The sequence below is a fragment of the Thiomonas sp. SCN 64-16 genome, from assembly GCF_001725585.1.
In the GTDB taxonomy this organism is placed as follows: domain Bacteria; phylum Pseudomonadota; class Gammaproteobacteria; order Burkholderiales; family Burkholderiaceae_C; genus Thiomonas; species Thiomonas arsenitoxydans.
Genome location: NZ_MEGQ01000030.1, coordinates 1 through 43258 on the forward strand (window position 1 = coordinate 1; position 43258 = coordinate 43258).

The following is a 43258-nucleotide window of genomic DNA, read 5'->3' on the forward strand; positions in this document are numbered from 1 at the left end:
AGTTGCAGCGCGCTGGCTGTGCCCAGCGCGTATTGCTGCTCCACCAGTTGCAGCGAAGTTTGCGCCGAGGCAACGGCTGCGCTCTGTGCCTGCAAGGCCTGGGCGTCGTGTTCCAGCGAGCGCAGCACATCAGCCACCTGCCGCAAGCCTTGCAGCACAGTTTCGCGGTAGTTGGCGGCCGCGGCATCAAAGCCGGCCTCTGCAGCGCGTGCCTCGGCCTTCAGCCCGGGTTTGAACAAAGGCTGGGCCAACTGCCCGGCCACTCCCCAGATCAATGAACCACTGCCGAACAGACTGGCCGCGGTCAGCGCCTGGCTGCCCAGGTTCGCACTCAGAGTGAGCTGCGGGTATTGTTTGGACACCGTCACGCCGATCTGCGCGCTGGCGGCGTGCAGCAAGGCTTCGGCCGCGAGGATGTCGGGCCGCTGACGCACTAGCTCAGACGGCAAACTCAGCGGCAAATCGGCGGGCAGGTTGAAGTCGTCCAAGGTGAAACGCGGATTCTTCGCCGTGCCGGGTTCTTGCCCGCTGAGCACGGCCAGCAGATGGGCCGCCTGGTCAGCGCTGTTGCGCAGCGGGGCGATGCTGGCGCGGGTTTGTTCCATCTGGGTTTGCAGCGTGGCGATGTCCGAGGCCGTGGCCACGCCGAGACGTTCGCGCGCGCGGGTGATTTCAAGCTGCTCCTGCTGCGCTGCCAGAATTTGCTGCAGTGCGTCGATCTGAGCGGCCAGCAGTGCCTGCTTCACGGCCGTGGCGACCACGGCTCCAGCCAGACTGAGTTGCGCAGAATCGAGCTGGTAACGCCGCCATTCGGTCTGTGCCGCCAGTGCTTCGAGTGCGCGACGGTTGCCGCCGGAAAGATCAAAGGCGTAGCTCACGCCAACCCCCGCGCTGTACAAGTCGTAGCGCCGCTCCCCGCCGGGTAGTCCCATGGCCGCGCTGTTGTTTTGCAAGGTCTGCGCGCCGAGCGTGGCGCTGACCTGTGGATAAAGGGTGGAGCCGCTTTGCGCGGCATAGGTTTCGCGCGCCTGTCGCAGCGTGGACTGCGCCGCGGCGATGGTCGGGCTGTGCTGCAGAGACTGCACGACCAGGGCGTCGAGCTTGGGTGAAGCAAATGCCTTCCACCACATTGCGGCCACGGTTTGACCCGCGATGAACTGCTGCGCGCCACCCAGTTCGCCGGGCGTCGAAGCCGTGCGGGCGGGCGGCTTACCGGTGTTGTACGACATGGCCTGTGGAACGGGCGGCGTTTTGAAATCCGGCCCAGCGGCGCAACCGACGAGCCCTAAGGCCAGGGCAAGGATAGAGAGTTTCCGCGTCGGCGCATGACCTGATCCCACGGCATGGACGAAGGCATCATGCGTTGTTTTAGCGTTGGCCATAAAAGTGCTCCTGGAACGATTTGCGAAAGGTCTGATGACAAGCCAGACAGCTTTGCTGGACCGAGGCAAATTGGGTGATGACCGCTGGGCCGTCGCCCCGCGTTGCGGCCTCGCCCATGGCTGCGGCCGCTTCATGAACCTGTTCGTCGAGGCCTCGGAACTTTCCGGCATCCTTGCCGAGCCAGGCCATGATGCGCAGTCTTTCCGCCACCGGTGGCTCGGGGTGATGGGCGATGATGGGCGCGAGGCGTGCCACCAGGGCCCAGTCTTCTCGGGAAATCGCTCCCGTGACGGCTTGCATGTCGCGTTCGAGTTTTTCCATCACGTTCTGTAAAGCCATAGGTTTCGCGGGCTCGGCGGCTTGCGCATGAAAAGTGGCGCCGAAGGCGAGCACGGCCGCGGCCAAAGTGATGGCGCGGAAGCGTTTGGGATTGTTCATTGCGTAGTCCTTTTTTGTTTCATTGAGCCAAATCCAAGGCGGACATCGTCAGGATCATTCAAAACTCCATGCTCAGCGCGACCGAGCCGAAGGCATGGCGACCGGCTTGTTCCGCGAACTCGCGCGTGCGCCAGACGCGCATCAGCGCCAGCCGGATGCCGTGCCCGGCGAGCAGCCATTGGCTGCTGATGCCGACCGCTGCTTGGGCCACCCAGGGACGGCGCGTCACGCTGTGGCTGGAGCGAAGGAGATTGCCGTCAAGGGAAAAGTCATAGGCAACGGCCTTGGCCTCCACCATGCCGAAGAAATGCACGCCGGGACGCGGCCGACTGGCGACCGCCATGACGCTGTTGGGCACGCCATGAAGGGAGGAGGCCGATGGCGGGCGGTTCTCGGCGCCGGAGCGGATGGGATAGCTGCCGAAATCGTTCGGCAAGTTCCAGCCGATGCGGCCTTCGACGCCCAATGTGGCCGAGGTTTCGATATTGCCCAGGCGCAAACCCATGGAACGAATGACATCAGCGGAAAGACCGGGAATGATGGCGCCCGCGCCACGATAGGTCTTGTACTTGCGATCCATGGCGAGCTGAAGCGCCGGCTCGTTTTTCAACTGGTTGTCCCAGCCCTGGAACCTGGGCGAGCCGATCGCGTCATGGACCAGGTTCTGCGATTGTTCCGCCAGCGACCACGGGCCGATCACACCGAGTGTGATCTCGCGCGTATCGAGGATTTCGCGATTCGACTCGGGTTCGTGTTTTCGCTGGTTCCACGCCAGGCCCAGGTAGAGCAATCCGGCATAGGGCCGGTCATTGGCGATCAAGTCCGTCCGGGTGGAGTCCTCCGGCGTGAACATGGACTGGCCAAATCTGACCACCACGTTGTGTGTCTGTGCAGAACCATCCGCATCGGCCCAGAATGCGGGGTTCATGAAGCGGATGAGCTGCGCCTGCAGCCGGATCGGCGCCGGCAGGCACTCGGGCCGTAGTCGGCCGGGGATGTCGTGCGAAACCAGAGTGAATGCCACGCCATTCGTGTAGTTCCGGTCGGTGCCGACAAACAGATCGTTTTCCAGCCTGGCCGTGCCGCCACGAAGTCTGAATCTCTGTTCAGCCGTGCATTCTCCGGCATCAGCAGCGCCTTCATTGACGGTTTGCGCCAGGGTCGGCGCGGGGAGGAGAACCCATGCCGCCAGCGCCAGTAGGGTTTGTCCCAAGCGATGTCGGGCGAGCGCGCGCGCGCAGGGCAGACAAGGCGTGCACTTGTTCATCCCTGCGCCTCCTCGGGGCCCGGCGGCATACCGTGATAGAAGGTCTCCAGGACGGTGACGATGTCTTCCGCAGAATCCACGCGCGTGAACAACCCCCGGTCTTCTGCGCTGATGAAGCCCTCGTCCACGAGGTAATCAAAGTCGACGGCTCGACGCCAGAATTCGCTGCCGACCAGCACGATCGGGATGCGCGCCATCTTGCCGGTCTGCACCAGGGTGAGCACCTCGAACAATTCGTCGAGCGTGCCGTAGCCGCCTGGGAAGGCGACCAGCGCCCGCGCACGCAGCAGAAAGTGCATCTTGCGCAGGGCGAAATAGCGAAAGCGGAAGGCAAGCTCTGGGCTGATGTAGGGGTTGGGTTGCTGTTCGTGCGGCAGAGTGATGTTCAGACCAATGGAGTGCGCGCCCGCCTCGAACGCCCCCCGGTTTGCCGCTTCCATGATGCCAGGCCCCCCGCCAGTGACGACGACGAAGTCGCGGCGCCCTTCCTGCTGGAAGTGGGCCGAGACCAAATGCGCAAAACGTCGCGCCTCTTCGTAGTAGCGCGCGTGCGCCAATTGGCGCCGCACCGAGGCCAGTTCTGACACCTGCTGCGAATGGGGCGGACGGGGCGCCGCGTGCTGCTCCAGATCCGCCAGCTCCGCTTGCGCTTGCTCGCGCGAAACCACGCGTGCGCTGCCGAAAACGACGATAGTGGAGGTAATGCGCTGCCTGCGCAGTTCGCGTTCGGGCTTGAGCAATTCCAGTTGCAGACGCAGCGGGCGCAGGTCATCCTCGGCAAGAAATGCGACATCCTCGTGTGCCAGCTGGTACGTCGGCCCGCGCATGATCGCCTCACGCAGTGTCTTGCGCTGATCAGCGTCGGTTTGGTCAGGGACTGTCATGTCCGCCCCCTCCGGTACTGTCATCCCATTGCACCCACATGCCTGGCTCAGGCACCGTCACGTCCCAACCCCGTTGGTCGCGGAGCCGCTCGGCGAATGCCAGCGCTGCGGCCTCTTCGCCATGCACCACGAAGGTTCGGGCGGGCGGCTTGTGAAAGTGGGCCGACCAACCCAGCAATGCGGGCTGGTCGGCATGTGCCGACAGACCGCCGACAGTGTGGATCGCCGCGCGCACCGGAATGTCTTCGCCGAAGATGCGCACCTGTTTTGCGCCATCGACCAGGCGCCGACCGAGGGTGCCCTGGGCCTGGAATCCGGTGATCACCACGCTGCATTCGCGCCGGGGTAGATTGTGACGCAGGTGATGCTTGATGCGCCCGGCATTGCACATGCCGCTGGCGGAAATGATGATGGCGCCGGAGCGGATCTGGTTCAAGGCCATGGATTCGTCCACGCTTGCGGTGAAATGGAGATCGAGCGGGGCCTTGCTACGGGCGTGCCAGCCTGCGAGGTCTTGCGCTTCATCGTCGAACAGTTCCATGTATTGCCGGGTAATGCGCGTGGCTTCGGCGGCCATGGGCGAATCGACGAAAACCCTCAGATCGTGCAGGCGGCCTTCGCGGCTGAGGCGGTAAAGGTGGTACAGGATTTCCTGGGTACGGCCGACCGCGAACGCCGGCACGATCACATTGCCTCGTTGCAGGGTGCGCTCGACGATCTCGATCAGTTCGCTCTCGCTTGCTGCCATGTCCTTGTGCGCGCGGTCGCCATAGGTGGATTCGATGATCAGGATGTCCGCGTCATCGATGGGTGTCGGATCGCGCAGAATCGGGCGTCCCGGCTGGCCAAGGTCGCCGCTGAACACGAGCTTGGTCGTCTGCGCGGCTTCGCTGACCCAGACCTCGATGATGGCCGATCCGAGGATGTGCCCCGCGTCGCGGAAGCGGCAACGCACCCCGGCATGCGGCGCCAGTTCTTGGTCATAGGCGAGGGGCCGCACCTGGCGCAGGCAGTCCTGGGCATCTTCCATCGTGTACAGAGGGGGCAGCAGCGCGATCTTGTCTTGTGCCGACCTAGCGTAACGTCGAGCCCGCTCGACGTCGCTTTCCTGGATGTGCGCGCTGTCGGGCAGCATCACCTGGAGCAGATCGGCGGTTGCGGAGGTCATGTAGATCGGCCCCTCGAAGCCCGCGCGGGTGAGCTTGGGCAGCAGGCCGCTGTGGTCGATGTGCGCATGCGTCAGCAGCACGAAGTCGATTGATTTCGGGTCGAAGTCAAACGGATTGTGGTTGCGCGCAAGCGCGTCGCGTCCGCCCTGCACCATGCCGCAATCCACCAGGAATCGGGTGTCCGCGGTCTCGATCAGAAAGCAAGAGCCGGTGACTTCGCGTGCGGCGCCGAGAAAAGCGAGGTTCATCGCGGCATCACTTCTGCTTGCGCATCGGACAGGTGCTCAGCCCCAGCAGACGATAGCCCGGACAGCGGCCTGCCAGCCCGGTGAACAGGGGCATGATGCCGATCAGGCCCAGCCAGCGCCAGGGCGAGTCCAGCCACAGCGGCAAGCTCAACAGCACCAGGCCGATGGCCACACGGATGATGCGATCGACACTTCCAATGTTGATTGTCATGACAATTTCTCCAGGTTTACGGGTGGGGATCGCCCGCCTCGGGCGAGGCGGCATGAAACTCGACATAAAAGCGCACCGGGCCGATAGGGGCCACTTCATGCGGTACGGTCGGCTCGACGATGCCGGGTTTGTCGGGCGTGAGCAGATGTCGTTCGGGCACGGTTGCGAGAATGCGGTATTCCAGCAAGCCCTGGGTGACGTGGATCACGCCCCAGACGCCGGGTTTGGTGGTGTGTTCCTTGAGCAGGCCCTTGGGTATCGTGGATTCGGTGAACTCGGGCGTGCGGCGGTAGGGGCGCACATCTGCGGGCAGGCTTTTCAACATGGGGGGACTCCTTCCTATGCGGTTCAGTCGAAACCCCGTCCTTCACCGGCTTCCTCGTGGGTCACGCCGTCGCGGATGTGATAGATGCGCTTGAAGGTGGGGATGATCTTTTCGTCGTGGGTGACGACGATGATGGCGGTCTGGTAGCGCTTGGCCATGTCGCCCAGGATGCGGATCACCGCCAGCGCGCGCACGCTGTCGAGCGGCGCAGTGGGCTCATCGGCGAGGATCACCGGCGGACGGTTGACCAGGCCGCGGGCGATGGCCACGCGCTGCTGCTCGCCGCCGGAGAGCTGCGAGGGCATGGCCTTGGCACGGTGCTGCACGTCGAGCGCGGTGAGCAGTTCCAGCGCACGCTGGCGCGCTTCGCCGTTGGGTTCGCCAGCGAGCATGGGCAGCAGCGCGACGTTGTCGGTGACGTCGAGGAAAGGAATGAGATACGGCGCCTGGAACACGAAGCCGATCTTGTCGCGGCGCAGGGCGCGCAGGTCGCGAATCTTCCAGCCGTCGTCGTAGATCACCTCGTTGCCCAGGGTCATGCGCCCGGCGGTCGGCTCGATCACCGCGCCCAGACACTTCAGCAGGGTGCTCTTGCCCGAGCCCGAGGGGCCGACCAGCCCGACCACTTCACCCGGCGCGACCTGCATGGTCACACCCTTGAGCGCGTCCACCGCGGTGTCGCCGCTGCCGTAGCGCTTTTTCAGTCCTTCGATGCGGATGCCTCTGCCTGTCATGGTCAACCTCCGATCGCTTCGGCCGGGTCGACCTTGAGCGCCATGCGGATGGCCACCACGCTGGCCAGGGCGCAAATCACCATTACCGCGAAGAACCCGGCGATGGAGTCGCCTGGCATGAGCAGCACGAACTTGGGAAACAGCGGCGCGGCGAAGGTGGCGGTGATCTTGCCCACGGCGAAGCCGATCAGGCCCAGCGCCAGCGCCTGCTGCATGATCATCGCGGCGATGGTGCGGTTGCGCGTGCCGATGAGCTTGAGCACGGCGATTTCGCGGATCTTGTCCATGGTCAGGGTGTAGATGATGAAGGCGACGATGGCGGCGCTGACGATGGCCAGGATGACCATGAACATGCCGATCTGCTTGGCCGCCGTGGCGATGAGCTTGTTGACCAGAATGTCTTGCATCTGCGCGCGGGTGAACACGGTCAGGCGTTTCCAGCGCCGGATGGGCGCGGCCACTTCGTCGGCGGTATAGCCGGGCTTGATGCGCACCAGCACGGCATTGACATAGTTATTGGTGCTCTGCGAGGCGATCACGGCATCGAGCAGGCCGGGCACACCGGGGCGGTTGAACGCCGGGTTCTCGGTGGTACGGCGGCGCTGCTGCAGGATGGCCTCGTTGTCCTTCAGGAACTGCGCCTGCTGCGCGTCCTTGAGCGGAATGAACACCATCGGGTCGCCGTTGGAAGAGACCATGCGCCGCGTCAGCCCGACCACGGTGTAGCGGTTGCGGCGGATCTGCAGGGTATCGCCCAGTTTGAAGCCGCTGGCGATGTCGGCCACCGCCTCGTAATGGCTGCGGGTGATCTGCCGTCCGGCCACCAGATACGGCGGCCAGCCCGAGCTGCCGGGGCCGTCGGGGGCGATGCCCACCACCATGGCGCGCACATCGCGCGGCTGGCCGTGATTCGCAGCGCGCACCTGCATGGTGAGGTAGGTGATGTTGTTGGCGCTGGCCACGCCGGGCATGGCGGCGATGCCGCGCCAGGTGTCGTCATACAGACTGGACGATTCGGCGTAAGGCCCCTGCGTGTCTTTCTGCACCACCCACAGATCGGCGCCGCTGTTGTCGAGCAGCACCATGGCATCGTCGATCATGCCGCGGTACACCCCGGCCATGACCAGGGTGACGCCGATCAGCAGCCCCAGGCCGATGCCGGTGAACACGAACTTGCCCCAGGCATGCAGAATGTCGCGTCCGGCCAGGCTGATCATGGCGACACTCCGGGAATGTGGTCGACGATGCTGATGTGGCTGCGCGCGCTGAGTGTGCGCTGGCTGTAGACCACCACGCGCTCGCCGGTCTTCAGGCCCTCGATCTGAACGCGGCCATCCAGGTCGCGGCCCAGCACCTTGACGCGGGCGAATTGCAGCTTGTCGCCTTCGACGCGCCACACGCCGAGCTGGTCGTCTACGCGCTGCAGACTGGCGTTGGGCACGGTCGGACGCGCCGGTAATGCGGGCAGGGCGACAGTGACATCGGCCAGCTCGCCGATCGGCGGCAACGGCTGCGGCAAGGGGGTGAACACAATCTTGGCCAGGGTCTCCTCAGTCACCGCGTCGGCCACGGGATCGACCCGCAGCACCCGCCCGGCCAGAGTCTGGTTCGAGCGCGAACGCAGCACGATGCGCGCCGGCAGACCGGCGGCCAGGCCGGTGGCCGTGAGCTGGTCGAGGCGGGTGTCGATCCACAGGCTATCGGGCGCGATCAGTTCGACCACCGGGGCGCCGGCGACGACCGTCGATCCGGGGTCGGCGTCGCGCGCGGTGACCAAGCCGGCAGTGGGCGAAACCAGCTTGAGGTTGCTGCGCTGGGCCTGCAGCGCGGCGAGGTCGGCGCGGGCGCGCTCGACCGCATCCTGCGCCGCCTGCAGCGCGGCTTCGGCCGACTGCAGCTCCTGCTGGCGGGTGGCGAGCAGTTCCTCGGTGGTGCCGTGCGCGGCAAGCAACTGGGTATAGCGTGTCGCCTGCGTCCGGGCGAAATCGCGCTGGGTCTGCGCCTGGCGCAACTGCGCCTGGGTGCTCAGCAAGGCCGCCCGTTGCGAGCGGATGCGCTCGTCCAGATCCACCGGGTCCATCTCGCCGAGCACCTGGCCGGCACGCACCCGGTCGCCGACATGGACATCAAGACTTTTGACCCGTCCGGCCACGGTCGGGCCGACCAGGGTGGTATACCGGGCCTGCACCGTGCCGATGCCGAACAGCGCCGGGTTGATCGCATGGCTCTCAACCGTGGTCACGGTAACGGGCACCGCTGCCAGCGGGCCGGTGCGCAGCGCCACATAGCCCAACAGCAAGACGAGAGGAATCAGCACCGTCAGCAACAGCAGGGTGCGGCGATTGAGGGCGGAAAAATTCATTTTGTGCTCCCGATACAGCGGCGATACAGCGCAAACGCACCGGGCGCCGCGCTGCGAATGTGTTGTGGTTCGCCAGACAGCAGGGTCTGCATCACCAGACCTTGTATGGCCCCGACGAACATGGCGGCGGCCGCGTCGGGCTCGATGTCCTGGCTCAATTCGCCGCGCTGTTGTCCTTTGACGATGAGTTGGCGCACGCGCTTGCCATAGGCGGCCAGCAGCGTGCGGGCCGCGCGTTTTGCCGCCGTGTCCTCGGCGCGCTGGAGTTCACCGAACAACATGCGCGGCACGCCCGGGTGCTCGGCCACGAAGGCAGTATGAGTGAGGAATACCGCCTCCAGCGCATCGAGCGCGCTGTCGTGGCTGGCGATGGCGCGATCGACCCGGGCCATCAGCCGCGTGGCGACCCATTGCATCACCGCTTCCCAGATGGCGTCTTTGGTGGGGAAGTGACGGAACAGCGCGCCCTGCGTCAGCCCCATGTGCTGGGCGATGGCGCTGGTCGTGATGTCGCTCGGATTACGTTGCGCGGCCAGTTCGATGACGGATTCGACCGTGGCCTCGCGGCGTTCTTCGGCAGGCAGATGCGGGGGACGAGTATTCAATTTGAGCGCAGAATTAAAGTAAGTAAGTGAATACTAACATCGCACATCGCAGAAAAGCACACCCAGGTCGATGCTGCGTGATGTACTGCGGCGTGTAGCTGACGCCTGCCGCGGTCAACTGCGAGACAAAGGAGCGCAGATGATTGCGCGATCCCTTCAGTAGATTCATGTAAACCAGCTTGACGTCTGGGTTGTCGGTCTGCGCGATACGCTCGTTGAGGTCTTTGATGTCCAGATCCTCGATGGCGGCGCCAACCTGCAGCGCTGCATTCAGCGAGGTCTGCCCATGGCTCATCAGGGCGTTGAATAGGGTCTGCAGCTCGGGATCGACGAACACCCCCGTGCCGGTATGCGAGGCGGGGTCGGGCAATTTATAGCGGGTGATCAGAGTGCCCACGGCGTCCATGTGCTGCTGCTCGCTGGCCGCGATGTTGTTGAAAATGGGCCGTCCCCACTGGGTGTAGAGCAGTTGATAGACATCGCGGGCGAGTTTTTCTTCTTCACGCATGAACACGATGCTGGCGGCTTCAGTGTTGTCGAGGGTGCGGGTGCTGTCGCCGCCGCTGCGGCCATTGCCAGCAAAAGCCGCGGTGACCATCAGCGCGCCGCCCAGGGCGAGAATGGCTTTGGAAAAGTAGGTGGGGGTTTTCATCGGTTCGAAGTCTGTGATGGAAGGAATCAAATCGCGCCGGTTTCGGTCGGGCTGTTGATGATGGCGTCAAACTCGGCCTGTGTGATGTACTGCGGCGTGTAGGTCACGCCTTGCTTGGTCAGTTGCGAGATGAAGGCGCGCATGTGGTTGCGCGAGCCCTTCATCAATTCGTTGAACACCAGGGCGATGTCGGCGTTGTCGGTGGCGGCGATGCGCGTCTGCAGGTCCTGAATATCCAGGTCTTCGATCGTCGCCCCCACGGTGAGCGCGGCGATCAGTGAAGTCTGGCCTTGCGCCATCAGGGCGTTGAACAACTCCTGCACGTGCGGATCCTGGAACACGCCGGTTGCGGTTGCGGCTGCAGGATCGGGCAGGTTGTAGCGCGTCAGCAGTAGCGCCACGGCGTCCATGTGCTGCTGCTCGCTGGCCGCAATATTGCTGAACACCTTCTGTCCCCACTGCGTGTAGAGCAGTTGATAGACGTCCCGCGCGAGTTTTTCTTCTTCGCGCATGAACACCAGTGCGCTGGCTTCGGTGGCTGAAAGATCCGACGGGGGGAGGGCGTCGAGCTGCGTGCTGAGCGCGGCGATGGCCGAGGCGGAGGTCGCGTCGGTGCTCGCTGGTGTTGCGGCGACGGTGGAATCGCCACCGCCGCAGCCGGTGAGAGCCAGCACCGCAGCGCCGAGGGTGGTGTTGAGAAAAGTTCGGCGTTGCATGTTTGGGTTCTCCGAGGGTTAGTTCGTCGTGGTGACAGGGGCGGCAGGGGCCGGTTTCAGCGACGGATCCTGGATGCGCTGCTGGTCGCGCTGCTGCAGCTTCTGGCCCTGACCAGCGCCCTGTGCGGTGCCGCTTTTCTGATTCATGTTGCGATGCTGGTACTGGTGTTGCTGCATCTGGCCGGTTCCGGCGCCCGCTGCGGCTCCGGCACCCATGCCACCGCTCATACCGCCACCCATACCGCCACCCCCCATACCGGCGGCAAAAACGGAACCTGCAGCCCCCATAGCCACGGCTGCGGCCAGAAGACGAAGAGAAGTGCGTTGTTTCATGATGAACTCCTTGAAGTTGAAAAACGTGAATCAGCGTCGACCACGCCCACTGCCTTGTCCGCCCGCATGAGCCCCGCCACCGGCTCCGGCGCCGCCACCCGCAGCAGCGCCAGCCGCTGCAGGTCTTGCGGGAGAGCCGACGGCCAGCCCGGCCATGGCTGCCGCACGCTCCATGCGGCGCTCATAGCCCGTGCCGAAAGGGGCCTCGTTCCCATGCGGTGCTTGCAGGGCCGACAAACCCGTAGCTGCTCCGGCAACCGGGCTGTGCAGCGATTTGCCCGCCTGGGCTGCCGCACCAGCTTCGGCTTGCCGCGCCTGATCAGCGGCGACCTGGCGTGTGGCATCGAACAAGGCTCCCGCGCTCAGAGGCTTCTGCTGCGCCTGAGCCGTCGCCAAACCCGCGAGGCTCAGACCGAGACCGACGGTCAGGCGGAGGCAAGAATGAGCGAAAGCGTGCATGGCGGTACGGACAAGGCAGTGGTTGTGATCGATGGGGGACATGTTTCGATGGCGAGGTTGCGCCTGGATGTCCTGCACGAGGCGTTGTATTCCCCTGCGTATCACTTTGTTTCACTCCATGTCGGCAAATGCCGCCAGCCCCTTGGAAGTCCTAGACTTCGGGCCATGAATTCACCTGCTCCCAGTCAGCGCATTCTGGTGGTCGATGACGACCCGGAATTGCGCGCCATGCTGCGTGATTACCTCACCGGTAATGGCTTTTCGGTCGATCTGGCTGCTCATGGCGACGCCATGCGCGCCTGTCTGGCGCAGCAAATGCCGCACGCCGTCATCCTCGACTTGATGCTGCCCGGCGAGGACGGGCTGGCGCTGGCGCGTGAACTGCGGCGCAGCAGTGATCTGCCCATTCTTATGCTTTCGGCACGCGGCGAAGAGATTGACCGGGTGATCGGGCTGGAGGTCGGGGCCGATGACTATCTGCCCAAACCTTTCAGCCCCCGCGAGCTGCTGGCCCGTCTGCGCGCCTTGTTGCGCCGGGCGCAGCCGTCCTCTACGGGGGATTTGCCGCCCGCGTCCAAACCGGCAGAACAGGCGGTGAGGTTCGGCCCCTTCTTGCTCGATGCCGCGGCGTTTCGCTTGCTGCGTGACGGGCAGGATGTGGGATTGAGCGTGGCCGAGTTCACCTTGTTGCAGGTCATGGTCGCGCATCCCAACCGCGTGCTCAGCCGCGATCAACTCATCGACTGGCTCAAAGGCTATGAGCGCGATGCCTTCGATCGCAGCATCGACGTGCGCGTTGCTCGCCTGCGTCGCAAGATCGAAGATGATCCGGCCCATCCCGTTTACGTTCGCACCATCCGGGGGCAGGGTTACCTGTTCAATCCGTCAGGCGTAGGCGCCTGACCTCGCTTCATGCAGCCCACTGCAGGACTGAGCGAAACCGGATCGCACAAGCGCACGCTGCGGCGGCAGACGTTGCGGGCCATGCTGGTACTGGTGTTGCTCCTGGAGCTGGCATTTTCCGGGGTCGCGCTGCTGTTCGTGCTCAAGCCCATGGCGCAGCGCTCGGCAGACGATCTCGCGGGTCTCATGGTGCTGTCCGCGCAAACCTGGGCAGAGCTGCCTCCGCAAACCCGCCCGGCGTTTCAGCAAGAGCTGCACAACCGCTATCGTCTCAGCCTGCTGCCCGGCATGCAGCCGCCTGCCGACAACGGCATGACGCACGGGCTTTACATCGGCTTTGTTGAACAGTCGCTGCAGCAACGCACCGGGCATGCGGTGTATTTCCGTCGGCAGACCGACGCGCAGGGACACATCTGGCTCTGGACCAGCATTCCCGCAGGCGGGCGCGACATCGGCGTGGGGTTCGATACCAGCCGCATCCAGACGCAACCCATCCGAGCCCTGTTGATCGGTCTCGCCCTGACCTTGCCGCTGTCGTTTCTGCTGGCCTTGTGGTGGGCGCGGCGCATTTCGCGGCCGCTGGTGTCCATGGAGCAGGCCGCAGCCGGGCTGGCGCGCGGCGATACCCCGCAGCGTTTGTCGCAGTCGGGGCCGCGTGAAATCGCCAACCTTGCGGCGCATTTCAATCAAATGGCCGAACGTATCGACGCCTTGCTGCAGGCGCGCACGACGCTGCTTGTCGGCGTATCGCACGATCTGCGCTCGCCCCTGGCGCGCATCCGCCTGGCGCTGGAACTGCAACGCATGGCGCCCACTCCCGAACGGCTCGACCAGATCGAGCGCGATGTTCTGGCGATGGACCGGCTGATCGGCGAGGGGCTTGCCCTCGCTCGCGGCCTGCGAGCGCAAGCCGCAGAAGACCTCGTCTTGAAGCCCTGGTTGCAAGAACGATTGCAGATGCATGATGAATGGGCGACATCACGCGGTGCAACCCTCGGCGTGCAATGCCCGGACGATCTGCACGCGTGGGTGGATGCCGCGGCCTTGCAGCGCGTGGTGGACAATTTTCTGACCAACGCGGTGCACTACGCCGCAGGCCCCATCACCTTGCAGGCGGGGCCGGGCAGTTCACCCGGCCGGGTCCGTATTGCCGTGCTTGACCGCGGCCCCGGCATTCCCGCCGATCAGCTCGACGCGGTATTTGCGCCCTTCACCCGGCTCGATTCTGCCCGCACGCCGGGGCAAGGCTCCGGCCTGGGTCTGGCCATCGCCAGGCAATTGGCGCAGCAGCACGGCTGGGCGGTTGGACTGCAGCAGCGTGACGGCGGGGGGCTGATCGCCTGGGTGGAGGCGCCGGTGTCGCCCATTCATTCAGTCTGAAGGGGGCTTGGCAGTGCGTTTGCGGCGCCGAACCCGCCACAGCGTCCAGATGACTAGCGCGATGGCAATACCGCCGTAGATGTAGAGCAGAAGATCGACATGGGCGGCGAACCAGTTGGAGTTCATGAAGTCAGTTTCCTGTCGCGGCAAGGATGAGCCAGGGCATTCACCCTATCATGCCGCTCATCGACGCAGCCATTTTCCGAACTTCGCATTCTCCACTTCCATGTCTTTGCGTGCGCTCAATCTGCCGACGCTGCTCACCTGGGCGCGCGTGGCGGCCATTCCGCTGGTCGTCGGGGTGTATTTCCTGCCAACCGACTGGATGACCCTGCCCGAGCGCAACCTCGCCGCGACCATTTTGTTCATTCTCAGCGCCATCACCGACTGGCTCGACGGCTATCTGGCGCGTAAATGGAACCAGACCTCCGCATTCGGCGCCTTTCTCGACCCGGTGGCCGACAAGCTGATGGTCTCTGCGGCCCTGCTCATCCTGCTGCAGCTCGGGCGCGTCGATGCCCTGGTGACGCTCATCATCATCGGCCGTGAAATCGCCATCTCCGCACTGCGCGAATGGATGGCGCAAATTGGTCAGTCGCGTCGGGTGGCGGTGAGCTATGTCGGCAAGGTCAAGACGGCTGTGCAAATGGTGGCCATCCCCTTTTTGCTGTTCGGCGGAACCCTGTTCGGCATGGTGAATACGGTGCTGATCGGCCAGTGGCTGATCTGGGCGGCGGCAGTGCTCACGCTTTGGTCCATGCAGTATTACTTCCGCATTGCTCTGGCGGGGATGAAATTGACGTGAGCGCTGCACAGGTTGGCACGCCTGCCGTGCTGCGTCGTGTCATGCCCTGGGTGTTTGTGCTGATCTGGAGCACCGGCTTCATCGTCGCCCGCTATGGCATGCCCTACGCCCCGCCGCTGAAATTTCTCAGCCTGCGCTATGCCTTTTCGCTTTTGGTGCTGTTGCCGCTGGCCGCATGGCTGCGCACGTCATGGCCGCGCGGCGGTAAACAATGGCTGCATCTCGCCGTGGTGGGCGCCTTGTTGCAGGCGGGCTATCTGGGCGGGGTGTGGGCGGCGGTCAAGCAGGGCATTCCGGCCGGAACGGTGGCGTTGATCGTGGGCCTGCAGCCCTTGCTCACGGCGGTGCTGGTCTCGGCCGCAGGCCAGCGCATTCATGCTCGCCAATGGCTGGGCCTGCTGCTGGGCTTTGGCGGATTGGCGCTGGTGGTCCTGCATAAGTTCGACGGTGGACAACTGAGCGCCCACAACCTGCTGCTGTCACTGCTCGCACTGTGCAGCATCACTGCCGGAACGCTGTGGCAAAAGCGCTTTGTTCGTCCGACCTCGGTCTGGGGCGCGTTGAGCATTCAACTTCTGGCGGCCATGATCATCACTGCGCCGTTTGCCCTGTTGGAGACGGAGCCCGTGGTGTGGAACGGGCAGCTCATCGGGGCCCTGGCCTGGTCGGTGCTGGCGCTGACGGTCGGGGCAGGGGCCTTGCTCTATCTGCTCATTCAGCGCGGCGCGGCGGTGCAGGTGACCAGTCTGATCTACTGGGTGCCGCCCGTCACTGCCTTGATGGGCTGGGCCTTGTTCCACGAAACGCTCGGCCCGACGACCTGGGTGGGCATGGCGCTGGTGGCCGCCGGTGTCATCGCCGTGACCCGTAGGCCGGCGACGGTGTTGATCCAGCATTGAACGAATTTTCAGGAGATCCCATGAATGCAAGCCCATCGGCTTCGCCTCTGCGCATCGCCGTACTGGCCGGTGACGGCATCGGGCAAGAGGTTGTGCCCGAAGGCCTGCGGGTGCTCGACGCGGCGGCCCGCCGTTTTGGCATCGCCCTGCAACTCGATCATTTCGACTTCGCCTCATGCGACTATTACCTGCGACATGGCGCGATGCTGCCCGCGAACTGGAAGGAGCAGATCGGCGGCCATGACGCGATTTTGTTTGGCGCCGTCGGCTGGCCGCAGACCGTGCCCGATCACGTCTCACTGTGGGGATCGTTGCTGCAATTCCGGCGTGAGTTCGATCAGTATGTCAATCTGCGTCCGGCAAAGTTGATGCCCGGCGTGCATGCGCCGCTGATCAAGCGAGACGGCAGCGCCTACGCGCCGGGCGAGATCGACATGCTGATCGTGCGCGAAAACACCGAGGGCGAATACTCCAGCATCGGCGGGCGCATGTTCGCCGGCACCGAGCGCGAAGTGGTCATCCAGGAAACGGTGATGAGCCGCATCGGCGTGGACCGCGTGCTGCGCTACGCCTTCGAGCTGGCACGCAGCCGACCGCGCAAACACCTCACCTCCGCCACCAAATCCAACGGCATTTCCATCACCATGCCCTACTGGGACGAGCGGGTGCAGGCGATGTCAGCCGACTATCCCGATGTGATGCGCGATCAGTTTCACATCGACATTCTTACCGCGCATTTCGTGCAACGCCCTCACACGTTTGATGTGGTGGTGGCGAGCAATCTGTTCGGCGACATCCTCTCCGATCTCGGGCCCGCGTGCTGCGGCACCATCGGCATTGCGCCTTCGGCCAATCTCAACCCGGAGCGGCGCTTTCCTTCATTGTTCGAGCCGGTGCATGGTTCCGCCCCAGATATCGCAGGAAAAGGCATTGCCAATCCCATCGCCCAAATCTGGAGCGCAGCGCTGATGCTTGACTTCCTGGGCCACCGCGAAGCGCACGACGCGATATTGCGGGCCATAGAAACCGTGCTCGCGCCCGAGAGCGGCGCACCGCGCACCCCCGATCTCGGCGGAACCGCGACCACGGCCGATCTGGGCCGGGCGGTGGCCGAATGCGTTTGACTCATGGCTAGAATACGCGGTCTTGCGCAGGCAACACGACCGATGACACGCCGCATTGACATGAGCGAATGCCCCCGGCTCTAATCGCCCGATCACCGCCGCGCCCGTGCAGGGCGCGGGCTTTGCGTTTTATCCAGACCGATCCAGACTGAAGAGGGACACAAGTGAACAAGGCAGAACTGATTGAACACATGGCCAACAACGCCGATCTCAACAAGGCTCAAGCAGGCCGTGCGCTTGACGCGCTGATCGATGCCGTGCGCCGCACCTTGAAAAAGGGCGACAGCGTGTCGCTGATCGGCTTCGGCACCTTCGCCGTGACCAAGCGCGCTGCGCGCACCGGCCGCAATCCGCGTACCGGCGCCGCCATCAAGATCAAGGCCGCCAAGATTCCGAAGTTCCGTCCGGGCAAGGGTCTCAAAGACGCCATCAAGTAATTTGTTCCGGCAGCAGCGCGGCGCGATCTCAACGCTGCTGCTGCCACTCCAGGCGATAACCGGGTGCTTAGCTCAGTTGGTAGAGCGGCGCCCTTACAAGGCGTAGGTCGGGGGTTCGAACCCCTCAGCACCCACCATCGGTTGTTGCATCGTCCGACTTCATTCTGATTCTCGCGGTTGTCTCGTCGCACTTTCTGGCGGCCTTGAACGACCGCAAACAATGTGGGCAGGTTCCCGCATTGCACCCCTCTCCAAGCCCGCGCCACCATGCTCGAATCCATACGCAAACACAGCAAGCTGATGCAAATCGTGCTGTTCGTGTTGATCTTTCCGTCTTTCGTGCTGTTTGGAATTCAGGGCTACTCCAGCTTTGAGGGGAGCGCTGATGCGGCGGCGAAGGTGGGCGGTCAGACCATCAGCATGCAGCAGCTCGACGCTGCCAACCGCGACGAGATCGCACGCCTGCAAAGCATGCTCGGCAGTGCGGTGGACATCAAGCAGCTCGACACGCCCGAGCAAAAGCTGCGCACGCTCGACGGCATGATTCGCCAGACTTTGCTGCAACTCGAAGCCCGGCACGAACATCTCGAAGTGACCGACGCCCAGGTGCAACAGGCCATTTTGCAGATTCCGCAAATCGCCGCGTTGCGCAAGCCCGATGGTAGTTTCGATGTGCAAGCCTATCGCAGCCTGATCGCCGCACAGGGTATGAACACCGCGCAATTCGAAGCGCAGGTGCGCGAGCAGCTCATCCTGCAACAGGTGCTCAGCGGTTTGGCCGGATCGGTGATCGACAGCCAGGCTCTAGCCACAGCCGCTGCCAAAGCTGCTGCGCAACAGCGCGAAGTGCGTTTGGCCCTGTTCAAGCCTGCGGACTACACCGCACAGGTGCAAGTGACCCCGCAAGAGGTCGAGACCTTCTACAAGAACAACACCGCCCGTTTCCAGAAACCCGAGTCGGCCGACATTCAGTATGTGGTTCTGAGCGCCGCTGAAGTGGCCGCGGGCATCAAAGTCACCGCCGAGCAGGCTAAGGCTTTTTACGATGCCAATCTATCCAAATTTTCGACACCGGCCGAACGCCGCGCCAGCCACATCCTGATCGCGGTTCCTGCCGATGCCACAGCGGCGCAACAAGAACAAGCCAAGGCCCGTGCCGAAGCCATCGCCAAGCAGGTGAAGGCCAACCCCGCTGAATTTGCCGCGCTGGCGCGCAAGGATTCGCAAGACCCGGGCTCTGCCGAGAAGGGTGGTGATCTGGGCTATTTCACCGCTGATGCGATGGTCAAACCTTTTGCCGATGCGGTATTTGGCATGCAGAAAATCGGCGAAATCGTCGGGCCGATCAAGACCCAGTTCGGCTATCACATCATCGAGCTCACCGGCATCAAGCCGGGCGCACAGCAGCCCTTCGATGCCGTCAAGGCCGGCATCGAAAAACAGTTGCAGCAGGAGGCTGCGCAGAAGCAAATGTCGGCCGACGTGGAAACCTTCACCAACGCGGTGTTCGAGCATCCGGACAGCTTTCAGGCCGTCGAAGACAAGCTGCATCTGAAGGTGCAATCCGCCAGCAACGTTACCCGCACGCCGCAGCCCGCAGCGCCAGATGCGGTCAGTCCGCTGTCGAGCAAAGCCTTCTTGGACGCGCTGTTTGCCGAATCCAGCTTGCGCAACAAACACAATCTGCAGTCCATCCAGATTGCGCCCAACGTCTGGGCTTCTGCTCGCGTGCTGTCGTTCAGCCCGGCGCAGACCCTGCCTTTGGCGCAAGTGCAGACCCAGGCGCGGCAGATGTTGGTCGATCAGAAAGCGGCCGAACTCGCTCGTAAAGCGGGCGAGCAGGCGCTGAAGTCGCCCGCCACCCTCACTTTTGGCGCGCCCCAGACGATCAACCTGACCCAACCAACCCCTGGCGTTTCGCCGCTCATCGTTTCAAAGGCATTCGGGCTGAGCGCCAGCAAGTTGCCCGCCACCGCTGGTGTTGATCTCGGCGCGCAAGGCTATGCCGTGCTGCAACTCGACAAGGTGATCGAGGGCCAGGCGCCCGCACAACTGATCAGCGCAGCCGCCAACGCCGAGCAACAGGCGCTCACCCAGGGCGTGATGAACGCTTACATCGAAGCCTTAAAGAAGCGTTTCGGGGTGGAAATTCTCTACAAATCCAAGGCTGAACCCGCAGCCGCCGGCTGATTGCCGTGACTGCAGGTCTTCGAAAAGACCGAGACTTTCGTATAGAATGTTCGTTTTTCTGTGGTGGCTGTAGCTCAGTTGGTAGAGTCCAGGATTGTGATTCCTGTCGTCGTGGGTTCGAGTCCCATCAGCCACCCCACAGATTACTCAATAAAAACGCGCACTTAGAGGCGCGTTTGTTTTTTCCGGGGAACTTCCAGGGAACTTTCCAGCCGGTCCATCTCCGCGTCGTCCCGTTGGTTGTCGATCCAGCGGGCGTAGGTGCGCAGGAACATCTCGACCGAGTGACCAAGCTGCCGGGCGCAGAAGGCCGGGGTCATGCCCGCCATCAGCATTGCCGTGGCGTAGGTGTGGCGCATGTTGTAAGGGCGCCTGTAGCGGATGCCGAGCAGCTTGAGGGTTGGTGTCCAGTAGCTGCGCCTGAAAGCCCGCTCGTCGATCCAGGGCGTGCCGTAGCGGGGATCCTGGAACACTTCGGCCCCTGCGGGTTGGGTGAAGGCCCTTTGCCGCTGTAGCGCCTCTTTTGCCCGGCTGTTCAGGCGTACCGTGCGGGCGGTGTTGGTCTTGGTGCTGTCCTTGTACTCGCCGCGAACCATAGCCTCGCTGATCAGCACTGCGCCGGAGCGCAAGTCCACGTTCCCCCATTGCAGCGCGAAGATCTCTGAGGTGCGCAGTCCCGTCCACATCCAGAACTCGGTCATGTTGGCCACCTGGCCGGGGTGCCGCTGGTGCAGCGCGGACAGGATCGCGGCAGCCTCGTCGGCAGAGAACGGGTCTGGCGGCTCCTTCTGGTGCTTCGCGGGGGGTAATGCGGCGGCGGGGTTCTCTGTCAACAGGTTGTCGTCCACGGCCAGATCCAGCGCCTGGCGCAGCACGGACACGTAGTTGTTGATGGTCTTGCCGGAGAGGTCAGGGCGGTGGGCCAGAACGGTCATCACGTCGGACTTGACCAGGCCACGCAGCGCCTTGTCGCCGAGTGCTCCGGCCCAGAACTTCACTGCCGAGGCATACCCGGCCCGTGTACTGTGCTCAACGCGCTGCGCTTGCAGCCAGGTCTCAAGCTGGCTCGCAACCGTCAGGCCCGGCCCCTGCCCGCTGGCGGGGAAGTATTCGACCAGGCTGAAGGTGCCGTGCCGGATGCGCTGCCGGATCTCGGCCGCCAGCCGGTGGGCGTATTTGATGTTCGCCGGGGTGGGCGCCATCGGCTTGCCGTTCAGCATCAGCGTCTCTTTGCGGCGCTGGCCCTCGAACACGAAAAACAGGCGGATCGAGGTCGCCCGAACCTCTACGCCTTTTCCTTCTCCACCCATTGGGTGTACCCCTTGATTGAAATGAAGATCCCGCCGTCCGGGCTGCGCTTGTACTCGCGGCCCTCAAGCCATTTGCCCTCTTCAATTTTGCGCCGGATCGCCTTCGCGGTCAGGCCGGTAATCATGGCGGCAAGGGGGATTGTCACGTAGGGCGCGGGGTAAATCATGACGGGTGGTGTGCTGGTTGTCGGATCGCGCATGTCTTGTCCTGTGTGCCTGTCCTATTCCCTGCTGCTGCGGGTGCAACAGCAGGGCGAGGAAACAGAAAGGCCGGGCAAGGGGGAAGAATCTCGGCGGACGGTAGTTTTGCTTGGCTTTTGCTTGACCGTTTGCTTGGCTTTTGCTTGACCGTTTGCTTGGCTTTTGCTTGGGTGTTTGCTTGAAATTTGCTTAAGCAAAATCGGGTGCACCAGGCGCAGCAGGGTGGCATCGCCCCTAACCGGATCGCCCGCCATGACCCTTTCCCTTTACGCAGCCCTTTCGCTTCTTTTCGCAGTCGTTGTCACGTCGCTGCTTTTCGTTGCGTCCCTTGCGCTGCACGAGGCCGGACATGCTCTCGCAGCGCGGATCTTCGGCCTGCCCGTCCGGCGCGTGACGGCAGGCAATGGCCCCTGGCTGCTCCGGCTTTGGGGGGGGCGATTTGAGGCGCGTCTGTTCGGGCTCAACGGTGCGTGCGAGTTCACCCGGCCGCTGGAATCAGAACCCACGCTTGCCAGATTTTGGATTGCTCTGGCTGGGCCGCTGTCCAGCCTTGGGGCAGCCGGGTTATTCGCTGGCCTTGGGGCGGCCTGGTCCGCTGTGGCCGGGCATGGCAGCGAGGTGCAGGTTTGTTTGCTGATGGCGCAGGCCAACGTCGCCCTTGCGCTGTTCAACCTGCTGCCGATCCCGCCCCTTGACGGCTGGCGAGCCCTGGAAGCTGTCCTCGAGCAGACCGGGTTTCGATTGTCCGATGCGCGCCGCGCCCGCCTGCACGCGGGCGGCATGGTGCTGCTGGCTGTTGGCATCGCGGCCTTTTTCGCCCTGCATTGGGGTCTGGCACTCGGTGCCTGACTTTGCTTCATCAACCACAATCAACCGTGATGCGTGATGATGTGTGATGTGTGATGTGTGATGTGTGATGTGTGATGATGCGTGATGATTGCTCATCACTGCGTGTCACGCGCAATCATCACACTTAATTCGACGTGATTCTGCTTAATTCTGCTTAATTCGGCGTGATTCGCCGTGATGATGCGTGATTACGCTTAATTCCGCGTGATGATGCATGATGTGTGATGCGTGATTAAGCGTGATGTGTGATGTGTGATTAAGCGTGATGCGTGATGATGTGTGATGACAAGCCGGGCAGGGGGGAAAAGATCAGGCGGCGGCTGGTATGTTGCGGCCTTCCGCCCAGTCGCTCCAGTCCTTGCACCCGGTCGGCGGCCTGGTGCGCTTGTACTCGGCGCCCATGCGTCCGGCCAGCGCCTCGATGGCTGCGGACTGCTCGTCGCCGCCCTCGTCGCCGTCTTGGCACGCCACCAAGCGCCTGATGCCGAGGTCGCGCGCCAGGCTCTCGATCTCTGCCGTTTGCGCGGCTGACGGTCGGCCCGCCGTGGACATAACCCATGCCGCGCCCTTGCCGTGCTCGTGCATAAAGTCCAGCAGTGCAAGCGCATCAATGGCGGATTCGACAACGCACAGCCGGTCGGATATTTCCAGTGCGGGCAGCAAAAACACGCCTTTTCGGCCTTGGAAGCCCTTAAATGCCCGTCCCTGCCCGCGAATTTCCGCGCCGATCAGGTCGGATCGCCCGTCCGTGTGTGGGAACGCGAGATTGCAAAACCGTCCGCCCTTTGCTTCGGCCGCGACACCGGCCATGCCCGCATCAAGCGCCAAGCGGATCGCCCGAGCGGACAGGCCCCGCCCTGCAAGCCACTGTGCGGCCCAGGTGGGCGCATCGGCCAACACCGGGGCAGGCGCTGGCGTGGTCGGCGCAGGTGTAGGCATGGACACTGGGGCGGGCATGGAACCCAGCGCGCGGCGCAAATGGGCTTTAGCCTGCCCGAGGTTCAGTCCCGGTTGCAGGTGTTGCACAAGGGCGAACCAGTCCCCTGCGTGCGCTGCGTCGCCCGGTCGCCACCACAAGGGCGCCCCGCTGCGCGATTTCGTGCAGATCACTATTTTTTGTCCGTCCCGCATGGCGTAATACAGGTACCCCGCGCCGCCTTTTTCCTTTTGCGCCTGCTCGTCGGGGGTCAGGCCCAGGGCGTCGGCCACCAGGTCGGGCGCGGCGTTGCGCAGGGCTTCGGTGTCGTCCGTAAATGCCATATGGCAAACCTCGTCACTGCCCCGCCCCGCACCGTGCGCGGTGCGCAGCGTCGAGGAAGAACCACGCCAGCGCCACCACGACAACAACAGCTTGCAGGAGCGGCGGCGCATAGGCCTGCACAAGACCCGCGACGATCAACGCCGCGATGATTTTCAGGAAAGTGCTCATTTTTCAACTCCTTTTTTTCGGCGCTCCACTGCAATCGGCGTGCTGCGCGGTTGCAGCGGAGCGCTTTTCGGTACTTGCTCAGTCTGCGGCTGCCGCTGCTGCGGCGATTGCAGCGGCGATTTGCGACGATGAGATGCTTGGGACGGCGCCCTCACCGAGCAAATACAGAGCATTGGCAGTCTCTGCCGGGCTAAATTGCGTCAGCAACGCTGCTGCTGTGTCGTCAAGATCCAGATCTAGGCCTTTTTCAGAATGCATGGCAAAAGCGAGTTGGTCGATGTTGAAGCACTTTGACTCGTTCATCGCTGCGACAACCTCGTCAATGCTGAGATCGAGGCCGCCAGAAAAATAGAGCGCGGTAGCCACCCGGTGCGGTTCCAGCCCAAGCCCGGCTTCACTCGTCAGCGCTGCGGCGATTTGCGGCGCATTCAGTCCAGCGGTATCGCGCAACGCGCGCGCAGCGTCTTCGCCACCGATTTCGTTGCCGCCGATTTTTTCGATGGCCTCAGCGATCTGAGTTTGGGTAAAGTTTTTCATTTTTGCTACTCCTAAAGTTTCAGGTTTCAGGTTTGCCGGGATGCGCCCGGCGGCGCTCAAAGATTGCTGCGTCTGGTGCAAAAAAGCGATCTCACTTCTTTCTAGGAAACCAAACGCATTGGTTGAAAAATAATTGACGCGGCGGTGGTGGTGGTGGTGGTGCCTACTGCTGTGGTGGTGAGCCTCTCGTGATGGGCTGCGTAATCGGTGGGTTGTGCGGGGGTGTATAGGTTTGCTGTGCCAATGACGCGCCTCTGTGTGATTTCTGCCGTGTATGGAGCCGCCTCACAAAACGACCTTTCAAGCCGGTGCCGCAGGCAATCGGGGCTGCAGGCGGCATGACAGCCCGTCCTTCTGGGCTGGCGTGACGCTTGCAGGGGGCTTTAGCCCCTCTCCCCGATAGGCGCAGAAAGTCGGGGCGGCTCCGGACATGGCAGATCGCGCAGGCGTGTCGGGCGCAGAAAACCGGCCCGCACAACCCGGCGATGCAGCAGCCACGGGCTATGCCCGTCCCTCGCTCGCTTGCGAGCGCTGACCGGTCTTTTCTTCCGGGCCGCCTGGCCCTTTCCAGAGCAGGAACCGCGCAGCGGGGCTCCTGCTCCGCCTGTATGGTGTCGCGTCGATCAGGTGGTTCGGCGTCATCCTGCCAAATCAACGCGCGGTGCTTTGGGGGCGCTTGGGTTGGGTGAGGTGCTTCGCCGCCAGGCCGAGACCGCAGGGCTCGGGGCCGCAGGCCCGATGCACCGACCCCCGCTTGCGGGGGGCACCCCCAGGCCTTTCACCCTGCTGACAAGACCCACCACCACCCCGACCGCCATCACGCCATCTCTTCCCCCCTTGCCCTGCCGTTTGCTTAACCGTTTGCTTGGAATTTGCTTAACCGTTTGCTTGGCTTTTGCTTGGAATTTGCTTAAGCAAAACTCAAGCAAAATTGCGCGCCACCGATGCCGTCGCGCCTAAGTCCTTGATTTACAAGACTGTGCTTAATATGCACAGTCGGCTTCACGAGAACTCTTCCCCCTTGCCCGGCCTTTACCAGCCGTACCTGTAGCCATCCCCCTTCTGCAGCAGATCGCAAAACTTCCACGACACGCGCAGCACGCCCGCATCGGCCACGACATTGAAATTCCCGTTCGCTCGCACGGCCACCCGTCCGACGTGCACGCCTGCCATTTCCCCCCTGCCTACCCGCGCCCGCACCAGATCCCCTGTCGCGAACCCATGCACGCGCTTTGTCCGCATCAGGTAGCTTGTCGGGAACCCTGCGGCATCCACCCGCGTCCTTTGGTGCGAACCCCGGCCCATCGCCTGAATGTGCAGCACTGGTTGTCCAGCGCCGGTCACCACGCCCAGATCCTGCCCGAGCACCAGTGCGTCCAGCGCATCGCCCTTGTGCAGCCCCAGGCGCCGCCGATTCATTTTTGTGTGGCGCGTGTTGGTCGCCTCAACCGGCAGGCCCGTGGCCGCCAGCATCTCGCCCAGTGCATTGCGCGCGATGTTCACCGCCGCCTCGTCGCGCCTTGCGGGAGTCAGCGTCGACTTGATGTCCTCGCGCCTATCTCCACTCACAAACTCGCTCAATCGCAGTGCGCCCTTTGCCTTGTTGCACGACACGCAGGCCAGTACCCGGTTGCCGATATGATCGCCGCCGTGCTTCGCCTTGGCCCTCACGTGGTCGATCTGGAACGGCCCCGGCCCGCCGCAATACGCGCAACGTCCGCCCCAGGCGCTCATGAGGCGTTCTCGCAGGCTCAGACCTGGCTCGTGATCTCGCTGCCCTGCGCGCAGTCCGAACGCCACCTGTTCAAACGCAAGCCCGCTCACGGGTGCCCATGCCATTAGTCGCCGCACCCAGGTCTCTGTCGTGAGTAGCCGGTGCCGGATGGATGGTGCCAGCCTGTGGCTGTAGTGCCGGCGCGGATTGCGGTATCGTCCATGCCTTGCCCGGCGAGCATGCCGGAGCAGTCGTCGCCGGTAGAGCAGCTTGCTGATATGGTCAGCCCGGTGTTCCAATTCCAGAAGCGTTACGGCATGTGCGGCGTTTCCGTCCTTCCGCACCAGTGCGATGCCGGTGGTCTTGCTGCCGGGGTCAATCTTCTCTTGCAGCGGTTGCAACGCGCTGCCCTCAACTAATCGATCCACGAGCCGAATGGTGAACGGCATGACCCGATGCACGCGAGCGCGTCCACGCTCCAGCATCTGCCGTGCCCGTTTTTCAGAGCATGGCATGATGGGGTGGCCGTGCTGGTCAAGTACAAAGACACTCATGTGATGGCAGCCCTTTCTTACGCTTACGCAATCTTGGTTCTGGCCCTTTCGGTGACCGTCATCATTGCTGTGTGGCGTGCAAACAAAGAGCGCATCAAGTCCGATCTGCGCCGCTTGGTCGCATGGCTCCACTTGCGCTGACCATAAAAAAGCCCGGCGCGAACCGGGCTACCCTTACGGGCCTTGTGACGCCTTCTTTCGACGGTCTCATCTCGGGAATGTTGCGCGTGTGTGCGTGCGGCAAGGCGTTTCGTGCCTGCCCCGGCTTGTCTGCCCCTGCCGCTCCAAGCGGCGCTGCTGATGAAGCACAGCGCGCATGGTCTTTAACACCTCGCACAACGTAGGCCGTTGTCGGCCTGACCCTGGCCGCACACTCCCGGTTGCCCAGGCGGGCGGCGGCCTCTCCACTGCAATCAAATGTCATTGATCGATGCCAGCGCCTTGGCCATGGCGTCCTGCGCCTGGTGCAGCACATTCGCCGCGCGTGTTCGCTGCTGTGCGTAGTCATCACGCAGGACAAATCCATAGCGGCCCAGCGCATCGTCGCTGTCGCGCTCCGGGCGTCCCGCAGGAAACCGCAGGGTGATCCGACAGGGCATCTGTCCGGCAAGGTGCAGGTAGCCCATGGGCGGCGTCTTGGTCTCCCGGCTGGCGACTTGCAAAGTGACAATGTCGCCGGTCGGTACCGCCGGAATGTTGCGCTCGATCTGCTCGCCGTGGCTCGTGCCCATGCCGCCCTCGCTGTGGCTTAACTGCATGGTTTTGCGCGCATAGTCGCCGGTACCTAGCTTCTTGCTGACGTACTCAGCCGTATCCGGGTCTGGCGTGCGCAGCACAACCCATGACCCCAGGTTGCCAGCCAGCGTTTGTGCGCCGTCGTTGCCGTAGTTTTTTCGGAACTGTGCGATGGTTTGGATGCCCAGCCAGACGCTTGCGCCGTATTTCCGGCCTTTTGTTAGCTCGGTCAACACGGTGTCCACCTTGCCGATGCTGTCGAACTCATCGAGCGAAAACATCACCCGCCGCTGCGCGCTCTGTGTAAGTGACAACACGGCGATGGCGGCAATGTCAATGATGGTCGCAATCAGATAGCGCAGCAGTTCCAGTTGGTCGTCAAGATAGGTCGCGAACAGCCACGACTGGCCGTCCGCAGCGATGAATTTGCGCACCGAGAACCCGTCGCGACCCGCTGATGGGTCGAGCATGAAGAACGCTGCCGTGCGCTCCTGCGCTGTGCTGCGCACCGAACCGAACATGCGTTCATTGCCCTCTGCGAGGTAGGGCGCTGCGTGCGTTCCTGCCAGGAATTCGCGCAGTTCCTCGACATCAGCGATAGCCACGAAATGCAGGAAGTCCTTGTTGGTTGCGTTGGGTCGCTCAAGCAGCTTCATCAAGATTGCCGAGATGAAGTTTTGCGCCGCCAGCGTCCAGGTCTTGTCGCTGCCTTCGCCGGTCGGGCAGATGCTTTTCGCCATCGACATGCAGTCCTCGACTGAGCGCAGTTCGGCAAGAGGGCTCCACGGCGCACAGCGCGAATCGAGCGGGTTCAGGATCACATCACCACGGGTCTTGCTGTAGTACCGCGTCGCGAGGTCTGCGCCCGAATCGATGGCGATGACCCGCTGGCCGTCCTTTTCCATTTGGTCAAGCACGGTCTTGAGCACCACGGTCTTGCCCGAGCCGGTCGTCCCCACGAGCAGGGCATGCACGACCTCCAGTTCCGCGGGAAAGGGCACGCCGCCGATCTGGAACCGGCTGGCCTGTTTGCGTACCGCGCGGGCAACCTGCCAAGCCATCAACTGACGCGAGCCGGACAGATACTTGCTCGGGCCGAACCAGTCCGCCCAGGGCACCAGGTCATCCCAGCCGCGCTTTGCCACGTACCACGCCGGGGCCATGCCGATTGCCCAAGACGCCACGCCCCATGCCCAGATCGGCAGGGGCAGGGCGGGCAGGACAAGGGAGCCCAGGGCCAGCGGCATCCAGAGCCAGCGCCAAGACGCGTGCGCGTGTCGTCCCGAATGCGCGCGGCTATGCACGGCCCCAGCGATGACGATGAGCGCAAAGAACGAGCGAAGGATTACGCCAAGCATTTTTCACCCCTGCTTTTTTCCGCCATTTCCTGCGCCGCCCACGCCATAAGCTCGTCGTCCCGCGCGATGTCCTCGCACAGTGCGTCGGCCAGGTTGATCAGTGCGGCCCTGTATCCGGGGTACACGTCCCAAAGGATCCCGTTGACGTAATAGGCGCTCCGCAGGGCTTCGCTCAGCCGCGCATGGATCGCGGCCTTGCGCAGCGCTGGTGCAACCCGTACAGCGCCCTTGAACACGGCCCTGTGCCCCGCAAACGGATCGCCCGGCTCCACGCGCGCCATGTCGTCCAGCGTCTCCCGTGCGGCCTCGTAGCTGCTCTTGTTATGCATGGCGCGCTCCCGCAAGCAGGTTGGCCATCGCGACGGCCAGCGCGGCTTGCTTGACCGGAAAGTCCAGCGTCAGTGCATCGCACGCGCTGCCGTCCGGGTTGTGGCGCCGGACTTGAACGCGGTCGCCGGCGCACTCGATCTGGAAGAAGCCGGTCGGCCTGGACTTCGCCGGTCGGCAATCAATCTTGATGGGTTTCATGTCGGAGATCCTTTCAGGGTGCAACAGCGGCGGCGGCTGCTGCTGGAACAACAACAGCGGCTGCTGGAACAACCGCGGCGGCTGTGGTCGCCACAACAGCGGCAGGCGCAACAGCAACTGCGGCTGCGGTGCCAAGGGCTACCGGCGCAACACTGGCGGCGAAGGGAAAAACAAGAAGGAAAAGAAGGATGCTCATGGCTCGCTCCGGTGGTTACTTGAAATAGGGCTTCAACATTTCTGCCGCGTGTGCCCGCAATTCCCCCGCGATGCGTTGCAGTGCCTGCTGAATCACCGGCTGCCGCAGTAGCTCGCGCTCTGCTGCGCTGATCCAGTCCCCTGTAACGCCATCTGGCGGAATCACGAAAAAATGCGTCTCGACATCAGCCCCTGAATCGAAGCGCGCATCGGCGTAAAGAAAGGTCGATGTGTGCACCCCGTCTCTCTTGCTGCGCAGGGTGCAACGCCCGCCGGTGCTGACCGTCAGGTCGGGTAGCGTCGCGCCCGACACGCTGGTTTTCTCCATCTCAACGTGAATGACTTCAAACCGCCGTTCGGTGTTGAATGCCGATGCTTCTGCGGAAAGGCCGTCCGTTAGCACGCCACGCGCAACGCTGATCGCTTCCTGCGCGATTGGGTGCGAAAGCAGAAGCGCCGTGATTTCCGCCTCGTATTCACCCGCTTCCACGGTGACCCTGTAGGCGTCGTCGTCCACAGTCACGAAGAACGACACAACCCGGCTACCCTGGCGCGTTTGGGCAACGACACTGCCGCGCACGTCAACAGAACGCTGCGGCCCGTCGTGCAGCACGATTGCGTCGATCTGCGGGCTGTTGATCGTCACCATTGGTAGCGCATGAAAAGCCCGTGCAGGGCGACGGGCAGGGCGCAGCACGCCACGACGACAGCCAGCGCAGCGGCCTCTCCTGCGGGCGATCCGGTTGTGTAGAGGTACAGCGACCGGCGCCGCCGTCCATCTGGCGGCCATCGCAGCGGGATCCCTGTCGGTGTGCCGATGTCAAGTGCGAGGTGCAGCAAAGCGCCCACAGCAAAGCCAGCGGTAAGGCAGGGCAAGGGGGAAAAGATCATCGCGGGCAGGCTGGCGGCGAGCAAGGCCAGCCACCACACAGGCCAGTGCGTCCACGTCCGGTGCCGGAGCATCAGCGGCTTTTCTATCCAGTCCGGGGCGTTGGCTCCTGCGGTAATCCCGGCAATGGCGCAGGCTGCCGCCTGGGGGTGAGCATCCCAAAACAAAACGGCCAGGGCGATGCTTACGCAGGCCCCGGCCATGACATGCCCGCCTCTGGTCACAACCGCACCTTGCAGTTCTGGTTCAGTTCTCTGGCCGCAGCGCACATGCGTCGCCAGTCCTTGAGCAGAGGGTGATCCGGCTCCAGTCGCCGCCCGGCAATGAGTGCCAGCGCGTCGAGGTCGGCGCCTGTAACCAGGCTGCGCAGGCGCTCCAGGCAATCCCTGCGCAGTGCCCGGTAGAGGTCGCGGGCATGAGGCGACAACGCCTCCGGTTGGAGATCCTGGGCGTCGTCGCGGCGCATCACTTCACCCCAGCCTGTCCGGTGTTTTCGCGGCCAGCTTCGGTGCCGGTGGTGCTGCCCGTGCCGCTGGTTTCCGTGGTGCCGGTGTCAATGGCCGAATCCAGGGCAAGCTCGACTTTGCGTCCGCTGATCAGCCCATCGCCGTACCACGGAGCGCCGCCTTCGGCCCACACCCAGCCGGAATCGCCGCCTTTGAAGCCGGACGCTCCGAGCATGAAGCGAACGTCATCGCCGCCGGCGAAGTCGGGGGTGAACGCGCCGCCATGCACCTGCTTTTCCGCCTTCTGTTGGGCCGCATCGAGGGTGGCCGGGGGGATGGCAAGGAATGCCGCAATGATGGTTTTACGCGCCGCATCCGAGTTTGCCATTGCCTGGGTGGGCAGGCGATCAGAAAGTTCGGTCAAAACCAGGTTTGCATAGGCAACACGAACGGCCTGGCCGCGCGCCCAGGACGCCTGTGCGGAGCATCCAAAACAGGCAATCGGCCAGCCGAGAACGGGTTGCGAAACGGAAATAATTTCCCGAGCGGCGGTGACGTGCGGATCCTTTGCGCCACGCGGTTGTGCTGCGACGTACTCCGGCAGCGCCTTCAAAATCAGAGACATGGCTGGAATCGAAATCGTGGCCTTGGCAGTGGTGTTGTGCTTCACCTCGCGGTTCGCTTCAACCTTGCTTTCCGTGCTGGTCGAGACGGCCTGCTTGACCGTCGAATCGGCGCCGATGCCATTTTTGCCGCAGCCGCCAAGTGCAATAGCAAGGCTGGCGGCAAGCGCGGTGAGGATAAGAGGGTTACGCATGGTGCGTGATTCCTTTCAGTGAGTTAAGTTTGGCAAGCCGCAAAGTGGGCCGGCCTTACCCTTGCTGCGCCTAGTGCAATCAGCAGGGCAAGGGGGAAGAGCAGGGCGCATCTTTATTTGCCGTCCCCCTTGATCGCGCTGCCAATGGCGTTCTCGATTTTTTGCAGCGTGCCCTGTTGCTCGTGCGATGCTTTTTCCGCATCCGCACGCAACTGCGCCGCTTGCTCGCATTCGGTTTTCACGCGCAGCGCATCGGCTTGGGCCAGCGGTGAACTGGCTGTCAATGCTGTGTCAAACCGCAGGTCGAACCGGGCTTTCTCGCACCGCTGCTGCGCTTGCGCGGCCTGCACGGATGCGTCGGTGGTGTGGCTTTGACCGATGTACAGGAATGTGCCCAGCAGGCCGGTAATTGACAGCAGGGCGACGACGATGATGGTTGGCATGTTCAATCCTTTCGGGTAAGTGGTGATGTGCCTTGCTGCACCTGGTGCAGGATCAGGCTTGCGCTTGCGCTTCTTCGTAGATGCGCCGCAGCCATTCGGGCAGCGGTGGCGCGTCGGGCGGCTCCGGATCCCAGTAGTGGCAATTGCGCACCGCCAGAAGCCCCTTGACCCCCTGCGGCGGATTGGGGTGAATGCGCGATTCGCAGAACAACTCACCAGCGAGCACGGCGCGGTGAGCGCAGCACGCGCAGGCGCAGGGTGGACAGCGGCTCATGTCTTCCCCCTTGCCCGGCTTAGTCGTTCGCACCCAGGGTCGTGCTGGTCGCCCCGGTCGCAGCCGTTGCCGCGAAGCCAGCACGCGCAGCAGGCGCAGGCTGCTTGTCCTTGGCCTCGGTTGCCGCCACAGCCGCCTTGAGCGCAGCGATGATTTCGTCATCAGACAAGTCGAGCGCGCCGGCCTTCTCGGCCAAGTCTCCGATCTGTCCTTTGCGTTTGGCATGGCGCTTTGCGGCGTCAATTTGGGCTTGGATTTCGGCTTGTTTTTTCAGCAAGCGTTCAATTTTCATGGTCATGGTTTTCTCCTGTCGTTGAGTTAAAAAATGTCGTCTTCGGTAATCTTTCGGTGCGTAATGCGCTGCATTGCCGCATCGATGGCCCGCCAACGCCGTTCATGTCCGGGCCGCGCATGGCGCAGTAGCGCGGTTGCCTCTGCGCGCGGAAACATTGCGTTGATTGCCGCCGCGTAGTCCGCCCAGGCTTTTTCCGACTCTCTGGACAGCTTGAACAGTTGCGTTCGCCGGTTCATGCCGCTTCCTCCTCACACAAAAGGCGATCAATGCGCCCTTGCACTGCATCGAAAATCTTCTGCGGCGAGCATCCACACATGCAATGCAGTTGCAGCCGTCCGTTCTCGTAATGAATTTCAAGGCTGGATGTGAACCCGCCTCTGTGCGCAGGGCATCGAGCGAACCAATGCCCGCTGTCGATGCCGTCGCAGGCCAGCAGGAGCGCCTTTACGCTGTCGTTGTTGGTTTCCATGTCATGTTCAGTAGGGGTCGTGCTCATAGTCGTCGGCGGCCGCTGCATCTGCGAGCATTGCGGTTCCCAGGCCGACGAGCAGGGCAAGAACCGCGCTTGCGCCGAGGGTGATGAACAGTAGGGTTGCGGCTCCAAACAGGATCTGCATGTCGTTCTCCTTGTGCTCCGTCGTGGAGCGCATACCGTGTGCTGCACCAGGTGCAATCAGTCCTCCGCAAAAGCCTGAATATCCAGAACGTGCCCCACAAACATGCCGGCGGTGAAGGCAACAATCAGCCCGGCCGGGTAGCCAGCGGCCACGGCAAGCAGTCCGATAAGCAGGCCACCCGCGCGCGCCAAGATCCCCGGCGTCGTCGCAGCGGGTGCCGGGCGGTGTTGGGTGCGTGCGATGTGTGCGATGTGATTGGTTTGCATGGTGTTCTCCGTTGGCGGCCCAAGATCGGGCCATACCGTGTGCTGCACCAGGTGCAATCGCAGCGTCAGGGAAAGAAAGCCACGCCGCCCGGCCTTTGGTTAACCCTTTGGTTGGGCCTTTGGTTAACCCTTTGGTTGGAATTTGGTTAAGCAAAACTCCGGACGAAAAAAAACCCGGCGCGGAGAACCGGGCCGGGCAAACGGCGGCATGGCGCCGCCAGGGGTTGAAACTGTGTTCCGTCAGGGCGAGAGGAACGCGCCGCCTACGCTGGACTTGCTGCTGCTGCCGCGCTCCAGGCCGACCTTGTATTGCCTGCCGTCAATCGTTCCCCCACCGAAGAATGTCGCTCCATCGCGGGCAATGGAGACACCCTCTGGCCCGCAGGAGTAGGCAAGCCGAGAACCGATCTGGGCCTTGACTTCATCGCCCGTAATCGGGGTGATGGATGAGACATCTGGGGCTTGGCAGGCCGACCGGATGCGCCGGAGATCCAGCCCACGAGCGGCCCTGTCCGCCGCAGATTGCAGCGCCTCGGCAGACGGCCATACGCGCCCCGTGAGCCGGTTAGCAAGCGCTGTTTCAGCCGCAGACACCACGCACGCGGCCTGCACCTGGCTGGACACCCAAGCTGCCGCCATGGCCGGGGCAAAAATGGGCGAGGCATCCGACGGCCAGCCCGACGAACACGGCTGGAGCGCCCGAGCTTCTGGCAAGCCGGCGCGGCTCAGTGCTTGACCCAATACCGGCGCCAGCGGCACCTCGACGGACGCCGAGCGACCCGCCGTGTTGTCCTGTTCGCGGTGACTGCGAACACCGGCCTGCGCCGGAGCAAGGGCCACGGCCACCATGAAAGCCAGCGCAACGGCGGCGCGGGTCATTGCGGGGCTCCTGGGGTTTTGCCGTCCTTGAGCGTCATGTACCGCTGATAAGCCGCGCTGTGTTTTGCCATCACGCTCCATTTCGCATTATTCGCCTCTTCCTTCTGTTTTGCGGCACTCGCCGCGAGTTCCGCCCGCAGGCGGGCCATGGGGTTAAACGCCCCGCCGGTGATGTTGCAATCGTTTTGCTGCTGGACTTCGCACAACGGAACCAGGCCCATGAGATTGCCGCCCGCATAGCCATTCGGGTTTATGGCGTAAGACTGGATGTAAGCCTCGACTTGGCAGGACTGCATCCGGTACACCAGGCCATCCAGTCCGCCGGACATGCCAGACTCACGAGTAAGGCAACCGCCCAGCGCCTGGCTGTAGTAATCGGGATCGATAAAACCCGATTGAATGCCCCAGGCCACCCAGCCTGTAATAGTTGGCAGGAAGCTGCCGCCCACCCTGCGGTTGCCAGCCAGGACGTTGCCGTTGGCGACCGCAGTTGACGCCGCCCTCCAACTGGCCGCCGTCGGCTGTTCCGGGGTCATGGCCCAAAGTTTGCCCATGTAGTCGCCGTTGACCATGGTGAGCCTGTAGGCGATCAAGTTCGGGTCAAAGTTTGACGGCGCAACACCCGTTTTCATCGTGGTTGATCCACCGCCCGAATTGAACGTGCGGGACTGCTCGATGCTCATATCCGCCGATGCGGTGGCGGACGCAACAACAGAAATCAATGCAAGGGCAAACGCAATCTGGTTCATCTGGATCTTCATAATTTTTCCTTCACTTAAATTCGTTAGTTACTGCTTGATCGGGCCTTGGCACACGCCCAGCGTGGGATCCATGGCCGTTGCAATCCGGACTGCTTCAAAAAGGCAGCTCCAATGGCCGTTTTCGCGGCACTCCTTTACTTTCGGGTAATTGGGAGCACAGTCCGAAAAGTTCGTGAGATCCTTGCACGGGCCAACCAGCACCTGCGACTTCATGCTGCACTGCGCATCAAGCACATTCTGATGAACGATCTGGTAGGGCGCCTCAGCGATGAGTTTTACCCCTGCGCATCCGCCCAGCCCGACCATCGCCAGCAGTCCCGCCAAAATCAACTTTTTCATCACGCATTCCTTTCTTTATTTGGTTGAAGAATCATTTGTTGCGCGCTTGACCAGACTCCATCACTTCCTTGCACTGCATCGGCCCAGCGGACGCGGGAGACACGCAATCCAGCGCAATGCGTATGCGGAAGCCGGGCGGGAAACCCCCCAGCTTGCTTTGCAACTCGGCCCGCCCGGTGCCTTTGCAAGCCGTGACGTCAGCCAGCGTTGAGCCATCGCACGAAACGTGCAATTCCGTTGTTTTGAGGGACACAGAGGGAGCGCCGGGTGCGCTGGTCAAATGGCAATCGATGGCGGGGGCGCCCAGCGCGCCTTTGCTGGACGCGCACCGAATAGTGGCGCCGTAGTAAAGCGTCTCGGGGTCGGACGGCGTGGCTGCCTGCGCTGCGGCCATGTTTGCCGCGATGACTGCAAGTACAGCGAAGATGATTTTCGACTTCATGGTGATTGACCTCTTTGGTGGTTGATGGGCGCGAAACTGCGCCCATACTCTGCTGCTGCTGCCAGTGCAATTTCTGAACTGCGTGTCACCAGCCGATGCTGACGCCGCCGCCGTAGCTCGAGACGCCTCCTGCATAACCGGCCGTGAACTTGACTTGCATCCAGGGCTTCGGGTTTTTGATCAGGCTGATCGCAACCGCGTTTTGCCCGCCCTGGGAACCCATCGCCACGCCCACCCCCTGCGTGTAGCCGGGCGGGAGGGCGATTTGAGAGGCTGCCATGGCGATTGCGCCGGTCTGATCGATGCGCCGCTTTAGCGAAGCCGCCACGCCGTCGATGCGCGAATTGACCGCATCCAGTTGGCCCATCGTCGCTGCGTCGCTCGGCATGACGCCCGGTGCGACGTTGGTAATCCGGCGCTCAGAACCGGGCGATCCGACTGACACCACGTTTGCTTGCCCGCCGTCGCTCGAACCTGCGCCGAGTGCGACGGAGTTATTGCCCGTGGCCTGCGCCCCTGCGCCAAGCGCCACGCTATCCGCACCTGCGGCATTGGCCTGTGCGCCCACTGCGGTCGCGGGGTCGGCGTTGGCTCGCGCTCCTGCGCCGATGGCTACAGCGCCGGTGGTGCGGGTATCGCCGCCAAGCCCCGGCGTCGTGATGGTTGCCCCTTGGCCGATGGCCACGGCCCCGGCATAGCCGCCGGTGTCGCCACCACCTGTAGCAAGCCCGCCCGACGAAGCCGGAGCGGTGTTTTGCAGGATCTTTCCATTGATGGTGCCGACGGTGGATTGCAGGGCCGTAATGGCTTGCGTGTTGCTGCCCACAGTGGATTGCAGGCGGGTGATGGCCGTCGCGTTGTTCTGCACACCCTGCGCCGCTTGGTTCGCTGTGACCTGCGCAGCCTGCGCCGTGGTCTGCGCCGTGCCCACGGTGGATTGCAGGGTCGTGATCGCTTGTGCGTTGGTTTGCACACCCGCCGCCGCTTGGGTGGCCGTGGTCTGAGCAGCCTGCGCCGTGACCTGCGCAGAAGCTGCCTTCGTGCTGGCCTGTTGCGCCGTGGTCTGTGCCGCATTCGCGGTGGTCTGTGCAGCCGAAACAGAGTTTTGCAAACCGAGCACGGCTGCGGTGTTGCCCGCGATGTTGGCGGTGTTCGTTGCGATAGCCTGTGCGTTTGTGTTGGATTGCTGCAAGCCCTGCGCCGCCGCGTTGGCCGCCTGGTTCGCCGTGGAGAGCGCCTGCCCGGCAGTCCCGGTCGTCGAGGATAGGGCACCATCGAGCTTGCCCAGCGCCCCTGCAACCGATGTTTGCGTTGTGCCCTGCACCTGATACGTCGGGGCCGAAATCTGGCCCGTCACGGCGCTATACGTTACCCCACCGCCCAGCGCTGATGCTGTGCTGTTGCCAATGGCTTGCGCGGCTTGGCCGATTGCGCCCGTTGCAGCGGCCTGCGCGGCTTGGGCTGTGGTGAGCGCCTGCGTGGCGGTGGACTGCGCGGCAGTCGTGGCGGCATCAACCACACCAATAGCCGAAACAAGGTTTGTTTGCGCCTGGCCCTGCGCAGTCAGTGCGCCAAGATTGCCGATCGCCGCCTGAACACCCTGAACTGCGGACTGAGCCGCCCCGGCGACCTGCCCCGCTTGCTGCGCACCAGCCAGTGCCGAAGTGGCGGTGTTTTGAGCGGTTGTCACCGAGCTTTGCAGGGCGCTGAGATCGGCGGCGCTACCCGATTGCGCGTTTTGCAAAGCAGTAATGGCCGTCGCGTTGGTTTGCGCGGCTTGCTGTGCAGCCGTAGCGGTTTGCTGGGCGCCTGCGGCGGTTTGGGCTGCGCCAAGAGCCGTGTTCTGCGCGGACGAAGTGGCAAAGTCGAGCTTGCCGAGCGCCCCGCCCACGGTGGTTTGCGTGGTGCCTTGAATGCTGTACGAGGGCGCGGAAATCTGGCCCGTCGTGCTGTCGTAGGTTGCCCCACCGCCCAGCGCAGCGGCAGCGCTGGTGCCCACCGATGAGCCGGTGGCGGCAGCGGCTTGCGTTGCCGTGGTCATGGCCTGATTCGCCGTGGTGAGCGCCTGATTCGCTGTCGTGCTGGCAGTTTGAATCGCGCTGGTGTTCGAGGCAATAGCTGCGGTGTTCGATCCTTGCTGAGTTTGAAGGGTGGATACGTTCGTTTGCAGCGTCGTGATCGCGCTGGCGTTCGTGGTTGCGCTGGCCTGTGCCGCTGCCGCCGCGGTGCCTGCTGAACTTGCCGCGTTCGCCGCGCTGGTCACCGATGCATCAAGAGCGCTGATCGCCCCGCCCACGGTGGTTTGTGTCGTGCCCTGCACGGTGTAGCTCGGTGCCGTGACCTGTCCGGTGCTGCCGTCATAGGTTGAACCGCCGCCCAGCGCCGTTGCTGTGCTCGTGCCGAGCGTAGAGCCGACCTGCGAGGCTGCCCCTGCCGCCGCGCCTGCCGCCGCTTGCGCTGTGGAAAGCGCCTGGTTCGCTGTGTTGGTCGCTGACGTGAGGCCGTTTTGCAGGCTGGAAATAGCGCCGCTGTTGGTTCCTTGCTGCGTCTGGATCTGACTGATGGCCGCCGCGTTGGTGCTCGCCGTGGAGAGCGCGTTGTTCGCTGTCGTTTGCGCTGCCCCTGCCGCCGCGCCTGCCGCCGCCGCTTGGTTCGCCGCGCTGGTCAACCCGGTGTCCAGCGCCGAGATCGCCCCGCCCACGGTGGTTTGTGTCGTGCCCTGCACGGTGTAGCTCGGCGCGGTTACCTGTCCGGTTGTGCTGTCGTAGGTCGCCCCACCGCCCAGCGCTGATGCTGCGCTGGTGCCGACACTTGATCCTGTCGCCGCCGCCGCCTGGGTTGCCGTGGCCTGTGCCTGCTGCGCCGCAGCCTGAGCCGCATTCGCGGTGGTCTGCGCAGCCTGGATCGCGCTGGTGTTGGCCGAGATCGCCGCCGCGTTCGTTTGAATCGCGCTGGTGTTGGCCCCGATGTTTTGCGTATTCGTTGCCTGCTGCGTTTGCAGCGCGGAAATCGAGGCCGCATTGCCGTTCGCGGTGGCCTGCGCAGCCTGCGCGCCCTGTTGCACGGTGTAAAGCTGGCCGCCATTGACAGCATCCAGCGATCCCGCTGCGACATTGCCAGAGCCGATGTTCGTGAGTGTGACCGGCCCGCCGTTGGTTTGTCCGGCAGTTGCACCCACGAGCGTTGCCGTGTTCGTTGCTGTGGATTGCTGCGCGCCAGCGCTGTTTGTGTACTGCACGGCGCTGGCGGCGGAACCCCCCGCTGCGCTGATCGCTGCGTTGAGTTGGTTTAGGTTTACCGCGCTGGTGCCCGTGGTGCCCGGCGCCACGTTGATGATTTCTCGCTGCTGCGTGCTGCTCCCAACTGACACCACGTTTGCGGCGCCGCCATCGGTGGAGCCCGCACCGATGGAGACGGAGTTATTACCAGTGGCCTGCGCCCCTGTACCAATCGCTACCGAATTGCCGCCGTTGGCCACGGTGGATGTGCCGGTAAGGGACTGGTAGGACACCATGCCCGTTGAGGTGCCGATAGCAATGTTGCCGTTGGTTTGCGTATGGCCCGATGCGGCCGCTGTGGATGCGCCGGAGCCCAGGGCCACGTCGCCCGTGCCTGCGGCGGTCGTGGATGCTCCAATGGAGGCGCTATAACCGCCCAGCGCCCCGGCGCTATTGCCCAGCGCGGTGCTGTAGCCTGCGGCTGCTGATGAATATGCACCAGCAGCGAGGCTACTTGCGCCAGCCGCCGAGTTCGCGTAGCCAAGCGCGGTGCCGTGGCTGCCGGATGCGCCGGAGTACGTGCCCACGGCGGTTGAACCGCCGCCTGTGGCCGATGCGCCCGCGCCGGTGGCGATGTTGCCCTGCGCGTCCTGTTGTGTTGCGTTTGCTGACGGTACGCCGGTACCGGTGGCAGTGCCGCCGGACGCGGCGAATGCCGGTGTGGCAAACATCGCCACGGCCAGCAACACAACGCGCGTCGTCAACCGCAGTTTGAAATTCTGTGTTGCGACTTGAACCCCGATTTGCTTCATGGTTAGCTCCGGTAAACGCCTTGCGGCATACCGTGTGCTGCACCGGGTGCAATCAGGCACAGGGCACAAAAAACCCGGCACTTGGCCGGGCGCTCTTGCTCTGCTCTGGATTACTCGCCAAACCCGGCCCGGCTGCGCTCCTTGTCCTTTTGGAATTCCTTCTCGAGCTCGTCTTTCTTGTCCAGCGCCTTAAATTTGTCCTCCCTTTCAAGCAGCTTCGCCATTTCGTCTTTTTGCTGGGCACTGCCGTACTTTTCAACAAAATTTTCCATCTGCTCGCGGTCCGCCTGGTTCTTGTCTACGCCTTTTGCTTCGTCTTGCTGCGCGCCGTTGTGCCCCGCCTGGCGGATGGTCGAATCGGCCAGCCTGTCCACCAGGTCGCGAAGCTCTTTCAAGTCGTCTTTGGCCGCGGGGGCGCCTTTATCGCCCGCTGCCGTTGACCCCGAATCGGTCTGCGCGGTATGCCGATCCGCCACAGCCCTCTCGGCCTGCTGGCGGGCGTAGTTGTCCTGACCGGCGCCGTCCTGGCCGCGCTGTGCGTCCGCCTTCTGCTTGTCCGCTTGATCGGCTGCGCGTTCCTGCGCGCTCTTAACTTCCGCCCCTTGCGTCTTGCCTGCTGCGTCAATCTTTTCCTGCTGGGCCTTGGCTGCTTCGGTGCGCTCCTGTGCCTTCTCGCGCTCTCGCTCGATAGCCGCCCGCTCCCTCGCCTGCTCTGCCGCTTTCTCGCGCTCTGCTTTGCTGGTCAGATCCTGGGCCAATTCTGCGCGGACTGCGCCCGCAATCGCGGCCACATGATCGGTTCCGCCGCCACCGCCGGATCGCCCGCCGGCCGCTCGATCTGCCGCCGCGCTGGCTTCCCGTCCCGCTGCGCTGAGCGCATGGCTGCGTCGTCCACTTTTTTGTCGTTATCGCGCACGCCCATTTTTTCGACGGCCTTCTCTGCGCGGTCGTACAGGTCGGGCTGGTCGCGTTTCAGGTCTTCCATCTTCTGTACGCGCTGCTCCAAATCTTGCTTGTGGTCGCCGTTGCGAAAATTCCCGGATTCCAGGCGCTGTTCTGCGGCCTTGCCTTCGTTTACCGTGAACTTGGCTTCGCGGAATTCTTCACGGCTGTAGCTGGACTTTTCCGCCGTCGCCGCCCGCCCGGTCTCTTCCCCCGTGCCCGGCTTGTCTCGCTCCTGCGCCCGCTCGGCAGGCCCAACTTTCGCGCCACTCTCTCGCGCCTGGTCGGCCTTTTCCTGCCATCCGGCTTTCGCCTCGTCGCGGGTTTTCATTTCGCCCCGCTCGACGTCCTTTCGCGTCTCCTGACGGGCAAGCTCGCGTTCCTTTTGCCCTGCGGCGTCATAGCTCGAACCACGTTCCTGCAACGCTTTGTCCATCGCATCCTGACGCGCTGAAAAGGCCCGCATCCCTTCTTTGTCATAACCCTCGATCTGCGTCTGTCCGTTCGCGTCTTTGTAGGTTGCAATGCCTCGGTCGTTCAAGCCCTTTTCTAGGGCTTCGTTGTAGGTCTTGTTCATCTCCGAGACCTGCCCATAAATGCTTTCCTTGGCATCAATGGCCCGCGCGTTTCCGTCCTCACTCATGGTGGCGTTGCTTACCACGTTGTGGGTATGCAAATGCGGATCGCCCGATGCGCTCATGTGGTGCTCGAACTGCGCAATCTGCGCGTTGCCGGTGTGCTCGTGCTCGGTCTTTCCGCCGCTGGTCACCCTCGTCCCAATGCCCGCTTCCAGCTTGTCCATCACAGCTTGAACCGCCTCGCGGTGCGCGTCCATGGCGTCCTGATTTCCATGTACCACGGCCTCCATAGAAACGCTCTTGGGGGCGCTCACGGTCACGTCATACGCCGCCGTCCAGTTGCTCCGCTCATCGCTCATAACGCGCTCGCCGCTGGCGTCGGTGATGCGTCCTTGCAGGGCGTCAACCAGGTCGTCTTTCGACACCTCACCGGCCCGGCCTTGTTGTGCTGCGAGCGAGCCCGCCCACTGGCTCGGCACGTCCTCGCCCGCGTAATACTCTGCCGCGCCGTTCTCGCCGGCGTCCTGAACGTGCTTGCCGTAACCGATCGAATTCACTTTTCCGATGGAGATCATTTCTTCATTGCTCCTGCCAGGGCGGCCGCCAATTCCTTGAACTTTTCAATCAACTGCTCGGTGCGTGCCGCGTGCGCAGTCTGCTGGTCTTTCAGTTCATCAATGCGCTGCCGCTGCTCGGCGATGACACTCAGCATTTCGGCGTGCTGCGCTTCGACCAGCTTGCTCAGAATCGCGATGGCCGCCGCGCTGTCCACGCGCTCGCGATGAAGCAACGTGCGGGCGTAGGTGCCGAGAGGCAACCCGGCTTCCGCTGCGCGCTGCTCGATTTCTGACAGTTCCACTTTGGGGATGCGGACGCTTAGGACTTTGCTGCTTTTCATGGGGTCACTTTCACGCTTGACGGGTGTTTACAGGTCATGCTGCACCGGGTGCAATCCGCCGAATTCCGGTGCCGTGGCGGACTACCCCTGTAAACGCCTTCACGCCTGTATTAGCGCGGGCTCTGCCGCGCGGACGTAAACACCGGGCCGGGGGTATGTAAACGTCTGGAAGGCGCATGTCTACGGGGTTTGCACGGCAAGCGCAGCTTGCAAGGGTGCGTATCTCTCCGACGACACACTTTCTGATCAGGAGGCGCTGCGATCTGTCGGACGCGCGGGTTTCGGTTCGGGCGCTGGCCTCACTCGGGCGAGGAACCGCGCAGCGTGGCTCCGAGACTCGCTCGATCTGCTGGGCCGCGCATCACCCATGAGGGGGCCAGATCGGGCGATCCGGCGTCACCCACGAAGGGGTCGCATTCGTCGCTGGTCGCGCATCCGCACAAAGGCGCGCATCCGTCGCCGGGCCATCAGCGGGCGATCCGATCACCCCTCTCTGGCACGTATCCGTCGCTGGCCGTCATTCGTGGATGAGCGAAAAAGCCGGGCAAGGGGAAAGCCGGGCAGGGGAAAGCGGGCATGGGGCTTCGCCTGCTATCCGTCGCCGAGCGCATCCGTGAGCGGCCCATAAACGGCGCTGGCGGGCTTCCGTGTCTGGAGCAATACCAGCACAAGGGCGCGGCCATGAAAGGCCCGCATTCGTCGCTGTGGTGCGTTCTCCGCTGGTTGTATGAATCGGGCGATCCGGCGCATCCAGGGATGAGCAAAAACCGTGAGCGGGGAAGGTGCCCGTCAGGGCGCCGAAACCCCACTCACGTTTTTTTGCGAGCGATCATTTCTGTCGGTGATGGGCAGGGGAAAGCCGGGCAGGGGGCTTCGCCTTGCGAGCGAAAAAAAACCCGGCGCGGTGGCCGGGTCTGTGGCGTCATTCGTCGCTGGAATTTTCGGTGCCGACCTTCAGGATCTGGTTGGCAACCCGGAAGATCCGGGCGGCGCTGCGCTTGGCGAATTCCTGCGCGTTGACGTCTGAAGAACCGAGCCAACCTTGGATGTAGGCGCGACTGCTTGACAGGGCTTCCTCGTCGAGGCCGAGCATCGCGGCAACGATGTGTGCCACGGATTCGGCTTCGACTTCCTTGTAGGCTCCGTCCATGTTTTCGTGCTCTACGATGCCTGCGTCACCGATATGTCCGAGCAGCACGTGGGCCAGCTCGTGCGCGGCGGTTTTGACCGGAAACCGGGCCAGGGGATTGATGGCGATGCCCTGTGCACAGGCGTATCCCTGCATGTTGCCGTTCGGTGAATCGAACGCGATCTGTGCGATGTTCAGCGCAGCGCAGGCGCGGTCGAGACTCCATTCGGGAGTAGTGGGTTCTTGCAGGGGTTGCGCATCCGGCCCTGCCTCGACTTG

At 63.4% G+C, this 43258-nt stretch carries 55 protein-coding genes and 2 tRNA genes; 11 read left to right on the forward strand and 46 right to left on the reverse strand.

Going from position 1 to position 43258, the window contains the following annotated elements:
* The 15 genes from ABT24_RS09555 to ABT24_RS09625 form a co-directional block, all read right to left on the reverse strand.
* Positions 1–1382 (reverse strand): efflux transporter outer membrane subunit (locus ABT24_RS09555; RefSeq protein WP_286737739.1); only part of this gene is annotated, 1382 nt, incomplete at its 3' end.
* Complete coding sequence (locus ABT24_RS09560; RefSeq protein WP_013122797.1) at positions 1369–1821, reverse strand: cytochrome c; 453 nt, start codon at positions 1819–1821, stop codon at positions 1369–1371. The genes ABT24_RS09560 and ABT24_RS09555, both read right to left, overlap by 14 nt.
* A 58-nt stretch (positions 1822–1879) precedes the next feature.
* Positions 1880–3088, reverse strand: coding sequence for a lipid A deacylase LpxR family protein (locus ABT24_RS09565; protein ID WP_276726663.1), 1209 nt, complete (start codon positions 3086–3088; stop codon positions 1880–1882).
* Positions 3085–3972 carry an LOG family protein gene (locus tag ABT24_RS09570; RefSeq protein ID WP_276726660.1) on the reverse strand — a complete coding sequence of 296 codons (888 nt, stop codon included), beginning with the start codon at positions 3970–3972 and terminating at the stop codon, positions 3085–3087. The genes ABT24_RS09565 and ABT24_RS09570 overlap by 4 nt, the downstream gene beginning before the upstream one ends.
* The gene (locus ABT24_RS09575) at positions 3959–5389 is read right to left on the reverse strand and encodes an MBL fold metallo-hydrolase RNA specificity domain-containing protein (protein WP_276726658.1); all 1431 of its coding nucleotides are present in this window, start codon (positions 5387–5389) and stop codon (positions 3959–3961) included. Before ABT24_RS09575 ends, ABT24_RS09570 begins: the two co-directional genes overlap by 14 nt.
* A 7-nt stretch (positions 5390–5396) precedes the next feature.
* Positions 5397–5600, reverse strand: coding sequence for a YgaP family membrane protein (locus ABT24_RS09580; protein WP_013122801.1), 204 nt, complete (start codon positions 5598–5600; stop codon positions 5397–5399).
* A 16-nt stretch (positions 5601–5616) separates the two neighbouring features.
* Positions 5617–5925, reverse strand: a complete 309-nt coding sequence (locus ABT24_RS09585) for a TehB family protein (protein WP_286737741.1) — start codon at positions 5923–5925, stop codon at positions 5617–5619.
* Positions 5926–5948: 23 nt separating this feature from the next.
* Positions 5949–6659: an ABC transporter ATP-binding protein gene (locus ABT24_RS09590; protein ID WP_156052885.1), complete on the reverse strand. Its 711-nt coding sequence runs from the start codon at positions 6657–6659 to the stop codon at positions 5949–5951.
* Positions 6660–6661: 2 nt separating this feature from the next.
* The gene (locus tag ABT24_RS09595; RefSeq protein ID WP_276731011.1) at positions 6662–7876 is read right to left on the reverse strand and encodes an ABC transporter permease; all 1215 of its coding nucleotides are present in this window, start codon (positions 7874–7876) and stop codon (positions 6662–6664) included.
* The gene (locus tag ABT24_RS09600; RefSeq protein WP_276731007.1) at positions 7873–9021 is read right to left on the reverse strand and encodes an efflux RND transporter periplasmic adaptor subunit; all 1149 of its coding nucleotides are present in this window, start codon (positions 9019–9021) and stop codon (positions 7873–7875) included. Before ABT24_RS09600 ends, ABT24_RS09595 begins: the two co-directional genes overlap by 4 nt.
* Entirely contained in the window at positions 9018–9626 is a 609-nt protein-coding gene (locus tag ABT24_RS09605; RefSeq protein ID WP_286737743.1) for a TetR/AcrR family transcriptional regulator, read from the reverse strand. The genes ABT24_RS09600 and ABT24_RS09605 overlap by 4 nt, the downstream gene beginning before the upstream one ends.
* Before the next feature lie 13 nt (positions 9627–9639).
* A complete protein-coding gene (locus ABT24_RS09610; RefSeq protein WP_286737744.1) occupies positions 9640–10278 on the reverse strand; it encodes a DUF2202 domain-containing protein in 639 nt (212 codons plus the stop codon).
* Positions 10279–10304: 26 nt separating this feature from the next.
* Positions 10305–10994 carry a DUF2202 domain-containing protein gene (locus ABT24_RS09615; protein WP_276733050.1) on the reverse strand — a complete coding sequence of 230 codons (690 nt, stop codon included), beginning with the start codon at positions 10992–10994 and terminating at the stop codon, positions 10305–10307.
* A gap of 18 nt (positions 10995–11012) precedes the next feature.
* A complete protein-coding gene (locus ABT24_RS09620) occupies positions 11013–11327 on the reverse strand; it encodes a hypothetical protein (protein ID WP_276733048.1) in 315 nt (104 codons plus the stop codon).
* Positions 11328–11357: 30 nt separating this feature from the next.
* A complete protein-coding gene (locus ABT24_RS09625; protein ID WP_013105438.1) occupies positions 11358–11828 on the reverse strand; it encodes a hypothetical protein in 471 nt (156 codons plus the stop codon).
* A gap of 123 nt (positions 11829–11951) precedes the next feature.
* On the opposite strand from ABT24_RS09625, the gene ABT24_RS09630 reads away from it, so the two are divergent.
* Both ABT24_RS09630 and ABT24_RS09635 read left to right on the forward strand, forming a co-directional pair.
* Positions 11952–12689, forward strand: a complete 738-nt coding sequence (locus ABT24_RS09630) for a response regulator (RefSeq protein ID WP_276733047.1) — start codon at positions 11952–11954, stop codon at positions 12687–12689.
* Between the two features lie 9 nt (positions 12690–12698).
* Complete coding sequence (locus ABT24_RS09635) at positions 12699–14069, forward strand: ATP-binding protein (RefSeq protein ID WP_286737746.1); 1371 nt, start codon at positions 12699–12701, stop codon at positions 14067–14069.
* On the opposite strand, the gene ABT24_RS09640 is transcribed toward ABT24_RS09635, so the two are convergent.
* Positions 14061–14195 carry a hypothetical protein gene (locus ABT24_RS09640; protein ID WP_013122811.1) on the reverse strand — a complete coding sequence of 45 codons (135 nt, stop codon included), beginning with the start codon at positions 14193–14195 and terminating at the stop codon, positions 14061–14063. The genes ABT24_RS09635 and ABT24_RS09640 overlap by 9 nt on opposite strands.
* A 100-nt stretch (positions 14196–14295) precedes the next feature.
* On the opposite strand from ABT24_RS09640, the gene pgsA reads away from it, so the two are divergent.
* From pgsA to ABT24_RS09675, 7 genes are all read left to right on the forward strand, one after another.
* Complete coding sequence (gene pgsA, locus ABT24_RS09645; RefSeq protein WP_013122812.1) at positions 14296–14874, forward strand: CDP-diacylglycerol--glycerol-3-phosphate 3-phosphatidyltransferase; 579 nt, start codon at positions 14296–14298, stop codon at positions 14872–14874.
* On the forward strand, positions 14871–15773 hold the full coding sequence (locus ABT24_RS09650) for a DMT family transporter (protein ID WP_276733042.1): 903 nt from the start codon (positions 14871–14873) through the stop codon (positions 15771–15773). The genes pgsA and ABT24_RS09650 overlap by 4 nt, the downstream gene beginning before the upstream one ends.
* Before the next feature lie 20 nt (positions 15774–15793).
* Complete coding sequence (locus ABT24_RS09655; RefSeq protein WP_276733040.1) at positions 15794–16897, forward strand: tartrate dehydrogenase; 1104 nt, start codon at positions 15794–15796, stop codon at positions 16895–16897.
* A gap of 164 nt (positions 16898–17061) precedes the next feature.
* A complete protein-coding gene (locus ABT24_RS09660; protein WP_013105445.1) occupies positions 17062–17334 on the forward strand; it encodes an HU family DNA-binding protein in 273 nt (90 codons plus the stop codon).
* A 61-nt stretch (positions 17335–17395) separates the two neighbouring features.
* Positions 17396–17471, forward strand: a tRNA-Val gene (locus ABT24_RS09665).
* A 130-nt stretch (positions 17472–17601) separates the two neighbouring features.
* The gene (locus ABT24_RS09670; RefSeq protein WP_276733038.1) at positions 17602–19524 is read left to right on the forward strand and encodes a SurA N-terminal domain-containing protein; all 1923 of its coding nucleotides are present in this window, start codon (positions 17602–17604) and stop codon (positions 19522–19524) included.
* Between the two features lie 63 nt (positions 19525–19587).
* A tRNA-His gene (locus ABT24_RS09675) sits at positions 19588–19663 on the forward strand.
* Between the two features lie 25 nt (positions 19664–19688).
* On the opposite strand, the gene ABT24_RS09680 is transcribed toward ABT24_RS09675, so the two are convergent.
* Both ABT24_RS09680 and xisR read right to left on the reverse strand, forming a co-directional pair.
* The gene (locus tag ABT24_RS09680; RefSeq protein WP_276733036.1) at positions 19689–20834 is read right to left on the reverse strand and encodes an Arm DNA-binding domain-containing protein; all 1146 of its coding nucleotides are present in this window, start codon (positions 20832–20834) and stop codon (positions 19689–19691) included.
* Positions 20810–21034, reverse strand: a complete 225-nt coding sequence (gene xisR, locus ABT24_RS09685) for an excisionase family protein (RefSeq protein WP_276733034.1) — start codon at positions 21032–21034, stop codon at positions 20810–20812. The genes ABT24_RS09680 and xisR overlap by 25 nt, the downstream gene beginning before the upstream one ends.
* Positions 21035–21287: 253 nt before the next feature.
* Between xisR and ABT24_RS09690 the strand changes: the two genes are divergently transcribed.
* The gene (locus tag ABT24_RS09690; RefSeq protein ID WP_276733031.1) at positions 21288–21884 is read left to right on the forward strand and encodes a metalloprotease; all 597 of its coding nucleotides are present in this window, start codon (positions 21288–21290) and stop codon (positions 21882–21884) included.
* Between the two features lie 309 nt (positions 21885–22193).
* Here the strand turns inward: ABT24_RS09690 and ABT24_RS09695 are convergent, their stop codons facing one another.
* The 4 genes from ABT24_RS09695 to iscB form a co-directional block, all read right to left on the reverse strand.
* Entirely contained in the window at positions 22194–23144 is a 951-nt protein-coding gene (locus ABT24_RS09695; RefSeq protein WP_276733028.1) for a toprim domain-containing protein, read from the reverse strand.
* Positions 23145–23157: 13 nt separating this feature from the next.
* The gene (locus ABT24_RS09700) at positions 23158–23313 is read right to left on the reverse strand and encodes a hypothetical protein (RefSeq protein ID WP_276733026.1); all 156 of its coding nucleotides are present in this window, start codon (positions 23311–23313) and stop codon (positions 23158–23160) included.
* Between the two features lie 78 nt (positions 23314–23391).
* A complete protein-coding gene (locus ABT24_RS09705; RefSeq protein WP_286737749.1) occupies positions 23392–23850 on the reverse strand; it encodes a hypothetical protein in 459 nt (152 codons plus the stop codon).
* 1032 nt (positions 23851–24882) lie between these two features.
* Positions 24883–26118: an RNA-guided endonuclease IscB gene (iscB, locus tag ABT24_RS09710; protein ID WP_353743842.1), complete on the reverse strand. Its 1236-nt coding sequence runs from the start codon at positions 26116–26118 to the stop codon at positions 24883–24885.
* On the opposite strand from iscB, the gene ABT24_RS09715 reads away from it, so the two are divergent.
* On the forward strand, positions 26086–26259 hold the full coding sequence (locus tag ABT24_RS09715; protein ID WP_286737751.1) for a hypothetical protein: 174 nt from the start codon (positions 26086–26088) through the stop codon (positions 26257–26259). The two genes, iscB and ABT24_RS09715, sit on opposite strands and share 33 nt — an antisense overlap.
* Before the next feature lie 272 nt (positions 26260–26531).
* On the opposite strand, the gene ABT24_RS09720 is transcribed toward ABT24_RS09715, so the two are convergent.
* From ABT24_RS09720 to ABT24_RS09835, 24 genes are all read right to left on the reverse strand, one after another.
* Positions 26532–28100, reverse strand: coding sequence for a type IV secretion system DNA-binding domain-containing protein (locus ABT24_RS09720; RefSeq protein WP_276732360.1), 1569 nt, complete (start codon positions 28098–28100; stop codon positions 26532–26534).
* 98 nt (positions 28101–28198) lie between these two features.
* On the reverse strand, positions 28199–28540 hold the full coding sequence (locus ABT24_RS09725) for a hypothetical protein (protein WP_276732357.1): 342 nt from the start codon (positions 28538–28540) through the stop codon (positions 28199–28201).
* Entirely contained in the window at positions 28533–28739 is a 207-nt protein-coding gene (locus ABT24_RS09730) for a hypothetical protein (protein ID WP_276732354.1), read from the reverse strand. Before ABT24_RS09730 ends, ABT24_RS09725 begins: the two co-directional genes overlap by 8 nt.
* 13 nt (positions 28740–28752) lie before the next feature.
* Positions 28753–28935, reverse strand: coding sequence for a hypothetical protein (locus ABT24_RS09735; RefSeq protein WP_276732351.1), 183 nt, complete (start codon positions 28933–28935; stop codon positions 28753–28755).
* A gap of 15 nt (positions 28936–28950) precedes the next feature.
* Positions 28951–29583: a hypothetical protein gene (locus ABT24_RS09740; protein WP_276732349.1), complete on the reverse strand. Its 633-nt coding sequence runs from the start codon at positions 29581–29583 to the stop codon at positions 28951–28953.
* Positions 29577–30026 (reverse strand): metal-dependent hydrolase, encoded by a 450-nt coding sequence (locus tag ABT24_RS09745; RefSeq protein ID WP_276732345.1) that lies wholly within the window; start codon positions 30024–30026, stop codon positions 29577–29579. The genes ABT24_RS09740 and ABT24_RS09745 overlap by 7 nt, the downstream gene beginning before the upstream one ends.
* 17 nt (positions 30027–30043) lie before the next feature.
* Positions 30044–30289: a hypothetical protein gene (locus tag ABT24_RS09750; protein WP_276732340.1), complete on the reverse strand. Its 246-nt coding sequence runs from the start codon at positions 30287–30289 to the stop codon at positions 30044–30046.
* A complete protein-coding gene (locus tag ABT24_RS09755) occupies positions 30289–31086 on the reverse strand; it encodes a hypothetical protein (protein WP_276732337.1) in 798 nt (265 codons plus the stop codon). Before ABT24_RS09755 ends, ABT24_RS09750 begins: the two co-directional genes overlap by 1 nt.
* A gap of 113 nt (positions 31087–31199) precedes the next feature.
* The gene (locus tag ABT24_RS09760) at positions 31200–31529 is read right to left on the reverse strand and encodes a hypothetical protein (protein ID WP_276732334.1); all 330 of its coding nucleotides are present in this window, start codon (positions 31527–31529) and stop codon (positions 31200–31202) included.
* Positions 31530–31581: 52 nt separating this feature from the next.
* Positions 31582–31803, reverse strand: a complete 222-nt coding sequence (locus ABT24_RS09765) for a hypothetical protein (RefSeq protein ID WP_276732332.1) — start codon at positions 31801–31803, stop codon at positions 31582–31584.
* A 19-nt stretch (positions 31804–31822) separates the two neighbouring features.
* Entirely contained in the window at positions 31823–32101 is a 279-nt protein-coding gene (locus ABT24_RS09770; RefSeq protein ID WP_276732330.1) for a hypothetical protein, read from the reverse strand.
* Positions 32102–32121: 20 nt separating this feature from the next.
* Positions 32122–32334 (reverse strand): hypothetical protein, encoded by a 213-nt coding sequence (locus ABT24_RS09775; protein ID WP_276732328.1) that lies wholly within the window; start codon positions 32332–32334, stop codon positions 32122–32124.
* On the reverse strand, positions 32331–32567 hold the full coding sequence (locus tag ABT24_RS09780) for a hypothetical protein (protein ID WP_276732326.1): 237 nt from the start codon (positions 32565–32567) through the stop codon (positions 32331–32333). The genes ABT24_RS09775 and ABT24_RS09780 overlap by 4 nt, the downstream gene beginning before the upstream one ends.
* 7 nt (positions 32568–32574) lie before the next feature.
* Positions 32575–32715, reverse strand: coding sequence for a hypothetical protein (locus tag ABT24_RS09785; RefSeq protein ID WP_286737754.1), 141 nt, complete (start codon positions 32713–32715; stop codon positions 32575–32577).
* Positions 32716–32771: 56 nt separating this feature from the next.
* Complete coding sequence (locus ABT24_RS09790) at positions 32772–32981, reverse strand: hypothetical protein (RefSeq protein ID WP_276732319.1); 210 nt, start codon at positions 32979–32981, stop codon at positions 32772–32774.
* A 240-nt stretch (positions 32982–33221) separates the two neighbouring features.
* Positions 33222–33860 (reverse strand): hypothetical protein, encoded by a 639-nt coding sequence (locus tag ABT24_RS09795; protein ID WP_276732316.1) that lies wholly within the window; start codon positions 33858–33860, stop codon positions 33222–33224.
* Entirely contained in the window at positions 33857–34621 is a 765-nt protein-coding gene (locus ABT24_RS09800; protein ID WP_276732313.1) for a hypothetical protein, read from the reverse strand. Before ABT24_RS09800 ends, ABT24_RS09795 begins: the two co-directional genes overlap by 4 nt.
* Before the next feature lie 27 nt (positions 34622–34648).
* A complete protein-coding gene (locus tag ABT24_RS09805; protein ID WP_276732310.1) occupies positions 34649–34960 on the reverse strand; it encodes a hypothetical protein in 312 nt (103 codons plus the stop codon).
* Positions 34961–34991: 31 nt separating this feature from the next.
* Positions 34992–35402: a hypothetical protein gene (locus ABT24_RS09810; protein ID WP_276732307.1), complete on the reverse strand. Its 411-nt coding sequence runs from the start codon at positions 35400–35402 to the stop codon at positions 34992–34994.
* A gap of 85 nt (positions 35403–35487) precedes the next feature.
* A complete protein-coding gene (locus tag ABT24_RS09815) occupies positions 35488–39432 on the reverse strand; it encodes a beta strand repeat-containing protein (RefSeq protein ID WP_276732304.1) in 3945 nt (1314 codons plus the stop codon).
* Between the two features lie 110 nt (positions 39433–39542).
* Positions 39543–40223 (reverse strand): hypothetical protein, encoded by a 681-nt coding sequence (locus tag ABT24_RS09820; RefSeq protein ID WP_286737756.1) that lies wholly within the window; start codon positions 40221–40223, stop codon positions 39543–39545.
* On the reverse strand, positions 40175–41527 hold the full coding sequence (mobF, locus tag ABT24_RS09825; RefSeq protein WP_286737757.1) for a MobF family relaxase: 1353 nt from the start codon (positions 41525–41527) through the stop codon (positions 40175–40177). Before mobF ends, ABT24_RS09820 begins: the two co-directional genes overlap by 49 nt.
* Entirely contained in the window at positions 41524–41850 is a 327-nt protein-coding gene (locus ABT24_RS09830; protein WP_276732298.1) for a hypothetical protein, read from the reverse strand. Before ABT24_RS09830 ends, mobF begins: the two co-directional genes overlap by 4 nt.
* A 922-nt stretch (positions 41851–42772) precedes the next feature.
* On the reverse strand, positions 42773–43258 hold a 486-nt coding region (locus ABT24_RS09835; protein ID WP_286737759.1), incomplete at its 5' end, for a M78 family metallopeptidase domain-containing protein.

Bases quoted from the DNA above. Each gene is read 5' to 3' on its own strand.
- pgsA (WP_013122812.1), top strand. From the start codon at position 14,296: ATGTCTTTGCGTGCGCTCAATCTGCCGACGCTGCTCACCTGGGCGCGC.
- ABT24_RS09670 (WP_276733038.1), top strand. From the start codon at position 17,602: ATGCTCGAATCCATACGCAAACACAGCAAGCTGATGCAAATCGTGCTG.
- ABT24_RS09760 (WP_276732334.1), bottom strand. From the start codon at position 31,529: ATGCCAACCATCATCGTCGTCGCCCTGCTGTCAATTACCGGCCTGCTG.
- ABT24_RS09810 (WP_276732307.1), bottom strand. From the start codon at position 35,402: ATGAAGTCGAAAATCATCTTCGCTGTACTTGCAGTCATCGCGGCAAAC.
- ABT24_RS09785 (WP_286737754.1), bottom strand. From the start codon at position 32,715: ATGCAGATCCTGTTTGGAGCCGCAACCCTACTGTTCATCACCCTCGGC.
- ABT24_RS09700 (WP_276733026.1), bottom strand. From the start codon at position 23,313: ATGAGCACTTTCCTGAAAATCATCGCGGCGTTGATCGTCGCGGGTCTT.
- ABT24_RS09790 (WP_276732319.1), bottom strand. From the start codon at position 32,981: ATGCAAACCAATCACATCGCACACATCGCACGCACCCAACACCGCCCG.
- ABT24_RS09655 (WP_276733040.1), top strand. From the start codon at position 15,794: ATGAATGCAAGCCCATCGGCTTCGCCTCTGCGCATCGCCGTACTGGCC.
- ABT24_RS09595 (WP_276731011.1), bottom strand. From the start codon at position 7,876: ATGATCAGCCTGGCCGGACGCGACATTCTGCATGCCTGGGGCAAGTTC.
- ABT24_RS09635 (WP_286737746.1), top strand. From the start codon at position 12,699: ATGCAGCCCACTGCAGGACTGAGCGAAACCGGATCGCACAAGCGCACG.
- ABT24_RS09580 (WP_013122801.1), bottom strand. From the start codon at position 5,600: ATGACAATCAACATTGGAAGTGTCGATCGCATCATCCGTGTGGCCATC.
- ABT24_RS09630 (WP_276733047.1), top strand. From the start codon at position 11,952: ATGAATTCACCTGCTCCCAGTCAGCGCATTCTGGTGGTCGATGACGAC.
- ABT24_RS09690 (WP_276733031.1), top strand. From the start codon at position 21,288: ATGACCCTTTCCCTTTACGCAGCCCTTTCGCTTCTTTTCGCAGTCGTT.
- ABT24_RS09740 (WP_276732349.1), bottom strand. From the start codon at position 29,583: ATGGTGACGATCAACAGCCCGCAGATCGACGCAATCGTGCTGCACGAC.
- ABT24_RS09570 (WP_276726660.1), bottom strand. From the start codon at position 3,972: ATGACAGTCCCTGACCAAACCGACGCTGATCAGCGCAAGACACTGCGT.
- ABT24_RS09765 (WP_276732332.1), bottom strand. From the start codon at position 31,803: ATGAGCCGCTGTCCACCCTGCGCCTGCGCGTGCTGCGCTCACCGCGCC.
- ABT24_RS09705 (WP_286737749.1), bottom strand. From the start codon at position 23,850: ATGAAAAACTTTACCCAAACTCAGATCGCTGAGGCCATCGAAAAAATC.
- xisR (WP_276733034.1), bottom strand. From the start codon at position 21,034: ATGCGCGATCCGACAACCAGCACACCACCCGTCATGATTTACCCCGCG.
- iscB (WP_353743842.1), bottom strand. From the start codon at position 26,118: ATGAGTGTCTTTGTACTTGACCAGCACGGCCACCCCATCATGCCATGC.
- ABT24_RS09770 (WP_276732330.1), bottom strand. From the start codon at position 32,101: ATGACCATGAAAATTGAACGCTTGCTGAAAAAACAAGCCGAAATCCAA.
- ABT24_RS09585 (WP_286737741.1), bottom strand. From the start codon at position 5,925: ATGTTGAAAAGCCTGCCCGCAGATGTGCGCCCCTACCGCCGCACGCCC.
- ABT24_RS09800 (WP_276732313.1), bottom strand. From the start codon at position 34,621: ATGAAGATCCAGATGAACCAGATTGCGTTTGCCCTTGCATTGATTTCT.
- mobF (WP_286737757.1), bottom strand. From the start codon at position 41,527: ATGATCTCCATCGGAAAAGTGAATTCGATCGGTTACGGCAAGCACGTT.
- ABT24_RS09575 (WP_276726658.1), bottom strand. From the start codon at position 5,389: ATGAACCTCGCTTTTCTCGGCGCCGCACGCGAAGTCACCGGCTCTTGC.
- ABT24_RS09620 (WP_276733048.1), bottom strand. From the start codon at position 11,327: ATGAAACAACGCACTTCTCTTCGTCTTCTGGCCGCAGCCGTGGCTATG.
- ABT24_RS09755 (WP_276732337.1), bottom strand. From the start codon at position 31,086: ATGCGTAACCCTCTTATCCTCACCGCGCTTGCCGCCAGCCTTGCTATT.
- ABT24_RS09805 (WP_276732310.1), bottom strand. From the start codon at position 34,960: ATGAAAAAGTTGATTTTGGCGGGACTGCTGGCGATGGTCGGGCTGGGC.
- ABT24_RS09565 (WP_276726663.1), bottom strand. From the start codon at position 3,088: ATGAACAAGTGCACGCCTTGTCTGCCCTGCGCGCGCGCGCTCGCCCGA.
- ABT24_RS09725 (WP_276732357.1), bottom strand. From the start codon at position 28,540: ATGCATAACAAGAGCAGCTACGAGGCCGCACGGGAGACGCTGGACGAC.
- ABT24_RS09720 (WP_276732360.1), bottom strand. From the start codon at position 28,100: ATGCCGCTGGCCCTGGGCTCCCTTGTCCTGCCCGCCCTGCCCCTGCCG.
- ABT24_RS09830 (WP_276732298.1), bottom strand. From the start codon at position 41,850: ATGAAAAGCAGCAAAGTCCTAAGCGTCCGCATCCCCAAAGTGGAACTG.
- ABT24_RS09745 (WP_276732345.1), bottom strand. From the start codon at position 30,026: ATGGCCGGGGCCTGCGTAAGCATCGCCCTGGCCGTTTTGTTTTGGGAT.
- ABT24_RS09775 (WP_276732328.1), bottom strand. From the start codon at position 32,334: ATGAACCGGCGAACGCAACTGTTCAAGCTGTCCAGAGAGTCGGAAAAA.
- ABT24_RS09795 (WP_276732316.1), bottom strand. From the start codon at position 33,860: ATGACCCGCGCCGCCGTTGCGCTGGCTTTCATGGTGGCCGTGGCCCTT.
- ABT24_RS09560 (WP_013122797.1), bottom strand. From the start codon at position 1,821: ATGAACAATCCCAAACGCTTCCGCGCCATCACTTTGGCCGCGGCCGTG.
- ABT24_RS09590 (WP_156052885.1), bottom strand. From the start codon at position 6,659: ATGACAGGCAGAGGCATCCGCATCGAAGGACTGAAAAAGCGCTACGGC.
- ABT24_RS09780 (WP_276732326.1), bottom strand. From the start codon at position 32,567: ATGGAAACCAACAACGACAGCGTAAAGGCGCTCCTGCTGGCCTGCGAC.
- ABT24_RS09750 (WP_276732340.1), bottom strand. From the start codon at position 30,289: ATGCGCCGCGACGACGCCCAGGATCTCCAACCGGAGGCGTTGTCGCCT.
- ABT24_RS09735 (WP_276732351.1), bottom strand. From the start codon at position 28,935: ATGAGCATCCTTCTTTTCCTTCTTGTTTTTCCCTTCGCCGCCAGTGTT.
- ABT24_RS09615 (WP_276733050.1), bottom strand. From the start codon at position 10,994: ATGCAACGCCGAACTTTTCTCAACACCACCCTCGGCGCTGCGGTGCTG.
- ABT24_RS09610 (WP_286737744.1), bottom strand. From the start codon at position 10,278: ATGAAAACCCCCACCTACTTTTCCAAAGCCATTCTCGCCCTGGGCGGC.
- ABT24_RS09730 (WP_276732354.1), bottom strand. From the start codon at position 28,739: ATGAAACCCATCAAGATTGATTGCCGACCGGCGAAGTCCAGGCCGACC.
- ABT24_RS09695 (WP_276733028.1), bottom strand. From the start codon at position 23,144: ATGGCATTTACGGACGACACCGAAGCCCTGCGCAACGCCGCGCCCGAC.
- ABT24_RS09625 (WP_013105438.1), bottom strand. From the start codon at position 11,828: ATGTCCCCCATCGATCACAACCACTGCCTTGTCCGTACCGCCATGCAC.
- ABT24_RS09815 (WP_276732304.1), bottom strand. From the start codon at position 39,432: ATGAAGCAAATCGGGGTTCAAGTCGCAACACAGAATTTCAAACTGCGG.
- ABT24_RS09680 (WP_276733036.1), bottom strand. From the start codon at position 20,834: ATGGGTGGAGAAGGAAAAGGCGTAGAGGTTCGGGCGACCTCGATCCGC.
- ABT24_RS09640 (WP_013122811.1), bottom strand. From the start codon at position 14,195: ATGAACTCCAACTGGTTCGCCGCCCATGTCGATCTTCTGCTCTACATC.
- ABT24_RS09600 (WP_276731007.1), bottom strand. From the start codon at position 9,021: ATGAATTTTTCCGCCCTCAATCGCCGCACCCTGCTGTTGCTGACGGTG.